The following is a 55574-nucleotide window of genomic DNA, read 5'->3' as shown; positions in this document are numbered from 1 at the left end:
ATCGTCTGGTACGAAGTCCGCTCGAAGAGCTGCCAGAGCAAGTAACCCCCTGCGCCTTCGCGACGCCCTCGCCCGTTTCGGCGAGGGCGTCGCCTTTTGCGCACCTCCTCCCGAGAACCCATGCCTGCCTTCCCGCCACGGACCTCTCCCGTTGGGCTTGTCCTCCCGCTTCTCCCACCGGCCGCCGGGTCGTCCGCGCGGCTGTCGGGGCGGCGTGTCGAGGACGCCCGTACCGGGACCGGGCGCGAGTCGTGGATTCCGATCGATGTCGCCGCCGGACAGTCCAGCGGTTTGCCGGTGCCGTGGAGGCTCAGAAGTCGATGAATCCGTACAGCGCGAGATGGTTCGACTTCGTGCTGCCGACCGTGTGGTCGATGGTCGACGGCCGGACGGCGCCCTTGACGAAGAGGTAGTCGATCTTTCTGGAGCCCATGGTCGCCTTTGCTCCGTAGCCGGTCAGGCCGAACGCGCCGAGCGTCGTGGCGGCGATGTTCGTGCGATTCGCGTCGATCCCGATCACGCGGATCGTTGACGCGTTCATCAGGCTCGTGGCGTCCGTGCCGACGTGAATGCCGGAGCCGGCGATGCCCGTGTTGCCCGCGCCAGCGCAGGCGTTCCCGCCGTTCTGTTCCGGGAGGTGCATGGTGGCGGCGAAGACGGTCGTCCCGGTCTCCCTGATCGTGAATCTCGCCGCGAGGGCGCTGGTGCGCTTCCACTTGTGTTCGTTGGTGGTGCCGTCGTCGTTGTTCGGCGGCTTGTACAGCGTGCATCCGGCCCCGCCGTTGTACGGCGTGCCAGGCTTCAGCCAGCCCGCGCTCCAGTATTTGGAGATGTCGCCGGCCGCGAGACTCAGCGTCCTGGTGTTGTAGATGATCCCGTTGGTCTGCCGCTTCTTCAGGTCGCCGAGCGCCTGCTGGCTGCATTTGTGCGAACTGCCCCACTCCTCGGGGTCGTCCCAGGCCACGAGTGCCCTGTAGGTGCCCGCCGGATAGCCGAACTTGGCTCCGAGTTGGTCGGCGTACGCCGTGGCCTGTCCGGTGCCGCGTACCTGTTGCACGATCAGGAGATCGGGAGCCTGAACGCCGGAGGTGCCCGTGTTGCCGTTGTCGTCGACGAGCATCGACGTGAGGTGGTCGGGGCCTGAGATCCGGGTGCACGTGCCGTCGGCGTTGTTTCTCACCAGGTTCTCGATGTTGTTGTTGTAGACCCGTAGGATCCGGTCCGCCGCGGAGGTGGGTGCTTCTCGCGTCTGCGTGATCGAGGAGGTCGGGAGTAAGGCGGCTGTCGCGAGCGCTACCGCGCCCAGCGAGGGGAAAAGGGGCGACATTATCGAAGGGTAGCCCTGCTCGCCGGGCTTGTCCCGAGCCGATGATGTTGAATCGCGGACCTGGCGACCCGGCCTGGAGAAGCGTAGGGCCAGCGGTAAGGGGGCTCGGCGGTGACGTCGATCGAGCGGACCGCCTACTCGCAGTTCGAGCGCCTGACCTCGGCACGGTGCCGCACTCGGACCGCGCGGCTCCGGCGATGGGACTCCGGGACCATGTTCGCCTCGGGCAACTGGCGGCCCTCCGCTCCCGAAGGTGAGCGGGCGATCGGCTCGTCCCGCCGGATCAGACAGCCAGAACGATCTTGCCGAAGGTGGTGCCGAACTCCAGCAGAGTGTGCGCGGCCGCGGCTTCGTCCAGCGGGAAGGTGCCGTGCACCACCGGCTTCAGGCGGCCTTCCCGCAAGTCGGCGAAGACGAGTGCGAAGGTCTCGGCGGCGGTCTTCGACGGTGCGCTGCTGAGACTGAGGGTCGAGATGGTCCAGGACTGCTGGAAGTTCGCGAACAGTGCCATGCCGAAGTCGGGGGTGGGGGCGCCTGCGGCGATACCGCTGATCACGTATCTGCCGTTCGGGCGGAGCAGGGGGATGAAGTCGGCCGTGTCGGAACCGGCGACGATGTCGATGACGGCGTGATAGCGGCCGTCCGGGCCCGGGTCGACCGCCTCCAGGCCCTCGACTTCCGCGGCCCCCAGGTCGTACAGCCGCTGCGCGACGGACCGGTCGGGAACGGAGGCGATCACCGTCGCGCCCCGAGCGGCCGCGAGCTGGGTGGTGAGCACGCCGATCCCGCCACCGGCGCCTCGAACGAGCACCCGCTCGCCCGCCCTGAGGTCGGCCCTTTCCAGGCTTGCCGCGGCGACCAGGGAATTCACCCCGAGCGCTACCGCGTCATGGGACGAGACATCCTCTGGCAGTGCTACGAGAGATTCGACGGGCACCACGGCGCGGTCGCTGTAGCCGCCGCCGTGTCCGGTCGGCGCGAAGACCCGGCGTCCCACCCACCCGGCGTCGTCCTCCGAACCGACCTCGACCACCGTGCCCGCCACCTCCAGACCGGGTACGAAGCCGGCGCCGACGTCGGGCTTGGCACCCTGCCGGATCAGAACGTCGACAAGGCCGACCCCGGCCGCTTCCACCGCCAAGACGGCCTGGCCCGGCTCGGCGGTCGGGTCCGGCCGGTCGACCAGCTTGAGGTTCTCCGGACCACCGAAGTCGGTGATCTCTACTGCACGCATGATGTCTCCTTGTGGCGTTTTGCCGCGCATGAAAGGGGAGGTGCCCGCCGGACAACGAGGCTCGGACGTCCTCGGTGACCCCGATGCCGCGGCACCTGAGCAGGCTAACCCGCTAAGCGGATGACCTCTTCCATTTGTGGTTAAGTGAGAGACATGCCTGCTCAGCCGTCTCGGAACCCGTCCTCGTCCGCCTCCGAGACCCCCGTCCGGGGGCAGCGAGCCGATGCCCGGCACAACCGCGCCCGGCTCCTCCAAGCCGCCCGCGAGGCGTACGCCGTCAACGGCACCGACGTACCCTCCAGCACCATCGCCCGCAGGGCCGGCGTTGGCGCCGCCACCCTCTACCGGCACTTCCCGACCCGGGGCTCGCTGATCGCCGCGGCCTTCTCCGAGCAACTCGCCGAGTGCGTCGCCACCTTGGACGAGGCCCTGCGGGACGACGATCCCTGGCGCGGCCTCTGCTCCGCCCTCGCCAAGGTGTGCAGGATGCAGGCCGAAGACCGCGGGTTCAGCGCCGCGTTCCTCGAGGAGTCTCCCGACGATCCCGACCTCCGTCGCGAGCGCGCCCGCGCCGAGACAGGGCTCACCCAACTGGTACAGCGTGCGAAGAACACCGGGCAGTTGCGCAAGGACTTCGATCCCAGCGACGTCACCCTCCTGCTCCTGGCGAACAGCGGCGTCGTGCGGCAGTCGCCGAAGGTGTCCCTGGCCGCCTCTCGCCGCCTGCTCGCCTACTTCCTCCAGTCCTGCCGGGCCACGGACGGCGCGCCATCCCTGCCGCAGCCCGCACCGCTCCGCCTCGACGACCTCTACGGGCCGCCACACCGAACCGGCTGACCGGCGACTTCCACCTGGGGCGCGCCCCCACCCGCGACTTCACCGAGGCTGGCGATGGCCGGGATTTACCCGTCCTGCGGGGTTTCCGGCCAGTACGGGACCGCCCGCTGGGCGGCGTCCGCGATGGCCGCGCCGTCGAGTTCGACGATGCTCAGCTCGATACCGCCGACGGGCCACTCCACAGCGAGTTCGAAGCTCTCCCTGGGAGGCGAGGGCCAGAGCCACAGCCCCATGGTCATGACACCTGCATCCTCGTCACCGCTGCGCATGGACATGCCGGGGAACAGCGAGGACAGCCGCGGGCCCGGTGGTGGAGCCTGCGGGAGCTGTGTTCTGTCCAGACGTTGTCCGACGGTGGTGGCCTTGGCTCCGTCGGCGAAGCGCACGCCGAACCGTAGCAGTTGGTCCGGCAACGGCCGATCGGCCCTCACCCCGGTGACCATATGCGGGAACACGGATAGCTGGAGGGCCTGGAAGTCGTCGGGAGAAAGCGTCTGGCGCCTCATGACGATGTCCACGTTTATCAGGCAGCCAACGCTGAACGCCTGGATCGTTGGCAAGGTAATGGCGACATTCGGGGTGCGGGCCAGCGCCAGTCCGCTGACCATCACCGCACCCATCTCGTCCGCCGGCGGAGCGGACCAAACAGGCAGTCGGGGCTTGGGCTGGCGAGCCGATTCTTGCTGAGCCGGAGGGGGTTCGAAGAACATATTTTCACCATACGGCTCATGGAGATGGCTCCCTAGAAGAATGGGAAAAGCCACTGCTGCCACCGGTACGCCGGGAACGCCCGCGCAACACCGTGAAACGGTGTATCAATCGGATCAAGGAATGGCGTGGGCCAGGCTTTCCGATTCGACAAGACTCCTGCAGGCGACCTCGCCGGCATTCATCCACGCGGAGCCATCCTGTGGGCCCGAAGGCTTCAATCCATCTGAAGATCCGAAGTCCGTGCAGGTCCGAGGGGCGCATTCGGCCGATCAGTTCACCGACCAGGCGTATTCGAATTCGCGCAGCTCAAAACGGCACATCCGCTCGTCTGTGCGGCGTGCGCCGTGTCGTTCGTAAAAGTGCTCGCGTGTTCGCACTGAGCACCTCCAGAGCCGTTCTCGCCACAGCGTCAACCGGTCGTCGGTCAGGGGTCCGTTCAGGAAGTTGTCGGGCATGATCCCCGCATACGCCGAACGCCAACTGTTCAGCAGAAGCATTCCATACGGGAATGGGCCGGGGACGCGGGAGGCCCTGAGCGATGACCCGCCAAGCTGGATGATCAGCGCCGAACAACCTCATGATCTGCCTCGTAAAGGCCCTAGGGCTGCGGGATCCCGGAATACGCGGGGCCGAAGAAGACCAGGGTGACCAGGTCTTCTGTGATGTCGTGGAATCGGTGCTCTTCGCGGGCCGGGATGAAGAGGGTCGTCCCGGGGCCGACCTCGATGGTCTGGCCGCCGGAGGTGAAGGAGCCGCGTCCTTGCGTCACCACGTAGATCTCATCCTCGTTGTGCGGCGACTGTCCGTCCATCGCGCCCGCTGGGATGGAGTACGTGCCGAAGCTGAGCGCGGGCACGCTCAGGTGCTCCACGAAGTCGGCGGACCCGTCCGCCGCAGGTGTGAATTGTCCGCCCTTGAGGATTTCCACGACCCTGATCCTTGCATAACGGGCAAGTTCGGCATGCACCGGCAAGACGGTCAGGGCGGCTCAGTCCGCCTTCGACTGGGTACGTCGGGCGTAGGCGCGGGCGGCGCGGGCACGGTCGCCGCAGCGTACGGAGCACCAGTGGCGGCGGCCGTGGCGCAGCAGGAAGCGGTTGCAGGAGGTGGAACCGCAGGCGGTGAGGCGCTCGGCGTCGGGGCCGGTGAGGAGGTCGGCCGTGTTGGCCGCCAGGATCGCAAGAGCGCGGTCGAGGATCGCGTTGGTGGGGCACGGCGCCGCGCGGTAGGGGCCGTTCTTCTCGTCCCAGTACAGCAGGGCGGCCGTGGGAGCCCCGCTCAGCGCGTCGTTGACGGCGGACAGAGCCGCGGGCAAGGCGGGCAGCCCGGCGACCCGGGCGGCGAACAGTGCCCTGACGTGTTCGCGCAACGAGCGTAGCTGCGTCGCGCACATGTCCTGCACCCCGGCATCGGCCGGAGCGAGGCCGCGTTCGGCGAGCCACCGGTTCGTCGCCGCAGGGGTGCCGAGGAGATCGATGAACTGCCCTCCAGGCAGCGCGATGGCACTGTTGACGAAGTCGAGGGCGAGGTAGGCGTCCGCCCCCGGCGCGGGCGGCAGCACAGACTCGGCGGTCGGGGGCTCGCTCATGACTCTCATGGTACGGCTTGCGCTCATCCGTGAGACACCGCTACCGTCCTTCACGGATAAACCGCTTCCCATCCGTGAGGTTCCTCGATGCCCGGCACCAGCGCGTCCACTCAGCAGATCCCCGTCCGCGTTCTCGGCGGCCCGACCGCCCTGTTCGAGTACGGCGGCCTGCGGTTCTTGACCGACCCGACGTTCGACGCTCCCGGCGAGTACCACGTACCGGGCGGCAAGCTGACCAAGACGGCGCCCTCCTCCGCCGAACCGGCCGTCCTCGGCCGTATCGACGTGGTCCTGCTCTCCCACGACGAGCACCCCGACAACCTCGACAACTCCGGCCGGGCACTGCTCGCCGACGTCCCGCTCACCCTCACCACACCCGGGGGCGGGCAGCGCCTGGGGAACGGGGCCAAGGGCCTGGCCGACTGGGAGTCGATCGAACTGGACCGCCCCGGCGGCGGCACGATCACCGTCACGGGCGTGCCCGCCATCCACGGGCCCGGCGCACGCGAGGACGTCGAACCGATCACCGGCCAGGTCGTCGGATTCGTCCTGACCGGGGAGGGCCTGCCCACGGTCTACGTCAGCGGCGACAACGCCTCGCTCGACGTGGTCAAGCGGATCGCCGAACGCTTCGGCCCGGTGGAGACCGCCATCCTCTTCGCCGGGGCTCCCCGCTTCCGCGTCCTCTTCGACGGCGCGCTCATCGTCCTCGACAGCACCCAGACCGCCGAGGCTGCCAAGATCCTCGGCGCCCGCCGGGTGGTGCCTGTCCACTACGACAGTTGGGCCCACTTCACCGAGGGCCGGGACGAACTGGTGGCCGCCTTCACCGAAGCTGGGCTGATCGACTGCCTGGACCTGGGCGTCCGGGGCTGACCGCGCAGCCCCGGACGCGCGAACCGATGCCTCGGCAGGGCCGGTCAGCTCGCCGCCTTCACCGGCTGGGCCTGCCACACCGTTGAGGGCGGTGCGCTGTCGCGGCACATCCGGTGGGGATCGAAGCCAAGTCCCGGCCGCCCACCTCGTCGACGCCTTCCGAATCCGGCCTCGCCCCAAGGCTCGCCGGCCGTGTGACGCTGCTCCGCCGGGCCGGTCCTTCGTCCTGCCGACCTCACCTGTCGGAACCGCGCCGATGGCGGCGTCCGGCCGGGTCACTGCCTATCGAATTCATGAGGACTCTCTCGTCATGACTACCGTGCCTGCCCGGATCGAGGGCCTCCCGCGCGTTCAGGCGCAGCGCCGTACCCTGATCGTCCTGGTCACGGCTCAGGTACTCAGCGGCGCCGGGCTGGCGGCGGGCGTGACCGTCGGCGCCCTGCTCGCGCAGGACCTGCTCAGCTCCACCAGCCTTGCCGGTCTGCCCAGCGCCATGGGCACCGCCGGCTCCGCGCTGGCGGCCTTCGCCGTCGGGCGGGTCTCGCAGGCCCGCGGTCGCCGCCCTGGCCTCGCCGCCGGGTATCTGGCCGGGGCCGTGGGCAGCGCGGGCGTCATCGCTGCCGCCGTCGCCGGCAGTTCCGTCCTGCTGTTCCTCTCTCTGTTCTGCTACGGCGCGGGCCTGGCCACCAATCTGCAGGCCCGCTATGCCGGGGCCGATCTGGCGATCCCCGCGCGCCGTGCCCGGGCAGTGTCGACAGTGCTGGTCGCCACCACGGTGGGCGGCGTGGTGGGCCCCAACCTCGCCGCACCCACCGGCGACCTCGCTCTCGCCCTCGGCATCCCCTATCTGGCCGGGCCGTTCCTGCTCGCCGGCATCGCCTACGCGCTGGCCGCCCTGGTCCTGGCCGTCTGGCTGCGCCCCGACCCGCTGCTGCTGGCCCGCGCTCTGGAGGCCGAACGCACCGCCGTGGCGTACGCGCAGCCGGGCGACACCAGCGGCCCTCCGCCAACGGCGGTCGAAAGGCTCCGCCTCAGCGTGCTCGCCGGCGCGCTGGTCATGGTGCTCACCCAACTGGTCATGGTCGCGATCATGACCATGACGCCCGTCCACATGCACGACCACGGCCACGGCGCCGCCGCCTCCGGCCTCGTCATCGCCATCCACCTCGGCGCGATGTACCTGCCGTCGCCCCTGACCGGCTGGCTCGTCGACCGCCACGGCCCTCTCACGATCGCCGTCGCCTCCGCGCTGGCCCTGCTGGCCGCCGGAGTCGTTGCCGCCAACGCCCCCGACGACTCCGTCGTCCCGCTCGCGGTGGCCCTCGCGCTGCTGGGTCTGGGGTGGAACCTCGGCCTCGTCACCGGCACCGCGATCATCACCGACGCCGTCCCGCCGACCACCCGCGCCAGCACCCAGGGCCTGGTCGACGTCTCCGTCGCCATCGCCAGCGCCACCGGAGGCATGGCCTCGGGCCTCGTCGCCGGAGCCGACTACCCCCTTCTGGCCATGGGCGGCGGCATCCTGGCGCTGGGCATCGTGCCGGCGGTCGCCGCGGCGCGCAGCCGATGAGCGCCGGTCTCGGGACGGCACGCGGGTGCGAGGACAGCGACGCCGTACCCCTGCACCTCAGCGAGGATCCGCCGGAGTGCCGGAGCGCTCGACCACGTCGGTCGCGGCGGCGGCCAGGGCCAGTACGGGGAAGATGACGTGTGGCGGCACCCGGTAGACCCCACGCTCCGGCTGCTCGACCAGTCCGGCCGAGGCCAGCGTCTTGAGATGGTGATAAAGCTGGCCTGGGGAGGCGAGCGCCAACTCGGCCTGCAGGTCGGCGACCTGTTTGGGCCCGACGACCAGCAACCGCAGGATCTCGAAGCGCGCCGGGTGCCCGGCGGCGGCCAGCACGGTGGCCAGCGGCCCGGTCGGCTGCTGAAGCAGCCATCCGGGACTGCGGGTCACCTCCCACATCCAGTGGTAGTCACCGAGCCTGGCCTGCCCGCCGTAGGTGATCACGCCGGTGTCGTCGCCGACCGCCGGTGGCTCAGGGGGGTTGCGCGCGGCCTCGAGGGCGGCGACCCGCGCCTCGAGGTCCCGGAGCCGCTCGTCGGCACTGGTCAGGGTTGCCTCACTTCAATACTGCCCGGACCTTCTCCAGGAAGGCGGAATCCGTTGCCATCCGCGCGATGAACTGCTGATGAGCATAGCTGCGAATCCCGGAGTACCAGGTCGCCTCGGGCAGTCGCCTGAGTGCGAGGACGGTCTCGCGCGGCTTCTCGCCCGGTCGGACGGTGTACATGGCCTCGCTGATGACGCCGGGCATGGCGCCGCCCTTGGTTCCGATGAGGAGTTTGCCGGGGTCGGCGCCGGGCTGGCGCATCGGCCATTCCAAGTGCCGGCTGGCCGTCTTGTCCTTCCTGAGCCCGGCGAGCACTTTGTGCAGAACGGCAGGTTCGATGCGGCTCACGGTTGCGCTCCAGGCGGCCTGCCGGGCGAAAGCGGGGAGCGTGAGCTGCACCTGCTTACCGGCCTTGACGTAGTTCTTCAGGCAGACGTCGGCGGGCTGCGTGCAGCCGCCGAAGGCGCGTAGCATCTCGCCGGTATAGGAGCCCACGTGAGTCTGCGCGATCTTGCGTAGCGCGCCGGGGCCGAGCCGGTCGCGCAGCAGGTCGGCGGCGGCGTTGTCACTCTCCTCGATCATGGCGGAGACGATCTGGTCGAGCGTGGCGCTCGCACCGGGCTTGAGCCGCTTGAGCGCCGCCTCGTGGGCACCGCCGTCGGTACCGGGCAGGTAGTAGGCGTTCCACAGGGCCGTGGGGACGCGTTCGTCCGGCTTGACCTTTCCCTTGCGAACGGCGTCGGCGTAGGCGGCGAGATGGGTGATCTTGACGGCCGACGCCACGGGGGCGAGGCGGTCGGCGTTGTGACTGATGCCCTGCGTCACCAGCGCGACGTCGTCGGGATGAGCCTCGATGTAGGCGAGTACGGACTCAGCGTCCTTGAGGTCGGCGGGGACGGCGGCGGCGCTGGTCGCAGGGGCCGCCAGCGCCGTGATCAGGAGCGTGCTGAGGATGGATGACATGCCCCGATTCAACCATAAAATCGAAATTCCGGAAAATCGAAAGATGCTCATCCCCCAAACGTCGTGCCATCCGGGGGATCACCCGGTAGGCAGGCAAGCTTCGAGGCTCGGAAGTTGACCTCTGCTTTGGTTGAGGTTGCACACTGCCAGGCATGAACATCGTCGAAGTGACCCGGTTCGGCGGGCCGGACGTGCTCCGGCTCCGCCACGCCCCCGACCCGACCGCAGGACCCGGCCAGGTGGTGATCGACGTGTCCGCCGTCGACGTGATGTCCCTGGACGCGCAGTTGCGCGGCGGCTGGGGCCGCGAGTGGTTCGGCCACGAGCCTCCGTACGTGCCCGGCACCGGTGTGGCCGGGATCGTGTCGTCGGTCGGCGAGGGCGTCGACGCCGCCTGGAAGGGGCGGCGGGTGGCCGCGCTGCTGCCGTCCGGGGGCGGATACGCCGAGCGGGCCGTGGCCGACCTGGCCACCACCGTGGCGGTTCCTGAGGCGTTGCCGATGAGCCGGGCGGCCGCGTTGTCGCAGGTGGGACCGGCGGCGTTGAGCCTGGTCGAGGCGGCGGAGCTGAAACCTGGCCGGCGGGTCCTGGTCACCGGGGCCGGCGGGGCGCTCGGGCTCGCGCTGGTGGAGCTGGCCGTCAGGGCCGGGGCCCACGTGGTGGGAGCGGCGCGCGGCGCCGCCAAGCGTGAACGCGCGCTGGAACTCGGCGCGGCACAGGCCGTGGACTACCCCGACGTCGTCGCGGGTGACTCCTTCGACGTGGTCTTCGACGGGGTCGGCGGGCAGGTGGGGGCCGACGCGTTCGCGATGGTTCGGCGGGGTGGGGTGTTCTTCGCGTACGGGGTGCCCAGCGGCGGACCGGCCGTCGTCGATCCCCTGGAGGCCGAGCGGCGTGGCGTGCGGGTGGTCGGGATGGAGCAGGTGCAGTTCTCGCCGGAGGAGTTCCACCGGCTGGCCACGCGCACGATGGCGGCCGGGATCACGCCTGCGATCGGGCTGGCCGTACCCCTGGATCAGGCGGCTCGCGCGCACGCCGCGCTGGAGGCGCGCGAACTCGTCGGCAAGGCGGTGCTGCTGGTCACCGCGCGGGCGGTGCGCTACTCCGAGCACGGCGAGGCCGACGTGCTGCGCGTGGACGAGGTGGCGATCCCGATTCCCGGGCCTGGGCAGGTTCGCGTGGCGGTCAAGGCGGCCGGGGTCAACGCCGTGGACTGGAAGCTGCGCGGCGGCCTGTTCGGCCCGCCGCCGGAGGGGCCGACGGGCACGGGGATCGAGTTCGCGGGCGTGATCGACGCGATCGGGCCGGGGGTGACGGGGTGGCGTGCGGGGCAGGCGGTGATCGGGCGGGGTTCCGGTGCGCTGGCCGACTACGTGCTGGCCGTACCGGATGATCTGGCGGACAAGCCCGCGGACCTCGGCTTCGCCGAGGCGGCGGCGCTGCCGGTGGCCGTCGAGACCGCCACCCGGGCGCTCGGGCTGCTCGCGCCCGCGGCGGGGCAGACGTTGCTGATCCACGCGGTCGCGGGCGGCGTCGGGCTGGCCGCCGCGCAGCTCGCGCTCGCCGCGGGTCTGAGAGTGATCGGTACGGCCGGCGTGGCCAACCACGACTTCCTGCGCGAGCTGGGCGTACGCCCGGTGAGGTACGGCGAGGGGCTGGAGCGGCGCGTGGACGAGCCGGTTCACCTGGTTCTGGACGCCTCCGGGCGGGAGGTGGCAGAGCTGTCGGTCAGGCTCACCGGCGATCCGGACAAGGTGGTCACCATCGCCGATCCCTCGGCGAGCCGGTATGGGGTCCGCTTCTCCAGCGGATCACACCATCCCATCAAACTTGCCGAAATTTCGGGACAACTGGCTGCGGTGCGGCTGCCCATCGCCGCCGAATATCCGCTCGACCGGGCCGCCGAAGCCCACCGGCTCAGCGAGAACGGCCACTATCTCGGCAAGATCGTGGTGACCACCGGAGCGGACCTCCCGCGATAGCGGGCGCCCTGGGAGCAGGCCGGAAAGCTCGGCGCGCCCGCTCCCGCTTCCGCGTGACCGTCGTGTCGGCCTGTCGTCGCCCACAGTGGCTGGGGCCAGGACCGCCGGGAGACTCACTCGTCCTCGCCGGGCGGCCGGGGTCAGGACGCGCGGCGTACGCGTACGCGGTCGCGTTCGCGGAGCAGGAGCGCGGAGAGTCCCGCCGTCACCGTGAGAACCACGGCGGCGATGGCCAGAATGACGGTGAAGCCGTGGTCGAAGGCGATTCTGGCCGCCCGGAGGAGGGCGGCGCCGGTGGCGTCGTCCAGCCGCGCGGCGACCGTGATGGCCGCGCCGAGCGATTCGCGCGCCACGGTGTCGTCCTGAGGGCGGAGCCCGGGCACGGCAGGCAGGGCCGTCCGATAGAGGGACGCGAGGGCGGTTCCCAGAACGGCGATGCCGAGCCCGGCCCCGAGCTCGAACGACGTCTCCTGGATCGCGGCGGCCTCCCCGGCTCGTTCCGGGCGAGCCGCCGACATGATGATGTGAGCGCCGAGCGTCATCACCACACCTGCCCCCACCCCCGCCGCGATCAACGCGGAGAGCGCGTCCGCACCCACCACCGCCAGTACGGCGAGCGCCGCGGCGAACGCCCCCAAAGACACCGTCACGGCTGCCCGGAGCCCCAGCCGCCCCGCCACCCAAGGTGCTCCCGTCGCCCCCACCGCGTTGGCCGCCGCCAGCGGCATGAGCACCAGCCCGGCACTCACGGGCGAAAGGCCCTCGACGAGCTGGAGCCACTGCGTCAGAAAGAACAACAGTGCGGTATAGCTCCCGAAGCAGCACAGGACGCCGAAGACCGCGACGCTGAAGCGGCGATCGGCGAACAACGACAGGTCGAGCAACGGCCGGCTCACCCGCAGTTGCCGCGCGACGAACGCCCCCAGCAGCACGAGCCCCGCAGCCCCCAGGACGATCGTCATCACGGCCCCCTCGCCGCCCAGCCGCTTGAGCGCGAAGACGACCATCGCCAGGCCGGCGGCGGAGAGGACGGCGCCCCACAGATCCCATCGACGCCGCACGGGGTCCCTGGACTCGGGGATCAACCGGCGGCCACCGATCAGGACGAGGACGACCACCGGCACGTTGACCAGGAACACCGCTCCCCACCACCACCGCTCCACCAGGACGCCGCCGACGACGGGACCGATCGTGGCGCCCACGCTGTGGGCGGCCGTCCACAGTCCGAGCGCCACCGCGCGCTCACGCTCGTCCGGGAACACCGACCTGATGACGGCCACCGTGGACGACATGATCATGGCCGCGCCCACGCCGAGCAGCATCCGGGCGCCGATGAGCTGCACCGCCGTACTGGAGAACGCCGCGGCGGCCGAGGCCCCGCCGAAGACGGCGAAGCCCGCCGACAGCACTCGCCGCCGCCCCAGGCGGTCTCCCATCGTCCCGAAGGTGACCAGCAGCGCCGCCACGGTGAGCGAATAGACGTCCACGATCCACAGCAGCTCCGCGGGGTCCGGCATCAGGTCCCGGGTGATTCCGGGTACGGCGACGTGCAGCACGGTGAGATCGATACCGACGAGCAACAGGCTCGTGCAGAGCACGGCCAGCACCGCCCATCTGCGGGGATGGCCGCGGGCGGGTTCGGCGGCACGCGGATCGGCGCTTTCGTCGAGGGGCATGCCATCAGCTTCGTCACCGGGCTGCCGAAGCGGCAAGTACGGTCATTTTTGTGCTGTAGTGTCAATCTGTATACCTATGGAGGTAACCGGCGTGCGCAGCGACCTCGATCAGCTACCGGAGCACTGCACCGTCGAGGTGGCCATGGAGATGCTCGGCGGTCGCTGGAAGCTGGCGATCGTCCGTAAGCTCCTCGACAGGACGCACCGCTTCGGCGAACTGATGCGCGCCATGAACGGGATCACGCAGCGGATGCTGACCAGGCAACTCCGCGAGCTGGAGGCCGACGGACTGGTCGCCCGTACGGCCTACCGCGACGTGCCGCCCCGGGTCGAGTATTCGCTGACCGCCACGGGCAGGAGCCTGGAGAAGATCGTCCTGCTGCTCGACGAGTGGGGCACGTGGTACCTCGCCTCGAACCGCTCCCAGGAAGAGACGTCCGGCGACAACAAGATCGCCTCACGCTCCCCCTCGGTATCGGACGTTCCCTCGGCGGACTGACCGGGGCGGCTCCCGGCTGGGGCGAGGTTCAGCCCACTGGTCCGCCGGCGACGTAGACGACCTGTCCCGAGACGAACCCCGCCTCCGGGCTGACCAGGTAGGAAGCGGTGTGCGCGATGTCCTCGGGCTGCCCGACCCGGCCTACCGGAATGGACTCGGCCGCCCTGCGCTGGAACTCCTCGAACTCCATGCCGAGCCGCTGCGCCGAGGCCCTGGTCATGTCGCTCACGACGAAGCCCGGCGCGATGGCGTTGGCCGTGACGCCGTACCGTCCGAGCTGGATGGCCAGCGACTTGGTGAAGCCGATCAGCCCGGCCTTCGCGCTGGCGTAGTCGACCCGGGCGGCGTCTCCCACGGCGGAGATGCTCGACATGGTGACGATGCGTCCCCACCCGGCCTCCATCATGTACGGGACGACCGCGCGGGTGAGAAAGAAGGGGCCGCGCAGGTTGACTCCCAGGACCAGGTCCCACTGCTCGGTGGTCATTTCCACCAGATCTGCGCGCGGGCCGACGCCGGCGTTGTTGACGAGCACCGTCGGCGGCCCCAGCTCGGAAACCACCCTCGCGACGGCCTCGCCGACCAGGCCGGCGTCGGCGACGTCGGCGGCCAGCGCCAGAGCGGTGCCGCCCTGGCTCCTGATCGCCTCGACGGTTCCGGCGCAGTCCGCCTCGTCCAGATCGATGACCGCCACCGCCAGGCCGTCCCGCGCCAGCCGCTTGGCCACCGCGGCACCGATGCCACGAGCCGCCCCGGTCACCATCGCCGTTCTCTTCGCGGAGGAAGAAGCTGTATGTGTCACGTGACGAAGTCCATGCCATTCGGGCCCGGCGGACAATTGATGAAGCGCCCAGCTTAATGATCAGGTTCAGACTCGATGACCCCATGGGTCCGCGAGCGGGGGTTGTTGCCGACCAGCCCGGCGCGCGGTGCCCGGCGCGCCAAGCGCCAAGCCCCGCGCACCGGGCACGGTCAGGGCTGGTTCATCATGACGAGATACACCGATCTGGTCTGCTGATCCATGCCGAAGGTGGCGCATTTGCCGCCTTCCGCGCTCGGCTCGACCCGCACTTCCCACCCGTGCAGGCCCTTTGCCGCGAGAACGCCGCGCACCACGGAGACCGCCTCCTCCTTGGGCACGCACCTCCTGAACCGAGCGATCAACTCGTCACGTACGGCGCGCACGCCGATCGCCTCCGCCCGCTCGGCGGGACCCGCGTCGCGGCTGGCGCGCAGCCCCAGAGCCGCACAGGTCTCCTCCCCACCAGGGAAGACTCCGACGGGTCCCCCATCGGTCAGGCAGCTCACCAGGGCGGGCGCCTGGCTGACGCCTTCCACCATGGCTCCCTCCCGCCACAGGTCGGCGCACGTCTCCACGGGATCCTCGTCACGACTGCTGACGACGGCGGTGTCGCCCCGGAGGCTGGCGGTGCTGTAACAGGCGACGCTTTCGGTGGTGGCCGCGCCGCCGCCGTCCCAGACCTGGCCGGCCACGGCGGCTCCCCCCGCCGCGATGGTCACCACGCCGGTCAGCGCGGCCAGCCAGCCCGCTCGCCGGGAGAGGCGACGCCGGGGCCGGGAGATCTCGGCCACGAGGTGCTCCCGCAGGGCAGGTCGACGGGCAGCCGGGAGATCCCGGTCGGGCCAGGGCGGTAGTGTCATGTCTCCTCCTCTGACAGCGGCAGCGTCATCCGACGCTCCCCCATGCTTCGGCCTCACCCTGTTCGTGGCCGTGGGCGACCTCGAGTTCCCGGAGCCTGCGGCGGGCCCGGGAGAGCCGCGATCGGACCGTCCCCACCGGGATGCCGAGGGCGAGCGCGGCCTCGGCGTAGCCGAGCCCGTCTCCCACGCACAACGCGATCACGTCCTGGTCCGACCGGGGCAGTCGGTTGACCAGGGCCAGGATGCGACGCATCGTCCGCTCGTCGTCCAGCCGTCCGGCGACGTCGTCGGCGTGGTCGGGCTCCGCGGTCTGGGTGGGGAGCCGGTCCAGCGCGCCCCGGTGGCGGCGGCGTGACCTGTTCTGGTTGCGTACGACGTTGTTGGCCACCCCGAGCAGCCAGGGCAGCGCGGATTCCCTCTCCAGGCGGATGGACCCACGGCGGCGCCAGGCTTCCAGGAACACCACTGACGTCAGATCTTCCGCGGTGGCCCAGTCGGCGGTCCGGTGGAAGCAGTGGTTGTACACGGCTTGGGAATGGCGGTCGAACAGCAGACCGAACGCTTCCGCGGTCTGCTGATCCCATAGGACGGCGTCGCTCGGCTCAGGGCCGGGTGGTTGGTGGGTCACATCCCGTCTGTGTCCGTCCGGGGCGGCGAGTTCCGGCGTTCCGGGCTCCGCTTCTCGGTCCCGATGTTTTCACAACCGCCGTGGAGCGCGGCGAACGGAACCCCGCTCCTTCCAGGTGAACGTGCTGCCAGATAGATGCCGGCCGCCGGGAAGTCCTTGCCATGAAAAATCCGGAAGCTCACGTTTCCGACTCTTTCGGCCGGATCGAATCCTGCGCGTCAGACTGGGAGGATGTCGATGCGTACGCTGCCCGCGCTGCTGGTGCTGGTCGTGTTGTCCGGTTGCGGCTCCGGTTCGGCGCTGAGCCAGGCGGTGATCGACCAGGCTGCCCGGCAGGGCGTGGCGCCCGACCTGATGTACGTGGTGGACCTGCCCGGATACGAGCTGGCCGAGCAGTCGGTCGGGGCGGTGGGCGAGGAAGGCTTCGGCGCCGTCTACACCGCGCCCGGCGGCGAGCAGGTGGAGCTGCGGGTCGATCGGGGACCGTACGAGTGCGTCGGCACCTGTGAGCGGGACGGCGACGGCTGGTACACCGAGCACGAAGGGCGGCAGGAGTACATCGCGGTGCGCGCCGGTCACTACCTGCGGTTGACCAGCCAGGCCGGGCAGGTCGAGCGGGCCGTGCTGAAGCAGGCGGCGGAGGGTGCCCGGCCGGCCGTCGGCGACGGGACGCCTTCCCCGCCGCCGAGCCCGGTCGAGCGCGGCGATCTGCCCGAGAACGGCGACGACGCCCCGATCCAGCCCACCGGACCCGGCGGCTGAGACCACCCGCGCCGCGGATCCCGGCGGCGCGAGGCCACGCCTTCCCAGTCCGGAAGGCGAGGCGCTTCAGGAACCGGCCCGCCCGATAGGCGGAACCGCGCTCGTGCGCCGTCGGGCTCGTGCGGCTTCACATCCGGGATCTCAGCACATCGACCTCGCAGCCCGGCGCGGACGGGTCGAAGCCGTGCTCGACCAGCCAGCGGACCGCCATCAGGCTTCGCAACGACCACCAGGCGCGGATCACGTCGAGGTCGACGTCGCCGCCGTAGCCGGCGACGACGTCGCCAAGGTGTTCCTCGTGTCCGAGCGTCAAGATGGCGAGGTCGAACAGGGCATCGCCCTGGCTCGCCTCGGACCAGTCGATCACGCCGGTGATCTTGTCGCCGTCGATGAACACGTGGGCGAGCTGCAGGTCGCCGTGTGTGAACACCGGTGTCCACGGCCGGAGCGCGGCCTCGGCAATCTGGCGGTTGCGCGTGACCAGGTCCGTGGGAAGGATGTCGTTCGCGATGAGCCGCTCGCATTCGGTGTCGAGGTGCGATGCCAACTCGTCGACGCTTCGACCAGGCCATGGCGGCAGCGGCGCGTCGTGCAGCATCCGTACGGCGGCTCCGGCTGCGGCCCACGCCGCCGACGACGCGGTCGACGGCTCGCCGAGGCGGCCGAGTGCCGTCCCTGGGACGGCGGCGAGCGCGAGCACCGGCGGCTTCCGCCACAGGACCTCCGGAGTCGGGATCGGTGCCATGGCCATCGCCTCGACCTCGACGTCGGTACGCCTCTGATCAGCGTCGATCTTCAGGAACACGTCACCGACGCGCAGAGTCGCGCACTCATGGTGGGCGACGACAACTTTGACATCCTTCATGTCGGCCATTGTCGCGGGATGACCATCGACGTCACCACCGGTTAATCGGCTGCCCGGCTGCCCGCGTCCCGCCACTCCGCGCTCACTCACGACCAGAGGCGCGGCTGAGGCGAGCGTACGCCCCGCCGCTGCTCACGGCTTCAGTTTGAGCCTCTTCCTCGACGTGCCCGGGAACACGACGACCAGGTGCTCCTCCCCTGCGTCGCCGACCCGCATGTAGACGCGGAGCCGGTAGCGGCCCTTCCCCGCGATCGCCAGGTTCGGCATCGGGGCGCCCGCGCCCACCTCTCCGCCCTCGCCCCTCTCCGGCACGGTGAGCCGGCCGCTGCGGCTGACGATCGACACCTCGTTGACCTGATACCACCCGGCCGTCCGCCGTGGCGGCGCGGTGCGGAAGGCCTTCACTGTCAGGCACAGGCCAACGACGTCTTCGAGGTGCCCGATGAGCGCCACGCTGCCGGCCACCCCGATTTGGGTGCTGTCGTCGTAGACCCTGTCCATCGCCCGCTCGGCCGCCTCCTCGCCCGCTTCGTCCTCGGGGTCGTGGACCAGATAGCCGGGATCGCCGTCGACGAACAGGAAGTAATGGGCCGTTGCCTGGACGACACCCTTCGTGCCGGGCCACGGGTCGCGGCACGCGGCGTTCCTCTCGGCGATGTAGGCGGCGTTCGCCGCCTTCGTCTGCGCGGTCGACCGCAGCAGCTCGGGGTGGGTTGTGCCGATGATCTGCGGGCACACGTAGACGAGGTCCCACGGGTCCGCGCCCCAGGCGGGCCGCGCGCTCCCGGCCCGCGTCAGCATCGCCTCCTGCTCGTCGCGGTCCTCCGTACGGCACAGCGCCCGTCCGTACGCGAGGATCGCCTGGTCCGACAGGCTGTCCGGGAACATGGGCGGGACTCCGCCATCTGTGCTCCGCGCCCGGCACAGGAACGCGGCGTCGCGTTCCGCGGGTTTCAAATCGCCGAAGCTGGGGCGTTCGTAGCAGCCCGTCGACCAGCCGGTGTAGGTGAGGCGCGCGTGCTGCTCCGGGTGGACCAGTGCGATGATCGGCAGTACGGTCACGGCCGCCACCGCGAGGCGGATCACGGGCCGCCGCGCGGGCGGAAGGTCCGCCGGGCCGTCCTGAGTGGGCAGTTCACGGGCGGTCGCCGCGTTCCACACGGTGCTGACGAGCCCCAGCGCGTTCACCATGACCATCATCGCCAGATAGCCGCCGGAGATCCTTTCGAAGAGAACGTCGAGCAGGATCACCAGCACGTAGACGCTCGCCGACAACCACCCGGCAACCTGCGTGCCGCGGCTCCACCGGCCGTCGCGCCACTGCCCGACGACCGTGATGACGGTCGCCGCCGCTCCGGCCGGTATCAAGCCCAGTTCGACGACGCCGCCCGGTCCAAGCTCTGGGAGGTCGAGTTCGTCGAGCAGCAGGTTGACCACCCCGGCCAGCTCGAGCGCGAACATCGCGCCGGCCGCCGCACGCAGCATGCGGGACCGCCAGCGGATGACGAGCAGGTAGAGGAGGTCGATCGCGGTCCACAGCGCGAGCTGGAATGCCAGGTCGACCTCGTCGGGGAGCAGTGCGATCGGATACCAGAGCACGAGGCCGTCCGCCACCGCCAGATACAGCAGTCGGCGCAGCGCCTTCGCCCGGCGGTCCAGCGGTCCCGGCACGGGGGCACGCAGGATCAGCCACAGGAGCGCGGCCTTCACCGGGGCGGCCACGAGCAGCGCCGCGGTCGTCAGGGTGTCAAACCCGCCGCTCGTGTAGGACATCGCATAGGCCGGCGGCGACCATTCGACGGCCGCCCAGAGCCAGGCGTCACCGAACACCAGGCCCGCGGCCGCCGCCGCAAGAACCAGACCTACTAATCCAATCCTGAAAATCCGCCATAAACCATCCGAGCGCACGGGACGCGATCTTAGCGCGGCGTCGCCGTACTGGCGGACACGGCGGAACGAGCGGTTCCTCTGCCGATCAGACTCCACGATTCGGCGGCCGGCCCGATCCCATAGCCGGGCTGCGCAGAATGGCTTTGCCGCGAAGGACGCCCGTTGTGGAGCAAGCCGTCGGGATGTATCGCCGTTCGCCACGCGACTCGACGACAAGCGCCGTCCAGAGCTTTCCTGACCTCAGATCGGAGCCGCGCATTTCACCACAAAGGTGTTAGTCGATCCGGCAAAGCGCAAAAGTCCTTCAGAAGTGCCGGGCAAACCTTTCGAGCGTGAACAGGTTCTTGCGTCCATCTTTGCGCCGGGTACTGAGAACCGCGTGATGGTGGTTGCGGAAAAATTTCTGGGCCACGGCGCTGCGCGCGCTCCTGGTCGGCCTTGGCCAGGGTGTCGTCCTCGGCCTCGCCGACGCCGCCCCCGAGGAGTATTTCGCCGCCACCGCCAACGCCCTGGTCACCCCGGACGTGCTCGGACCGCCCTGACTTCCCCACCCGAAGCGCAGGCGGCGATCCGGCGTGGCCGTACCGTCCACGCCGCCGTTCACGTCAGCGTGGGAGCCCGACCGACGAGGATGTCCGCGCGGGCGACCTGCACCTGGCGGGCCTTGCGGACGGCGTACCGCAGCACCGGGCCGAGCGTCGCGTGCACGGTCAGCACGTCCTCGACCGCGGTCCCCGCGCCGTCCGCGGTCAGCCCGAACCGATAGCCGAGCCGCACTCCGCCAGGGCTGTCCACCTCGCCCTCGACGCCCTCCTCGGTGGCGCGTAACGTCACCTCGATCGGGTTGTCGTACTTCACCAGGCCGAAGAATCGGAACCGCTCCACGGCCACGAACCGCACCTCGCCGGGCTCCCGGCGCACGTCGCGTACCGCCACCACGAGGGGCGACAGGCCGACGTAGTTCGACGGCTCGCTGAGGTGCGCGAGCACCACGGGCGGCGGAGCAGGGACGTGAAAAGCGTGGCGGAGCACGGTGCTCGGCATCGTTCACCTCACAGTCGTCGATGGACTGCAACCGAGTATGACGCCGTACCGGGCCACTCCCCGCTCGACGGCGCCGCGACGCCGGTACCGGTCCTGTTGCGCCTGGTCGCCTGAGCCGCTGGCCTCGATCTCGCTTCCGGCCTGCGGCCGACGCTTCCGCTCCTTCCCGGCGGCTTGTAGCGTTCGCCTGTGAGGCCGGGAGAGGGGAACGTCACGTCCGAACCGCGCCCGCTGGGCGACGGCGATCCCCTGCGGATCGCGGGCCACCGGCTGACCGGCGTCCTGGGGGCCGGCGGCCAGGGGGTGGTCTATCTGGGCCAGACCTCGAGGGGGCGGCCGGTGGCCGTCAAGACGCTGCACGCTCACCTGGCCGGCGACGCCGAGGCCCAGGGGCACTTCCTGCGCGAGGCCGAGATCGCCCGGCGGGTGGCGGCGTTCTGCACCGCGCGCGTGCTGGACGCGGGCATCGCGGACGGGCAGCCGTACGTGGTCAGCGAGTACGTCCGGGGCCCGTCCCTGGGCGCGCTCGTGGCCGGGGACGGGCCGCGCGCCGGCGGCGGGCTGGACCGGCTGGCGATCACCACGTTGACGGCGTTGCAGGCGATCCACCGAGCCGGCGTCGTGCACCGGGACTTCAAGCCGAGCAACGTGATCATGGGACCGGAGGGGCCGGTGGTCATCGACTTCGGCATCGCCCGCGTCCTCGAACAGTCCACCACCGGCTCCGGCCTGGTGGGCACCCCGGCGCACCTGTCGCCCGAGCTGCTCGACGGCGACCGGGCCAGTGCGGCCTCGGACGTGTTCGCCTGGGCCGCGACCATGGTGTACGCCGCCACCGGCCACCGGGCCTTCCCCGGCACGATCACGGCGGTGGTCCTGAACGCGGTCATGACCCGCGAACCCGACCTGACCGGCGTTCCCGGCCACCTCCGCCCGCTGCTGGCCGCCTGCCTGGCCAAGGCCCCCGCCTCCCGGCCCACCGTCGCCGACCTGCTCACCGCCCTCACCCACGAGCGGCCCCTGCCCGGCCCCCGGGCGGCCGTGGGCCGCCGCCGCCTGGTGCGGGCGCTGGCGGCGGGGGTGGCCGTCGCCGTGGTGCCGGCGGCGTACGGGCTGACGAACCTCCTCTCCCCCGACCCCGGGACCCCGTTCGGGCACCTCGTCCGCGAGCCGGTCGCGGGCCCCCAGGCGTGGGTCCTGTCGGTGGCGCTGAGTCAGGTGAACGGCCGCCCGGTCGTGGTCAGCGGCGGCTACGACGGCACCGTCGCCGTGGCGGACCTGGCCACCGGCGCTCCCGTGGGCACGGTGCTGAAGGGCCACCGAGGGCCGGTCTGGTCGGTGGCGACGGGGCTGTTACGCGGCGGCCCCATCGCGGTCTCCGGCGGCCTCGACGGCACGGCCCGCCTGTGGGACCTGGCGGCCGGCACGCCGCTCCTCGAATCTTTCACCGGGCACCAAGGTTCGGTGGAGTCGGTGGCCGTCGGCCGGCTGGGCGACCGTCCCGTGGCGGCCTCCGGCAGCCAGGACGGCACGGTACGCGCGTGGGACCTGACGACCGGCGCGCCGATCGGCAAGCCGTTCGCGGCCCGTCCGGCGTGGGTCCTGTCGGTCGCGGTGGGGCAGCTCGGCGGCCGCCCCGTCGTGGTGTCCGGTGACCACGCCGGCGGGATCCACGTCTCCGACCTGGCCACCGGCGCCCGGGTGGCCGAGCGCGCCAAGGGCCATCGCGGGCCGGTCGAGTCGGTGGCGGTGGGGCGGCTCGGCGACCGCCCGGTGGCGATCTCGGGCGGTGGCGACGGCGACCACACGGTACGGGTCTGGGACCTGGCGAACGCCGCGCCGATCAGCGAGCCGTTCGAGGGCCACCGGAGCTGGGCCCTGGGCCTGGCCGCGGGCGAGTTGGCAGACGGCCGCGCCGTAGTGGTGTCCGGCGGTTACCGGGACGAGACCGTACGCGTCTGGGACCTGGCCACCGGCACGCCCATCGGCACCGCGCTCCTCGGCCATCGGGGCCTGATCGAGTCGGTGGCGGTCGGGCCCCTGGACGGCCGCCCGGTGGCGGTCTCCGGCGGCGACGACGGCCGGATCCGGGTGTGGAGCCTCGGACCGCCGTACCCGCCCGACTGAGCGAGAACAGGCGCGCCGACCTCGAAACGCCTGCGCCGCCACTTCCTCACCGCCGGTGGAGGACGATCGACGTCGGACGAGGTGCCCGGCACCTCGATCGAACGGCTGCTCATGGGCCTGCCCGGAACATCGTGAGGCTTTTGCGAGCGTGAACGGGCCCGCACCGGTCGGCCGCCCGCCCGCGGGTCAGCCGTGGGCTCGTCGTTCGAGCAGTTCCGGGGCCAGCAGGGTGACCGTGCCGCGGCTCACCGTCAGCAGGCCGTCGCGCCGTAGCCGCGAGAGCGCCCGGTTGAGGGTGACCCGGGTGACGCCGAGCAGCGCGGCCAGTTCCTCCTGGCCTCCCGGCAGCGTGACGACACCGTGCCCGGCGGCCTCCCCCAGCAACCAGGACGCCAGCCGCGCCTCGGCGGGCAGGGTCGCGGCGGCCACGAACCGCTCCTGGCCGGCGCGCGCCTGACCGGCGAGCACCCGCAGCACCTGCCGCCGTACGGACGCCGCGTCGTCGACCAGGCCGAGGAAGGGCTCGCGGCGCAGGTTTCGTACCGAGCACGGCGTGACCGCGGTGAGGGTGGCCGGATGCGCACCGCCGTCGATCAGGGCCACCTTGTCCAGCGCGCACGGGCCGTCCCACTCCCCGTGCCTGACGACCCGCCCGGCCCGCGTCGTCACGGTGGCCGACACCCGGCCGCGCAGTAGCAGCACCAGGTGCGTCGCCGCATCCCCCGCCCGGCACAACACGTGCCCGGCGGGATGCTCGCCCGGCCGGGAGACCTCCCACAGGACGCGCAACCGTTCGTCCGGCAGCCCGGCCAGCAGCGGCACACCGGACAGCGACCGCCAACCGGCCGTATCAGCCGATACAGACCCGCTCACGCCACCGAACCTACCCTCGGCCCCATGTACGTCCTCGAACTGGCCTTCACCGCCACCCCCGAGCGCCTCGCCGCCCGGCCCGCCCACCGCACGTTCCTCAACCGCCTGCACGGCGAGGGCCGCCTCGTCGCCGCGGGCCCATGGGCCGATGACACAGGGGCGCTGCTCGTGTTCGCCACCGACCGCGCGGGCCTGGACGCCATCCTCGCCACGGACCCGTATTACCGCACACCCGGCGTCCACGTGCTCTCCGTACGCGAGTGGAACCCGGTCGTCGGCCCGCCGTCTCCTTGACGAGCGACTCCATCTCGCGGCGAGCCCGACTCAGGGGGTGAGGAGGGCGGGCAGGGTGCGGTGTCCGTTGGAGATGAAGGACTGCAGCGGCAGCAGCTCTTCCGGGTCGGCGGCCAGGGCCAGAGCGGGGTGGCGGTCGAACAGCGCGGGCAGCGCGATCGAAGCCTCCAGCCTGGCCAGGGGCGCCCCGAGGCAGTGGTGGACGCCGTAGCCGAAGGCCAGATGTTCTTTCGCCACGCGGGTGACGTCGAACTGGTCGGCCTCCTGGCCGTGCACCTCCGGGTCGCGTCCGGCGGCCCCGTAGCAGGCGAGGATGGCGTCGCCCGCGCGCAGTGTGAGGCCGTCGCCGAGGTCGATGTCCTCGACGGCGAAGCGTAGCGGCAGGTTCGCGAGGGGCGCCTGGCTGCGCAGTGTCTCCTCGATGACGTCGTCCCAGGTGGCGCGGCCGTCGCGGACGAGGGCAAGCTGGTCGGGATGGGTGAGCATGGCGAAGATGGCGTTGTCGAGCAGGTTGACGGTGGTCTCGTGGCCCGCGCTCAGGAACAGCACCAGTGTGTCGACGAGTTCGTCCTCCGACAGGCGTGAATCGCCGTCGCGGACGGCGATCAGGGCAGAGGAGAGGTCGTCGCCGGGGTTGCCGCGCTTGTCGGCGATGAGGCCGCGGAGGATCCCCTGCAGGCGCGGGTAGGCGTCGGCGGTCTCCTCGGAGGCTTTTCCCGTGTGGAAGAACGCGTCCACGCAGCGGCGTACCTCTTGGCGGGTGGCCTCGTCGTCGACGCCGAACAGCTCGCAGATCACCCTGATCGGCAGCGGGTAGGCGTAACGCTCGCGCAGGTCCACGGGCGTCCCGTCGGGTGCGTCGGACAGCTCGTCGAGCAGGTCATGGGCGATCGCCTCGATGCGGGGCCGCAGCGCGGCGGTGCGCCGGACGGTGAAGGCGCTGGAGACGAGCCCGCGCAGCCGCCGGTGGTCCGAGCCGTAGGCGGTGAACATGTTGCGTACGGCCACCCAGGTGAACAAGGGCCAGTCAGGGGAGATCTCGCCTTTGATCCAGGCCGGCCAGTGCTGATAGGGGTCCTTGGACACGCGGGCGTCGGTCAGCAGGCGGCGGAGCAGCGGCTGCCCGGACACCGCCCAGGCTTGGACGCCGCCGGGCAGCTCGACCCGTGTGGCGGGCCCGAGGGCGCGGATGTGCTCGGCTTCCTGGTGGATGTCGCGGCCGGTGGGGTCGATGACGAAGGGGTGGGCGCCGGTGGGGCTGTCCATGATCGTCTCCAGGGTCGCGTGGGCTGCGGGCCGTGGTGCTCTCGTTCCGTCTGTAATCGTTTCGCTCCGGACGGTGTCGTGCCCACTGTCGCGGCGGCTCCATGTCCGTACGGGTGGACAGGTCCGCAGCCGGTTCGAGACTGTCGGAACCGACCACGAGGAGGGGGCTGTCACGGCCCTTCCGCGACGCTGTCGTGGCGTTCGAGCGGACGGGTCAGCCGCGAAGGACCGCGCGCGGCCGGTCCACACCCGCGCAGACCTCGGCGGCGTACTCCGACGTCAGCTCCGCCCACCCGGTCTCGCGGAACTGGTCATCTCTGCCTACCACCCGGGCTACATCCGGGTCCGCGCGTACGCCTGCAGCGCGTCGCGGACGAACGTCGCTCCCGCGGCGTCGTCGTACATGGCGGTGAAGCGGGAGTCGTCGACGTACATGTCCCCCAGGCATTTCACCATCTCGATCGAACGCTCCCTGTCGCCCTCGGCCGTAGGGGTACCCGGGATCCGGCTCAGCCACTGGACGTGCCGGGCAGCCAGCGACTGTGCGTGTTCCGAGGTCGGGGAAGCCCCGGTCTTCGCTGCGGCGACCCATGCGGCGACGAGGTCCTTGGTGTCCTGCTTCCAGGCCCGCTGCTGGTCGAGGCTCTTGCCGTGCCACCAGTCGTTGCTCACTCGGAACGCGTGCTCGCCCCAGCGTGAGATCACCTCGTCCTGGTAGCCGTCGTTGAACCCCGCCAACATGACGTCCATCCGCGGTTCCGCCCCCGCCTGCAGGGCCTCGAGCGTGTGACGTACGGACCGGATCTGCCGTTCGATGCGGTCCCGTTCCTCTTCCAGTGCGGTGATGTGGGCGCGGAGCCCGTCGCACGTGTCCACCTCGTCGGCCAGGACCTCGGCGATGGCCGGCAAGCCCATGCCGAGGCGGCGCATGAGCAGGATCCGCTGTAGCCGGGCGACCGCGGCGGGGTTGTAGTAGCGGTAGCCGTTCGCGCCGACCCGGGACGGGGCCAAGAGCCCGAAGCGGTCGTAGTGACGCAGGGTGCGGCTGGTGATGCCGGCCCTCGCCGCGAGTTCCTGGATCGTCCACTCCATCGTTCCAGTGTTACCCGCGGCGGAGCGTGGTTGCGATGATCTCCGAGCTCTGGGCGTGCAGGGACTGCGCCGCCGTCTTCCCGGTCACCGACAGGTAGGTGTCGACCAGCCGGTTGCCCGCGGCGTAACCGGCGCCCATCGGCAGCCCCACCGGGGTGACACCGAGGTGCTCGGCGCCGGGGTCGCCGTGCGCCCAGGCGGTGAAGTTCCGCATGCCTGTCACGTCGAGCCCGGTGAGCACCTTGTCGAAGACCGCGTCGTCGTGCAGGTGCGGCACGCCGATGCGGGCGGGGCCGAGTTCGTCGCCGTAGAGCTGGCGGGCGAAGGCGTCGGCCAGGCCCTCGGAGACGATGTGCTCGCCGACCGTGACGGTCATCGGGTCCCACACGACCCCGCCCGGGCTGAACCTCAGATTGTGGTGGAGTTCGTGCACGGCGGTGGCCTCCAGCCGCTCCACGTTCTCGGGGAAGGGCCAGAACGTGATGGCGATGTTGCCCGAGATGCCGCCGAACCCGGTCACTCCCAGGCAGGGACCCATGAAGTGCTTGTCAGCCGGATCGCCGAGGACGAACAGCACGGTGATGTCCGGGGCCTCCAGCCCCGGCGTCGCCTCCAGCAGGACGGCGAGAGCGTCGTCGAGCGCGCGTTGCATCCGCTCCCACGCTCCGGCCGCCGCCAGGGTTTCGAGCGCATCGAGGCAACGCTCCTCGTCGCGGTCGATGGGGAACCCGGACGTCGCGCGGTGCATGGCCACCAGATCGACCTCGCCGGGGTGGTAGCGGTACATGCCGCTGTTGGGCTCCAGCATCGAACGCAGCAGGTCAGCGCGGTCCGCGACCGGGGCCAGCAGGATCCGCCGCATGGCGGAGCAGGTGTCAAGAACGGTGATCGACATGGCCCCGATGCTAGAAGTTGACGCAACGTCAAGGTCAAACCGGCGGCGCTCCTCGTCGAGGTACGGCCGGCCTGCCGTCACCGGGTCCCGTCATGACCGGCGGTTCGCCGCTGCGGTGGACTCACGCGACTTGGTCCCGCTGTTCGGGTGCGCCCGTGCCACCGTGCCGGTCGTGCCGGTGGGTTTCGGTGCGTGGGCCGGGCATGGCAGGCCCGTTCAGGCGGGACTGGACCCCGTGGCGGACCTGGGCCGGCGCGTGCTCGCATCCGGAGCAAACCCGTTGCCCCCACCTCGATGCTCCCCGTAGGGTGCGCGAGTCGTCGTGGTGGAGAGGCGGTTCGTGACGTGACACCCAGGGCGGTGACGCGGGAGCAGTTGGCGGGTGCGGCACGGGCCGCGCTGGGCGGCGGGCGGCGGCTGGAGACGGTCGAGCGGGTCGCGGGCGGCAGCAAGAAGGGCGTCTACCGCCTGGTGATGGACGACGCGACGACGGCGATCGCCTATCTGTGGGATGACGCGGAGAACCACTGGCCGGTGGCCGAGGGCGATGACGACCTCACCGATCCGTTCTCGCCCGGCCTCGGGCTCGGTCTGTTCCAGGCCGCGCACGCGCGGCTGGACGCGCTTGGCGTCCGCGTTCCGGCGATCCGTCTCGTCGACGGTGACGGCGCCCACAGCCCGGCGGACCTTGCGATCGTTGAGGACCTTCGCGGGGAGAACCTCGAGGAGTTGCTCGTGCGAGACCGGCGTGCGGCTGCTCCGGTCCTGGCCCGGCTCGCGGAGTCGCTGCGGGCGATGCGGGGTCACCGGCCTCCGGCGTACGGCAAAGTGGCCGTGGTCGACGGAGGAGGAACGTCGCGAGGCACGTCGTGCGAGGGGACGGTCCTCGACCGTGCGCGGCGGGACCTCGCCGAGGCGGCCTCCCGCGATCCACGCATCGCGGGCGCCCGCGACCGACTGGAGGAGCGGCTGCTGACCCTGGCGGCGGCGGTGGCGCCCCGGACGGAGTGGGCGGTCGTGCACGGCGAACTGGGGCCCGACCATGTGCTGGTGGACGCGGACGGGAACCCCGTGCTGATCGACATCGAGGGCTTGATGTACTTCGACGTCGAGTGGGAGCACGTTTTCCTGCGGATCCGCCTGCACGACGCCTACGGGCCCCTGGAGGCGGACGGATTGGACCCGGACCGGCTCGCGCTTTACATGCTCGCTCAGCGACTCTCGCTGACGGCGGGGCCGCTGCGACTGCTCGACGGGGACTTTCCCGACCGGGCGTTCATGGCGGACATCGCCGAGCACAACCTGCAGCATGCGCTCGAACTGGCTCAGACCTGATTTCCTGGTGTCTCGATTCGTTCGCTGATCAGCAGCAGGTGACGCCCACATCAATGACCTCCGCCCAGGGGTTTGTTCGCGAGAAGTGACCGCACCCGAAGCGGGCATGCGCCGGTGCGCCGGGGTTACGACGCCGGCAGGCCGGTGTCAGGGCCGGTAGAGGAATCCTTTCTGACTACCGCAGGGATCGTAGTTCGCACCGAGCACCCTGTTGCCTGCTTTCGACCATCAAGGGAGGGCCAATGGACGAGACGGAGTTCCTTTATGGCGTGGCGCTGGTTTACCGGACGGAGGTAGCGGGTGGTTACGCACCACCACGTTTCAGTGAAGATGTGACGGTGGTGCGAGCCAATTCGGAGGATGCCGCCCGCCAAGTGGCCACAGTGCTGGGGCGAGCGGGCGAGGTCAGTTATGACAACGCCTTCGGCGAAGAGGTGACGTGGCTGTTCCTAGGAATAGCGTCGTTGCAGTTACTCCAGGTCGACGATCCTGAGGCAGGGGTCACCTTGCTATCACGGTCATTCAACAGTCTTGCCCGCTACCGGGACCTGTTCGGGGCCGATGGCCTGCCGGAAGGACCTCAGAACCTACCGTAAGGGTCCTCGACTCCGGGCCGTCCCATGGACGGTTTCGACTCCAACACAGCGGGACAGGTCGAGTGCGATACGCGATTTTGCGCGTTTCCGCAGAGCGCGGTGCAAGTCTGACCAGCCGACTATGCCCACTATCAGCCTCGGCACCATCTACGCCTGATATCAGCTCCTATGCTAATTACGCCCGGTGGTAGCTATAACGCAGCGCTGCTTTGCGGTGGCGGGGCCGACGTAAGCCAGGACCGATGGCAGCGACGTAGGCCAGGAGCGATGGCGGCATCGCCTGGCAGGGTCTGCGGCGAGCCGGTCGGCGATGAGCAGCAGGAACTCGGCGAGTTCGAGGGCGTAGGTGGTGCCGAGGCTGACAGCGGGCATAGTCGGCTGGTCAGACTTGCTGGGTCGCGCAGGTCTGGGCGCGGCGGTAGGAGTCGGTGCCGGTCTCGACGGTGTTGCCGCCGAAGGCGGGGCGGCCGACGACTGCGGCGCGGAGGCGGGGGCCGGTGAAGGTCTTGGCCCAGCCATCCGAAGGTGGCACATGTTCCTGCCGGAGGATTGCGGCTGCCAACTGGGCACCTGGTTGTCTCTCGTTTCCCTGATTCGTGAGGTGCGAGAGGCGTTGTTAGGCTCTGCCTTCATCCTCCGCTTGCGGCCGCGCGCTGGCCCCGGGACCGGTGACGTTGATCAATGCCGTGTTGATCAACGTCCTCGCTCACGCGGGCTTCACCGGCCACGACGACACCGACGTCCTGGAAGGCCGCTCGACCTTCGGCCTTGAGCCCGTACTGAGCGGCCTGGCCGTCCGGCACGAACTCGGTCCGTCCGGAAGCCGGTAGTTTGGCCGCCCTGCCTGCGATGAGTTTCGGCGCGCCACCGGGTCTCCACTCCGGACGACCTCAACGACCAAGGGAGAGTTGATGGGCAAGATCATCTACTGGATGAACACCTCGATCGACGGCTACATCGAGGATCTCGACGGTGGCATGGACTTTCTGGACCCGGCCGAGGACTTTCAGCATGCGGCGAGCGACCATGTCCGCCGGATAACGGCGTTCCTGTTCGGGCGGCGGCTGTATGAGGCGATGGAAAAGCCCTGGACGCAGGACCTCGGCAAGGAAGGCGCCCCGGCCGTCGAGCGGGAGTTCGCCCAGCTCTACAAGGAGACGCCGCGCTACGTCTTCTCCGACACCCTCCAGACCGTCCCCGAAGGGGTCACGATCGTCCGTCGCAAGGACGCCGTGTCCGTGGTGACGCGCCTCAAGCAGGAGCTCGACGGCACCCTCCAACTCGGTGGCGCCGAGTTGGCCGTCTCCCTGCTGGACCTGATCGACGAGTTCTGGGTGTACGCGCTCCCCGTGATCATCGGGGGCGGCAAGCCGTACCTGCCCGTGGGCGAGAAGCTGCGGCTGCGTCTGGTCGAGCACCGTACCTTCGCCTCAGGAATCATGTTCCGGCGCTACGTACGGCCCTGACCGGCCAGGAGTGGACCCCGCGCGGGCGCACCCACGAGGGTCGGACTGGGCGGGCATAGACGGGCAGATCACGCGGACCTCGCGCGGGCGCACCCACGAGAGGTCCGGTCAGGCGTCGCGGCGGTTGATCGCCAGGGCTGCCAGCAGGAGGGAGAGCACGACGTAACCCACCAGGATGCCGGCGGCCGTCAAGGGACCGAAGGCCCCGGCGTCGGGTAAGGCGGCCAGTTGCCGCGCCAGCGACGGAATCGTCAGGGAGCTGATCCAGTCGTTCCACGGAGCCGGGAGGAAGCGCTCGAGCACGGTCGGGGACAGCGGGAGGACGACCAGCGCGATGAGCGCTCCCGGCGTCGAACGCAGGACCGTGGCCAGGCCCAGCCCCATCACCCCGGCGACGGCGGAGCCGGCCCCGGTGGTCAGGACCTCGGCCAGGGCCGCATGTTCGGCGAACGAGGCGCCGATCGGACGCCCGGCCACCACGGCCTGTGCGGTGAAGTAGGTGGCGAACGCCAGCACCTGGCCCCCGACAAGGGCCACGGCGGCCACCACGGCGGCCTTGGCCACAAGGAGCGTCCACCGGCTCCGGATCGTGGTCAGCGTGAGCCTGATCATGCCGGTGGTGTATTCGCCGGAGATGGCGAACACGCCCAGCATGCCGAACAGCACAGGGGGAATGTCGGCGCTGAGGCTGAGACCCGTGCCGACGGGCTCGCCGCCGGGGCCGTTGGTGTCGAAGTAACACGAGATCGAGTACGCGGCGAAGCCGGTGAGCGCAAGGGCCGAGAGCGTGGAGGCCAGGACGTAATAGGTGGCCCGGAGCGAGCGAAGCTTGAGCCATTCGGATGCGACGACGTTGATCATTGGGTGATCTCCATGAAGGCCTCCTCCAGTGAGGTCCGGCGCGACACCAGTTCGTGAACGGCACAGCCGTTCGCCAGGGCGAGGTCACCGATGACGGCCGCGGTCAGGCCGGTCACCAGCATTTCCGCTCCGGCGCCGACGTCTCGCGCGGGGCGGGCATCGGCTCCAGCCGCTACGGACCGACCGGGCACCGGCTCGTCACCGGCGTCGGCGTCCTGGGCCGGGCCTATTGTTGCTCCGGCCGCTTCGAGTGCCCTGGACAGGCGGGCCGCGTGGGGTGATCGGACCAGCACGCCGCTCTGGAAACGGGCCAGCAGGTCGGCCATCGAGGCGTCCTCGATCAGCCGGCCCCGGCCGATGATGATGACCCGGTCGGCGGTGAGGGACATCTCGGTCATCAGGTGGCTCGACAGCAGGACGGTACGCCCCTCGGCCGCCAGGGATCTGAGCAGTGTCCTGAGCCAGCGGATGCCGTCGGGGTCGAGACCGTTGGCAGGCTCGTCGAGGATGAGCACGCCCGGGTCGCCGAGCAGCGCCGCCGCGATGCCGAGGCGCTGGCGCATGCCCTGGGAGAATCCGGCGATCCGCTTGCGTGCCGCCCCGGCCAGGCCGACCTCCTCCAGCACCTCCACGACCCTGCGTCGCCCGATCCCGCCCGCGTACGCCAGCGCCTGGAGGTGGGCGAACGCACTGCGCCCGCCCTGCACCTCGGCCGCGTCGAGCATGGCGCCGACCTCGCGCATGGGGTCGCGCAGGTCGTGTTTCCGGACGCCGTTGATCAACGCCTTGCCCGACGTGGGCGTGTGAAGGCCGAGGATCATGCGCATGGTGGTGGACTTGCCGGCGCCGTTGTGCCCGAGGAATCCGGTGACCTGTCCGGGTTTGACGGCGAACGTGAGCCCGGACACCGCGCGCGTGGAGCCGTACAGCTTGGTCAGTTCTGTGACTTCGATCATTTCCCCACCTTCTGGATGATCTCGGCCGGGCAGCGCGTGCCCGGCGCGGGCAACTCCCCCGTGGTCAGGTAGGCGCTGACGTGCCGCCGCAGGCAGAGATTTCGCGCCCACGACGCGTGGCCGTCGCCGTGCCACAGGACGCGCGCGGACGGGATCTGCTCGGCCACGTGCGCCTGCCCGCGATAGTTGGTGTTGTTGTCGAGCTCTCCGATCGCGAAGAGGATCGGCGGGGCGTCCTTCACGCGCAACGGGTGTGGTGCCCATGACGCGCCCCCGCTGCGGCCCCAGCATCGCCCGAGCTCGAAGCGTCCCTCGAGCCAGCCGAACCTCGGGGCGATCTCACGGAGTCCGGCCTCGATGCCCTGGAACTCCTCGTACGTCGGCAGCTTCGGCATGAAGTCGTTGCACAGGGAGTCTTGGCTCACGGACGTGCCGCCCTCATCCGGGAGCAGTTCCTCCAGGAAGTCGCTGGCGTCGCCGTCGAGCGCCTTTCGGATGGCGGTGGCGAGCTGAGGCCAGAGTGCCGGATTCATGCCTTTGACCGCGCCGGCGTACAGTTGCCCCTCGTGCACCGTCCGGCCTGCCGACGCCGGCAGTGGCGCGCGGCGCGCCCTGGCGACGAGCTCGTCCCACGCCTTGCCGGCGTCCGTGCCGCGCAGGGCGCAGTCGGAGCGGCGGGCGCACCAGTCGCGGAAGCGGGTGAGATGGCGCTCCTGCGTGCGCGCGTAGTTGCGTAGCCAGGGCTCGAACTCCTGCTGAGTGTGATCGGCGGTGCCGTCGAAGTACATCCGGCCGACCCGCTGCGGGAACAGCTCCAGGTAGGCCTGGGCGTAGACGGTGCCGTAGGAGTTGCCCGCGTAGACGAGCTTGTCCTGACCGAGTGCGGCGCGCAGGGCGTCGAGGTCGTGCGCCACGTTCCATGCCGTCATCCCGCGCCAGGCCGATTTGGCCATGATGCGGCAGCTCGCCTGATGGGCCGCATTTTGGGCGGCGTGGGCGTCCCAGTCTTGCTTCGTCCTGGCCAGGAGCAGGCCGTAGATGGAGGCGTCGGGCTCCGCGCAGCCCGCCTTCTTGCCGCTCGCGGGCTCCGACAGGCCGCGCGGATCGATGGCGATGACGTCGAAGCTCCTCTGCAGCTCGTCGAGCAAGCTCGGCAGCTCCGCCTGAGCCTCGGGCTGATTTTTCCGCCTGAGCATCGCCGTGCTGGTGCCGGGCCCTCCGAAGTTGACGACCAGCGGCCCGATGCTCCTGCCCGTCGCGGGCAGTTTGGCCACGTGCACCGAGGTTCTGGGCCCGCCGGGATCGGCCCAGTCCACGGGAACGACCAGCTCAGCGCATCGCAGGCCGTCACCACAGTCCTTCCACACGAGGCCGTGGGCCTGCGCGGAGGCCAGCGCGATGCCGCCGAGCGGCACGGCGAGGCAGGCCGCCAGGCACAGGGCGATGAGTCTGCGTCGGTTCATGGCGGCAACGATGCTGTACGGCGGCGGGTCCGCACATCGGAGCCGGATCCGATCTTTCGGATCGGACCAGGGTCATACGGTGCGAGCGTAGGCGGGCGGAGTACGACCCTGGTCTGACAGCCCGTGCTCCGATTCGCCCCAGGCCGTTCCTCGATAACGTCGACGTGTGAATCTGCTCGCCCGACGGCCGCCACCCTGGCTGCTCATCCTGGCCGACACCGTGGTGGCGGCGGTGCTCGCGGTGGCGTCCACGGCGAGTCCGCCGCCGGAGCTGGCCGCGGACGCCGCGACCTTGGCGCTCTGCTGGCTGCTCGTGCTGCCCGTGGCGGTGCGGCGGCTGTGGCCGGAGCCCGCCTACTACAGTGCGCTCCTGATCGGCCTCGCCGTGCTCGCGCTGCAGACCAACCGGCTGATGCCGACAGTCGTGACGGCCCTGGTCATCTATCCGGTGGCGACCGGCCGACCGGTGCGGCGATCGGCGATCGCCCTGGTGTCGGGCCTGCTCGTCAGCGGAGGCTCGCTGCTGGTCTCGATGCCGGGCCCACCACAGTATCCCAACGGCTGGCCCGACCCCGTCTTCGTCATCGGCACGGCCTGGCTGGCCGTCGGAGCGAGTTGGAGTCTGGGCACGGCGGCGCGCACCCGCCGCGAGTTCGCCGCCCGGGAGGCCAGGAGGCAGGCCGAGCAGGCGGCGACCGACGAACGCCTGCGGATCGCGCGCGAGCTGCACGACGTCGTCGCCCATTCGATGAGCATGATCACCGTCAAGGCGGGGGTGGCGGCCAAGGTCCTCGACAAGCATCCGGAGGAAGGGCGCGAGGCGTTGCGGGCCATCGAGGAGATCGGGCGCGGCTCGCTCGCGGAGATGCGCCATTTTCTCGGCGCGCTGCGCGCACCCGGCAGCACGCCCGACAGCACGCCGCTCCCCCGGCTCGCCGACCTGCCGTCCCTGGCGCAGCGCGCGGCGGAGGCCGGTGTGCAGGTTGATCTGTCGGTGGACGGCACCGTGCCCGACAGCATGGCGGCGGCCGTTTACCGCATCGTCCAGGAGGCGATCACCAACGTCGTCAAGCACGCCGCTCCCGCCCGCTGCCAGGCCAGCGTGTCGGTCGCCGAGGGGAGGTTACGGATCTCCGTGGTCGACGACGGGCCTGGGCAGCGGGTGCTGCCGGGGCCGACGGGTGGGTACGGGCTGGCGGATGGGCACGGGCTGGCGGGTATGCGCGAACGAGCCCTGCTGTACGGTGGCACCTTCGAGGCCGGCCCGCGTCCGGGAAAGGGGTTCGGCGTGCACGCGTCATGGGAGATCCCTTGACCCGCCCGGGAGTTCCCCTCTGACGCGCCCAGGAGTTCCCCCTCGCACCCGCCCGGATGCTCCCCCTCTGACCGGCCCGGACGCTTTCCCCCTCTGACTGGCCTGGCGTTCCCCTTTAGACGGAGGAAGTGGGATGCGGCGCCGGACGCGTTCCGGCGAAGCGCGGGCGTGCGCGAACGGCGGGCCCCTGGCGAGGGCCGCGGTGGCGCATGGATGTGCGTACAGCCGGCGTTCCGAGAAGGCATCGGCGTGGTGCGAGCGGCAGGCGTGGATCGGTCATGATGGACGTGATGACGAGGAGCACAAGCGTGAGCCGACGGACGCGGAGTCGGCGGGTCCGGACTGGGCGACCACGGACGGGGCCGGGCCTGATCCAGACCGGACGACCACAGACCAGGCCGAGCCTGATCCAGACCGGACGACCACAGACCAGGCCGAGCCTGATCCAGACTGGACGACCGCAGACCGGGCCGGGCCTGGTCCGGGTGGGTGCGGTGGGGCGAGGCTCGTGATTCGGGTGCTCATCGCCGACGATCAGGCACTCCTGCGCGGCAGTTTCCGCTTGCTGATCGACTCGGAGGACGACCTCACCGTGGTCGGGGAGGCCCGCGACGGGCGGGAGGCGGTGGAGCTGGCACGTGCAGTGTCACCCGACGTGGTGCTCATGGACGTCAGAATGCCCGAGATGGATGGCATCACCGCGACCGGGCCGATCGCCAGGGACACTCGGGTGCTCATCCTGACCACGTTCGACCTCGATGAGTATGTCTATTCGGCGCTGCGGGCGGGTGCCAGCGGGTTCCTGCTCAAGGACGCGCCGCCGGACGACCTTCTGAAGGCGATCCGGGTGGTGGCGTCGGGTGAGACGCTGCTCGCGCCGACCGTCACCACCCGACTGATCGCGGAGTTCGTACGGCGACCGGTCCGGCAGCCCTTTCACGGGCTCGATACGTTGACGGACCGGGAACGCGAGGTGCTCACCCTCGTCGCCCACGGGCTGTCCAACGCCGAGCTCAGCGTGCGGCTCCAGGTGAGTCCCGGGACCGTGAAGACGCATATCGGCCGCCTGCTGGCCAAGCTCAACGCCCGCGACCGCGCCCAGCTCGTCATCGCCGCCTACGAGGCCCGCCTGGTCACGCCGCGTTAGCAGGCCGCGTTAGCAGGCCGCGTTAGCAGGCCGCGCGCCGAAACACGCGCGCCGAAGCCTCGGGCCCGCGTCGGCGCTTCACCACGCCTGCGCCCACACCGGGCAGGCCACACTGGGCAGGCCACGCCAGGCAGGCCACGCCGGAACCCCGCGCCACGCGCGCCAGAACGGGTCGCACAAGGGACGACCTCGCCGGCACCGGGGATGTCGGTGGGACCTGATGGAATTCGCGGGACCGAATCGTGCGACGTCGTAGGAGCCCACCGTGGACCGTCACGCATGGAAGCCGTTCCTCCAGCGCTGGAGCGAGGAATGGCACCTCGCCCACCCCGACGAGGAGCCGGACGGCGGACCCTGGCTCGGGTGCCCGCCCGCCACCGAAGACGAGGTAAAGGCCCTTGAGGCGCGTCTGGGGTGCGTGCTGCCCCCATCGTTCCGGGAGTTCTTACTGGTCACCAACGGCTGGCGGCACGCGGGCAACTTCGTCTGGAGCCTTCGCGGCACCGAGGAGATCGGCTGGTTGTCCGATCTGGAGCCGTGGTGGGCCGAAGCCTACGCCGACTGGGACGAGGAGGACACAGAGCCCGCGGCGGCGCGATCGTTGCTGATTTCCCTGGAGGCGGACGCCGGCGTCGTCTACCTCGACCCGGGCGACGTCGACGAGCACGGCGAATGGGCGGCTTACGACGTGTTCTCGTGGACGGCCAACGGCCCTGACCGGCACGGCTCGTTCTACGAGAAGATGTACGACTTCTACGCCGGATTCCACGCCCTCGACCGCCCTCCATGCGAAACCCAGCGTGAGTGGGACGCCAAGGTCGAGGAAGCCCGGCTGGCGAGCCTGCGCGGCGAGGTGGACCGTCCGCTGGCCGTGTTCGCGCAGGCCGCGCGTTTCGGCCGTGACCGCGCCTGGTTCCTGGACTACCAGATGCGGATCTTGCTGAGGGAGGAGGGAGGCGACCCGTTCTACCAGTTGCTCACCGACGACGACACCCGGTCGTGGACCCTGGACGAGGGCCTGTTCGCCGCGCAGGCCCTGCCGCTGCTGTTCGCCGCGCACCAACAGGCTCGCCGCTACGGCTCTGGTTCCACGTTCCAGTCCCTGTGGGACCTCGGTCCGCAGCAGGTCAAGCACCTGCTCGCCCGTCATCAGGCGCGGCGGGAAGAACCGGGGTTCCGGCTCTGCTTCGGCAACCCTGAGTTCGACGCTGCCGCGCATGCCGCTCTCGACTCCGGCCAGGACGCCTGGCCGCGCCTGCGCGACGCTTTCGTTCACTGGCGCCCGATGCACGAGGACCATCTCGCACCGATCGCCCTGCTGGCCGACCCCCGGGCCGCCCGCCTGATCACGCCGGAGCGCGGACGCGAACTCCTGGCCACGAAACGGGGCTGAACGCGAGGTCAGTTCGCCGCCGTGAAGCCGAGGGCGGCGGCGCGTGGCTCTTTCCGCTCCGGCGGCGGTTCAGAGGTGAGCATCCCGCTCGGTACCGGGCCAGGCGGGCCACACGGTCCAGACGGTCCAGACGGTCCAGACGTGGGCATCCCGCTCGGCGCCGGTCCAGGCGGTCCAGACGGTCCGGACGGTCCAGACGTGGGCATCCCGCTCGGCGCCGGTCCAGACGGTCCGGACGGTCCGGACGGTCCAGACGTGGGCAGCTCGCTCGGCGCCGGTCCAGGCGGTCCAGGCGTGGGCGTCCCGCTTCTGACCCGTCGCGAATCGGCCTCCGCTGGGCTCACCGCGGGCTCCCGCCGTGAGACGACCGATGAGGCCCGGTGCGTACGTGTGAATGCACCCCTTGCAGACCGAACAGGATGAGCAGCTCGACCGCGCCGCCGTCGGCGCTGCCCAGCCAGTGCGGCAGGGACGTGTCGAACTCGGCCGCCTCACCGGGCGGCAGCGTCAGGTCGCGCTCGCCGAGCACGAGCCGCAGGCGGCCGTTGAGCACGTACAGCCATTCGAAGCCTTCGTGAGTCTGCGGGGTCGGTTCGAGCGGTTCCGACGCGGCGGGAATGATCATCTTGAACGCGTGCACCCCGCCCGGCCGCCGCGACAGGGGCACGAAGGTCATCCCGAACCGTGTGATCGGCTTGAGGTGTATCCGGGGGTCGCCGGTGGGCGGGGCGCCGACGAGATCGTCCAGCGGAACACCGTAGGTACGGGCCAACGGCAGCAGCAACTCCAGGGTCACCCGGCGCTGCCCGCTCTCCAGCCGGGACAGGGTGCTCTCCGACACGCCGGTCGCCGCCGCGAGGACGGCGAGGGTGATGCCGCGGTCGCGACGCAGCGCGCGAAGTCGCGGCCCCACCGCGTCAAGCACCTCGTCCGATTCGCGATCCACACCGCCATCTTGCCAGAACCGCAAGATTCCGTGCCAGAACGCGGCGCGTAAGGCAAAGCTGGGCGCATACCGAACGAGTGCTTCATCCGCCGTACCACCTGACCCGGCTCCCGACCAGGAACAAGGAGACGACCGTGCCCAGCACCACCCGCCGCAACCGCCGCCGCGACACCCCGCCGCCCAGGACAGGAAGCAGCGAGATCGCGACCCTGCGCGGCTTCCTCGACTACCTCCGAGCCTCGATCGCCGCGAAGGTCGAGGGCGCACCCGAACCGCAGGCGCGAGCAGCCGCGGTGCCGTCGGGCACGAACCTGCTCGGCCTGCTCAACCACCTGACCTTCGTCGAACGCACGATGTTCCTCGGGGAGGACGTCACCGACTGGCAGGCCACGTTCCAGGCCCCGCCGGCGGACAGCGTGGCCGAGGTCGTCGCCCGCTACCGAGAGGCGGTCGAGCGCGCGAACGAGGTGCTCGACGGGTGCTCCGATCCGAGCGCGCCGATCCCTCGACCACGACCGGGCCGCCCCGCTCCCAGCATCCGCTGGGCACTCACCCACATGATCGAGGAGACCGGCCGCCACGCGGGCCATGCGGACATCCTGCGGGAACTGATCGACGGCGCGACCGGGCGCTGATCCACCCCAAGGCAGAAGATCTGCGGCTGAGGATCCGGGAGACGTGCCGTGCGGGCGTATCCTCGGGGACGTGCGAATCGATCTTGTGGCGCTGGTCGTGGACGACTACGACCCGGCCATCGACTTCTTCGTCGACGTGCTCGGCTTCGAGCTGGTCGAGGACTCACCGTCACTGACGAACGACGGGCGTCGGAAGCGGTGGGTCGTGGTCCGGCCGCCGGGTGCCGAAACGGGCATCCTGCTCGCCCGCGCGGACGGGAGTCAGCAGGCGTCAGTTGTCGGTAACCAGGTCGCCGGCCGCGTGGGGTTCTTCCTGCGGGTGGATGACTTCGACGCCGCCTACCAGCGGATGACGGCCGCCGGGGTCGAGTTCGTCACCTCGCCGCGGGCAGAGGCTTACGGGAGGGTGGCGGTGTTCCTCGACATCGCCGGGAACCGCTGGGACTTGCTCGGCCCGACCTGACGGCCGCCGGCCTGAGCGCTGTACAGAACGCCCGCTGCCAGGCGCCCTTCCTGATCCGCGACCTCCTGGCTGTGACGTGCCACGGTTGATGTCGCTGCGTCTGCCACGCTCTTGGCGTAGTGGCTGGCCAAGTCGAGTTCGACCCCAGCGATGATCAGTTACTGATCATTTGAGCGCTTCGCGACCCGTACGGTCAGCGCCGGCGGCGGCGCTGGACGTCGGTTTCGGCGGTGATGCGGGCGAAGGTCTCTTCGCCGAGTCGTACGAAGTGGCCGAGCCTGGCCGGGTGCTGGTGGCGGCTCTTGGACTTCGGTTCGGGCGCACTGCGCCCCTCCTGGGCGAGATGCTGCAGGGCTGAGTGCCGCAGAGGGTGCGGGGTCCAGCCCTCCCGGACGGGCTTCCGATGGCCGTGACCGCGAGGAGGCAGACCTTGACGTCGGGAAAGGACGTCATGGAAGGGGCGAGAAGTCATCTGCACCGATGTGTCACATCATGGCCTTCCGCCTACGCCGACCACCGCTTTGACCACTTCACCTGACGCTGGCCGACTCCTTGGCCAGGGGGATGCGGCCGCCGAACTGCCCACCAACATCCCGCACAAATCTCGACGAAGAGACTCGTTCCTGTGCGACCGGCTGGGGCGGCGAGTATCCGACGATCGTGAATTTGTGGGAGGACGCTCAACGCCTTCGCCATCACCTTTGTCGCACTCCTGGCATCAGAGGATGCTCCGCTTCTGCGGCAGGTCGGTGCCGCCGGAGACGGCCGCCAGGACGAACACCGCGATGGCGACGACGAGGACAGCGGACAGAAGCCAGGCGATGGGGTGCCCGAGGTTGATCGTCCAGGTGGAGGAGCCCAAACGGGCGTGGACGAGAAGGGCGGGGTCGCGCCGGTTGGCGTAAACCGTGCCCGCCAGGAACCAGTGCCGGTCATCGTCGCGCTGCGTGATCCCGGAATCTTCCTCTTCCTCACCTGGCACAGCGGGCAGGCGGTGCCCTGCCTGGCCCACCTTGAGTTCAAAGACCAGCCATCCACCCAGCAGCACGGCGAACGGCAGACACACGGCCACCTGCCAGACGACCGTGGCCGCCACGACCCCCCAGGGACGTAGCGCCCAGATGAGGAGGCTGAGGTTGAGGCAGGCGGCCGACAGCAGCGACAGGACGGCGACACCGCGCAGGTAGGTGCGGTAGCGCCGAGCCGAGCCCGTGGGCCTGGCCGCGTCGAGGTCGGGACGGGCCCGCAGCACGATCAGGATCACGACGACGACCAGCAGGGTGAGCGCGGCCTGATACGGCACCGGCTCGAACCGTTCGGCGACGGCGCCGGACCGTCCCCAGCCGATCCCCATGGTGAGCAGCAGAATCACCAGGGCAGGCAGCCCCCACATCCACGGCACGCGGACGGGGTCGGTACGGAACGTGGTGTCCACGGTGACGCCTTGACGCCGCTCGGCCGCCCACCCACCCGCGTTCTTGGTGGCGCGTACCTTGAGATGGGCGCGGTAGTACAGCAGCAGATCGGCGGCGGCCAGGATCCCCGCCGTCACGGCCGGCCGCCCGGTGAGAACCGAGAGCGCCGCGGCCACGGCGGTCATCAGGACGACGAGACGCGCGTAGATCCGCCGCTGGGCGAGGATCACCGGGTCGACGGCCCGCTCGGCGGCCACCCGCACGCCGAACGGCAGCGTCGGCCTGGCCAGCGCGGGCAGCGCCAGCATGAGGCACCCGACCAGCGCGACCAGAGCCAGGCCGGCGGTGATGGACGGCGTCACGACCGCTCCAGGAAGCCGGCCAGGATCGCCTCGCAGCGTCGAATCACATCGTCGCGGTCCAGGCCGTGAACGGTGGCCTCCGCCAGCAGTACGCGCATTTTCTCTTCCCAGTCGTCGGTGAATCCTGGCTCGGGTGGGCCGGTGTCGGCATCGCGCCGGATGACCGCGCCGCTCTTGCGGTTGATCCGGATGACGCCCTGCTGTCGTAGCAGGTCGTAGACCTTGTTCACGGTATGGAAGTTGATACCGAAGTCCGCGGCGAGCTGCCGTGTCGAGGGTAGCGGGTCGCCTTCGCGGGCCTGCCCGCGCGCGATCGCCTCCACGATCCGATCCCGGAGTTGCTGGTAGATCGGGGTCTCGCTGTCCAGGTCAAGTGTCAGCCGCACCCGGCAAGACTATCTGATATACAACTAATAGAACAGATGCACATGGTCGAAAGGAGACGCCATGATCCGGGTACAGGTTCACGACACGACGCTGAGCGTGTGCTTCCCCTCGTGGACACGGCTGTTCGTCAAAGCCGGCCAGGTGAGCGTGCCGCTGGCGGCGATCGCCGACGTCCACCACCTCGACCGGCCGCTCGCCGCGGCCAAAGGGCTGCGATCCGGCCTGGTCGTCAGCGGCCACACCAAGCTCGGCACCTGGACGTCCTTCAGCGGCGTCAAGCAGTTGGTGGGGGCCTATCGAGGTGTCCCGGGCCTGCGAATCGTCCTGAAACACCGGGTCGCGGGCTTTGACGAGCTGATCCTCAGCGTCCAGGACGCCGAGCAGATCCGGCGCCAGTTGACGGCGGTGCGCCAGTGAGCATCGAGGTACGCGGCCTGACCAAGGCGTTCGGCCCCGTGTCCGCCGTCACCGACCTCGGCTTCGAGGTCGGTGACGGCACGGTGACCGGCTTCCTCGGGCCGAACGGCGCAGGCAAGACCACCACCATGCGGATGATGCTGGGGTTGATCGCGCCGACCTCCGGCACCGCCACCATCGACGGCCGGCGCTATGCCGACCTGCCCAGGCCGTCCGCGACCGTCGGCGCCGTACTGGACGGCTCCGGCTTCCACCCCGACCACACGGCCCTGCACCACCTGCGGGTCTACGCCCGCATGGGCCGGTACGGCAACGCCCGCGCCACGCAGGTCGCCGAGTTGACCGGGGTGTCGTCCTTCGCCGACCGCGCCACCCGTACGCTGTCCACCGGCATGCGCCAGCGCCTCAGCCTGGCCACCGCCCTGCTCGGCGACCCTCGAGTGCTCCTGCTGGACGAGCCGAGCAACGGCCTCGACCCCGAGGGCATCGCCTGGCTGCGCACGTTCCTGCGCGACCTGGCCGCCGAGGGGCGCACCATCCTGGTCTCCAGCCACGTCCTCAGTGAGATCGGACAGACCGCGGACCACATCGTGGTGATCCGCCAGGGGCGGCTGGTCGCCACCGGCCCCACCTCCGAGTTGTCCGGTGCGGCGGCCGTACTCGTCCGTTCACCACAGGCGGACGAGCTCAGGAGCGCCCTCAAGGTCTCCTCGGATGTCCTGGGGCCGGACACCCTGCGCATCCACGGCATGACCACCGCCGAGGTCGCGACCGCCGCCGCGGCCCACGGCATCGCCCTGTACGAGATCACCTTCGAACGCCCCACCCTCGAGCAGGCGTTCCTCAACCTCATCGGAGACGACCAATGATCGCGTCCGCTGCGATCGCGGCGGAGTGGACCCGCCTGATCGGCACCAGGCTGTGGTGCTGGGCTCTTCTGGCCGCCCTCGGCAGCGGAGTCTTCACCGGGTTGCTCGCGCTCGTCGGCCCGGAGAACTTCACCCCGCCCATGCCTGGCCTGGACACGGCGCAGGGCGTACACGTGCTGCTCGGACTGCTCGGGTTCACGATGTTCATCCCCGCGCTGCTCGGCACGGCCGCCGTGACCACCGAGTATCGGCACCGGACCATCACCACCACCGCGCTGTTCGTCCCCCGGCGGTCGACCTGGCTGGTCGCCAAGCTCGTCACCTACACCGGCGGCGGGCTCGCCTACGGCCTCATCGCCTCCACGGTCGCCGCCGGAGCCCTCTTCGGAGCCGCCGCGCTCAAGGACGTCACCCTCGGCCTGCCCGCCGGCACCGTCGTGGCGCTCCTGGCCCGCATCGCGCTGGCCATGGCGCTCTACACCCTGCTGGGCGCGGCAGCAGGCGCCATCCTGCGCAACCAGGTGACGGCGCTCGTCGCGGTCGGCGCCTACCTCTACATGATCGAGACCCTCCTGATGCTCATGCCCGGCGTCAAAGCGGTCTATCCCTTCCTGCCCGGCGGCGCCACCGCCGCGCTGACCGGATTCACCTACCTGGCCGACGCCATCGCCGACCAGACCGGCACCTCCGCCACCGCCCTGCTCTCCGCGCCCCTCGGCGCCGCCGTGCTGCTCGGCTATGCCCTGATCGCCGCCGCCATCGCCGTCGCCGCACCGCTGCGGCGGGACATCACCTGACCCCCTCTCCCGCCCGAAGGCGGACGTTCTCGTTACCCCAGGAGCCCCGTTCACCAGGCGAGAACGCATGAGCAGTACGTCTCGACGACGTCGAGGCGGGGCGACGGCCACGGAGGCGTTCGTCTCGTGGTGGGGCATCGACCTGAGCCGTCGATGCCCCACGCGTTTCACGGCCGTGGCGTCCGGATCGTGGCAGGGTCAGTGATCAGTGGGTTCCCACCACACCAGATGGGCGGCGGCCTGGGCCACCGGCTCGATGATCTCCCACGCCTCGGCGATCAGCCCGTCGTCGAGCCGCCAGATGTCGACGACCACGATCTCCGGCCCGCCGTCGGGCAGCCGGCGCCGCGAGTGCATCACGACGTTGTCGCCGTCGGCCAGCACATGCTGGATCTCGACCTGCATGCCGGCGAGCGGGACGAGCGCGGTGCGCACGGCCGCGAGCCATTCCGCCTTGGTCATCGACGCATCCGGCCGGTGGTGGATGAAGTCGTCGCTCAGCACCGACGCGAGCGCCTCGACGTCGCCCGTCGCGACCAGGGCCGCCAGCGCCCGCTGGACGATGCTCTTGTTGTCTGTGGTCAGGTCCTGTGCAGTCATGGCAAGCAGTGTTCCCGCCGCGGCGACGGCTGTCGATGAACTCCCATGTCATGGCGTACGGCCCCAGAACGAGTAGCATCGGCGGCCATGTACACGGTCGGGGAACAGCTACGGCAATGGCGGCATCGCAGGCGGCTCAGCCAGCTCGATCTCGCGATCGCCGCCGACGTGTCGGCCCGTCACGTCAGCCTCGTGGAGACCGGCAAGTCCAACCCGAGCGCCGCCATGATCCTCCGGCTCGCCGAGCAACTCGACGTGCCGTTGCGGGAGCGCAACAGGTTGCTGCTCGCCGCCGGCTTCGCGCCCCGCTACCCGGAGCGGCCGCTCGACGGCGAGGCACTGTCGGCGGCCTGGGACGCGGTCGCGCGGGTGCTGCGCGCGCACGAGCCGTACCCGGCGCTGGTCCACGATCGCCGGTGGAACATCGTGATGACCAATCGCGGCATCGACCCATTCCTCACAGGCGTCGCCCCCGAGTTGCTGCGACCGCCGATCAACCTGGTACGGCTGGGACTGGACCCGCGCGGGCTCGCCCCGCACATCGTCAATCTGGCCGAGGTGCGTGCGGTGCTCCGTACCCGGATCACGCGTCAGCTCGCCGCCGCTCCCGACCCCCAGCTCACCGCGCTCTACGAGGAACTGCTGACGCCCGGCTCCGAGGACGCGAGCCACCCGGTCGAGTCCGAGGTCACCATCCCGATGATCTTCCGCTTCGGCGGGCGAGAGCTGCGGCTCTTCTCGACCACGACCACGTTCGGCACCCCGATGGACATCACCCTGGACGAGGTCGCGATCGAGTCGTACTACCCGACGGACCCGGAAAGCGCCGCCTTCTTCACCACGCCCGACGCGGATGGCCCTTGAGTCGTGCGACACGACGCCGCACGCGCACGCGGATCCGTGCGGACGGTCTCACGCCGGGCTGGTGTAGCGGGCCTGGCGGGCCGCGGCGGTCAGTGCCGCCGCCCTGGCCGCCTCGGTCGGCGTGAAGGGCAGCTCGGGCCGCCTGATCAGTAGGGCGCGGTCGGGGTTCACGGAGATCACCATGGTGGTGTTGAGCCCGGCGCCCTCGTCCACGGTGTCGCCGGGACGCCGCCACTCGACCTGCGGCACCCGCAGCAGCTCCGCCATCGCCTCGGGCAGCCGGTCGGGCTCGGCGCCGACCCGCTGCGCCAGCACGAACGCCTGAACGCCCGGGTCGGTGAGGTCCTTGACCTGCGCGGGCACGATCACGACGCCGTACCCGCCCGCCTCGGTCAGCGCCCCGGCCAGCGCGTCGAGCGCCAGATCGCGCGGCGCCTCGATGACGAACTCGTCGAGCGCGTCACATCCGGCGGGCGTGATGGCGCTGCTGCCGGTCGGGGCGATGTGCAGGGTCAGGATGTTGCATCCCAGGCGGCCGAACGCGCCCGCCACGCTGGCGAGCCGGCCGGGCCGCTCCACCACCCGCATGCGGATGCGCCACAACGCCATGGGGGATCCCGCGCCGCCGTCCACCGGGAGCGCGGCCGCCCTCCTGGCCGGACGACGGCTCATCCGCTTGTGGATCGCGGATCCGACGATCACCGCCACCCCCAGCCCGACCAGCACGACGGGGCCCGGATCCGCGTGCCCGAGCAGCGTGGCGAACAGGTGCGCCAGGCCGACCGCGAGGAACAGGGCGGCGAGTTCGGCGAGCTCCCGCCGCCACGCGTGCGCCCGTTGATTGCCATGTCCGGAATGTGGGTGAACCACCTTTGGAGCATCGCTCATGACCCCAGTGTGTCCATGAGTTGTTACCTGGTCACTCACGGCAAGGTTGCGGCGGCATTAAACCGCGTTCACCGCGTGACCGCCCGCGAAGCCCGTGCGCCCACTTCGCCCCGATGACCGGCCAGGAGTCCGCCAACGCGGCCGTCCATAACTGATCGCCAAGGAATGATGATCAAGTCTCGACTATCCTGACAAGGTCCTGGAGCAATTTCCACACGTCGGGTTCGTCGGCTCGGATGGAGGTTGTCGGTGAGTTCTGAAGGTCGTACGCGGGCCAGGTTCCGCGTGCTTGGACCGGTGGAGTTCCAGACCGATACCGAACATGTCGTCCTGACCGGCAAACAGGGCGCGTTGCTGACGATCCTGCTGCTGAGCGCCAACCACGTGGTTTCGGTTCAGCGGCTGGCGGAGCTGCTGTGGGGCGAGCCGCTGCCCAGCTCCCCCTCCTCCCGCGTCAGGATGCTGGTCTCCGACCTCAGGAAGACGTGCGTCGCCGCGGGAGACGATCTGATCCGTACGCAGCGACCCGGGTACGTCGTGCGGCTGACGCCCGACCAGCTCGATCTGGTCAGGTTCCTCGACCGCACGGCGCACGCCCGCAAGGCGACGGCCGGCGGCGACCCGGAGACCGCGCTGACCCGCTACGACGAGGCGTTGAGGCTCTGGCACGGAGCGCCGCTGGTGGGGATCGACGGCTCCTTCGTCCCGGCGGAGGCGGCCAGGCTCCAGGGGCTGCGTCTGGAAGCGCTGGAGGAGCGGGGCTCGGCCATGCTCGCGACGGGCAGGTACGCCGAAGCCATCGCCGAACTCACCGCGGTCGTCACGGATCACCCCCTGCGTGAGGCGGCACACGGTCAGCTCATGCTCGCCCTGTACCGGAGCGGCAGGCGTGCCGACGCTCTGGCGGTCTACCGGAGCCTTCGCGAACGGACCACCGACGAGCTGGGTCTGGAGCCCGGACACGACCTGCAACGGCTGCACCACCAGATCCTCACCTCTGACGCCGTGGCCGAGGCCCCGGACACCCCCGACACCGCCCAGGAGCAGTCGCCTCCGATGGCCTCGCCGGTCCCCCGGCAGTTACCCGCTCCGCCACCGCACTTCGTCGGCCGTGAGCGCGAACACGCCGAGCTGGATCGCCTCGCCCGCGACCGGACCGGGAACAGCGTGGCCATCGCCGCCATCAGCGGGACCGGGGGGATGGGGAAGACCTCGTTGGCCCTGCGCTGGGCGCACGACAACCTCGGCCTCTTCCCCGACGGCCAGCTCTACGTCGACCTCCACGGGTTCGACCCGAGCAGCGGCCCGCTGCCGGCTCATGTGGCTCTGCGCCATCTTCTCGGCTCTCTCGGTGTCCCGGCGGCGGCCGTCCCCGCCGGGGAGGAGGCCCAGGCAGGGCTCTACCGGTCGCTGGTCGCGGGCCGCCGCCTGCTCGTCGTCCTTGACAACGCCCGTCACGTGGCGCAGGTCGAGCCGCTCATCCCCGGCAGCCCCGGCTGCATGGTGGTGGTCACCAGCCGCAACCGCCTCCCGGGCCTGACCGCCACCCGCGGCGCGAGCCTGATCGGGCTGGACGTCCTCACCCGCGCCGAGACGCGCCGCCTGCTCGGCCGCCACCTGGGCGAATCGAGGATCGGCGCGGATCCTGACAGCGCGGCCGTCCTCGTGGAGCACAGCGGCGGCATCCCCTTGGCGATCAGTGTGCTCACCGCACGGGCCGCCATGCACCCCGCTTTTCCCCTGTCGGTCCTCGCAGAGGAGCTGAGCAGCCCCGCCACTCGCCTCGACGCCCTGCAGACCGGCGACCTGCAGACCGGCGACCTGGACACCGGCCTTCGGGCCGCGTTCACCTCCTCCTACGAGGCCCTCCGCCCCGCCGCCGCCCGGCTGTTCGCGCTTCTGGGACTGACGCCGTGGCCGGACATCGGCCTGCGATCGGCCGCCGCGCTCGCCGGACTGCCCGCGTTCCGTACCAGGGTGTTGCTGCACGATCTCGAAACCGCCAACCTGATCCAGCAGTACCGTCCCGGTCGATACCGCACGCATGACCTGGTCCGGCTCTACGCCGCCGAGCGCGCGCGGTCCGATCAGCCCGATCAGGAGCGGGCGGAGGCGCTCACCCGCCTGGTCGACTCCTACGTGCGCACCGCCTGCGCCGGCGACCGGCTGCTGTACCCCAACCGTCCCTTCGCCGCGCAGGTCTCCACCGAGCCCGGGGAGGAGGACTTCGAGGACGCCACGTCGGCCCTGGCCTGGTTCGAGGACGAGCGGTCCAGTCTCGTCGAGGTGCAGCGACTCGCCGTACGACTGGGCATGGACCTGGCCGTCTGGCGGCTGGCGTGGGCGATGGACACATACCACAAGCGGTGCCACCACGAGTTGCGCATCGGGTCGTGGCAGACGGCCCTGGCCGCCGCCGAGCGACTGGGGCTCCCGAGCACCCGGGCCCTCGCCCACTGGTACCTGGGGTACGCCTGCGCGCAGGACTCCAGGGCCGGCGACGGCCTGGACCATCTGCTGCTCGCGTTCAGGCTGTTCGAGCAGGAGGAGGACCTCACCGGGCAGGCGCACACCAGCCACACCCTCGGGTTCGCCTGGCTCGCGCGGGGCGAACCCGAGCGCGCGATCCCGCACGTGGAGAACGCCCTGCGCCTCCAGCGGGAGCTACGCGACCCTCTCGGGGAGGCCAACGCGCTCAGCGCCGCCGGCTGGTGTCACGCCAGGCTCGGCCATTACCCGGAGGCGCGGTCGTACTGCGAGCAGGCGCTGGAGCTGTTCCAGAAGCACGAGGACCTGAACGGCGAATCCGCCACACTCGACAGCCTCGGCTACGTCGCCCACTGGGCGCGGCAGCACGAGCAGGCGCTCGGCTACTACGGCCGATGCCTCGAACTGCGCGAGAGACTCGGCAACGCCTATCAGGGCGCCGACACCCTCGTCCGCATCGGCGAAGTTCACCATGAAATGGGCCAACCCGCCGCCGCCCGCGACGCCTGGCAGCGAGCGGCCGATCTCTACCAGAGGCAACATCGCGCGGGCGAAGCCGAGGACGTTCATGAGCGGATCAGGCGCCTTGCCGTACGGCCTTCCGCCGCAGCCGGACCCTCAGGTCACGCGGCACCAACAGACCGCTGAAGTCGGGCACCATCGCCGCGTCCTGCACCCGAGTGATGTCCATGCCGCTGACCAGCCACGACGTCGCCAGCATCAGTTGCATCATGCCGAGCTGAGTCCCCACGCACACCCTCGGCCCGGCGCCGAACGGCAGGTAGGTGTGCCTGACGGGCGCGACATGAGGCTCCAGCCACCGTTCGGGCGCCAACCGGTCGGGGTCGGACCACCAGCGTGGATCGCGGTGCAGCCGGTACAGGCTGAACAGCACCTGGTCCCCCGTCTTGAGGCGCCATCCGTCGAGCTCGGTGTCCCGGCGTACGGTCCTGCCGATCAGCCAGGTCGGCGGCCACAACCGGAGCACCTCCTTGACGAACGCCTCGGTGTACGGCAGGTCCCCCATGACCGGGACCTCGCCGGCCGAAGCGGCCTCGGCCTCCACCCTGGCCAGCACGTCCGGCCGCGTGCTCAGCTCGTACACGATCCAGGTGAGCGCGGCGGCCGGGACGCCCAGCGCGGCCAGCATGATCCCGCGCAGGAACCGCTCGATCTGCAGGTCGGACAGCTCCCGGTCGCCCGGGGCGAGCAGCACGCCGAGAAGGTCATGGGCGGACGGGTCCCCGGCCGCGCGACGGCGGCGCACGATGTCGGTCATGAGCGCCAGCAGCCGTTCGCGGGAGCGGGCGAAGCGCCGCACCTTGCGCGATGGCCACCACGGCGGGAGCTGCAGCGAGTCGCGCGACAGGGGATCGATCGCCGCGACGTTCTCGGCCAGCGTCTCCGGCACTCCTCGCGCGTCGGCACTCAGGCAGAAGTCGGCGGTCGCCCGGCCGAAGAAGTCGGCCATGGTGGCGAGCACGTCCATCTCCCCGGCGCCGACGGTCCTGAGGAAGATCTCCCGCAACCGCTCGGCGTGCGCCTGCGCCACCCTCCTGTGCAGACCCTGCCAGCCCGCGCGACGGGTCGTGGTCCACAGTTCGGCGTCCGCCGCCATCCGCTCGGTGTCCGTGCTTCCCGCCAGTGGCGAGTTCTCGGCCAGGAAGTCGTTGTTGGTCCTGGTGAGCAACGCATGCACCTGATCCGGTGAGGACACCACGATCGTGCGGGCGTCGAACGAGAAGACGTCCCCGTATTCACGGTGACACCGTTCCAGGAAACCGTTCCTGTCCCGGTCGTACTCCTCGGTGTTGCCGAACAACCAGTGTCCTCGGGGCCCTGGCGGGCGCTCCGGACCAGATGCATGCGTCACTCGTCGGCCCCCGGATCCGCTAGTTGAAGAAGTTCCAGTAGGTGTACATGCCTCCCATGCGGACCCGGCCCAGGACCCGGACGGCTGCGTGTCGGATGTGCTTCATGCGTAACCTCCGTAGCGCGACTGACGTCACTGACCACGATCGATCACCGGGCGCATGATCTCCGCATGAAAACCGCCTGCCCCGCCCGGCCGGTCGCCCCCGCCGTTGACGCGCACGCCTTGCGGCGGCGGGTCGCATGCGATCGTCTCGGGCGCGGTATGCGGTGGCCTGCCGCCGCCATACCGCTGCCATACCGCGCATTCCTAGGATTCTCGCGTCCGACAAAACACCCTGGCGGGAAACAATTCATGCGCGGAGCAGACAGTTCGGCATCCTCGTGGTCGTCGCGATCAGCGCCGCCGCTGTGCTCGGGGGAGCCGCGACTGCCGCAGAGGAGAGCCCACACATGCCTGCCTGAAGGACTGCAGGGGCGTCCTTTCACTGGCAGGTGGACCGGATCGCGGTGAGGACCCAAGGCTCGGCCAGACTGGAACCTCACTTAACACCACAAACTGCTGTTTCATAGCGTATTCAGCGTCATTTCAGCACCAATAGGCAGTCTGTTCGCAGGCGAAGAGATTCGGATGCCACTGATGAGACCCGTGGCGGGGTCGCCGAACATGGGCGGCCCCGCCTCCCAGTGACCAATTCAGGTAACACCGTTCTCTTGGGGGAGTCATGAAGAACATCATGCCTGTATGGGAGAATCCATCGACGCGCGGTAACTTCTGGACCCGGACCAAGGGTGGGCCGGCTGCGGCGGCATCGCTCGGCCACCCTCATGAGGTCCGTATGTTCGGTGAGTTCAGGCTGCTGATCAACGGCGTGAACATCGAACGGTGGCGGGCCGGCCGTGCGCGCAGCGTACTGCAGTTCCTGCTGATGAACGCTCAGCAACCGGTCTCCAAAGAGTCACTGATCGACGCGATCTGGGGTGAGACCAGCACCAAGGCGCCGGGCACCTCACTGAAAGTCGCGATCCACAACCTTCGCCGCATTCTCGATGAGGCGAGCAGATCGGAGGAAGCCCCGCTGCGTATCGTGTCGCAGCGTTCGGGTTATCTCTTGGACGTCAAGGACGCCTGGATCGACGTCCACGAGTTTCAGCGTGCGGTGAACCGTGGTCTGCGGTTGCACCGGTCGGGAGAGATCCGGGTCGCCCGCCGGCACTATTCCCAGGCCATCGCGGTTTATCACGGCCCGTATCTGCAGGACAGCACGGATATCTGGGCCGCGCTGCAGCGCGAACGGCTGCAGGACTCGCTGTTGCAGGCGATGAGCCATCTGGCCGAGTACGCCGAGCAGCGCAACGACCATCCATCAGTCGTCACGCTGAACCAGCGCATGCTGGAGGTCGATCCCTGTCGCGAGGCCAGTTATCAGGCGTTGATGCGCTCTCATGCCGCCCAACATCAATTGGCGAGGGTCCATGACTGGTACGCGCTCTGCGTCGAACAGCTTCACCGGCGGCTCGGCGTGACCCCGCATATCGAGACCAGACGCCTTTATCACCGCATCATCAATGGCTGATGAGCCGACGCCGCCGCCTCATGACCGGGGCGGCGGCTCATTGGTCGGGCGGGCGTCCGAAGAAGGTTCCCGTGGGTGAGGGGATATCACGTGAGGTCGGAGAGCAGGCTCGACAACTCGTCGGGATCCAGGTCTCCGACCTCTGCCATGAGAAGGCCGTCCAGGAGCGCCGCCTGGGCGCGGACCGTCGGGTTGTCGAAGAGTTGGGCCACCGTCACTTCGACGCCGAAGGAGGCGTGCAGCCTCATCGCGAGTTTCACCACGATCAGCGAATGACCGCCGAGACCGAAGAAGTTCTGGTCCGCGCCGACGGCGTCCAACCCGAGAAACTCGCGCCAGATCTCCGCGACGTGCTCGGCGGTGGGACCTGAGGGCGGTTCGATCTCGTCATCGGTCAGCCACACGATGGAATCGTCCGGAGTCGTCTCCCAGATCGGCAGGGGCGCCGTCAACCGGGAGATCTCCGATGTCGGCTCCGCCACCGCCGCTCGCAGCAACTCCCCGTAGGCCGCGGCGAGTTCTGCGACGGCCTCGGCGGACAGGACTCGATCGTCGTAGATCCATCGGGCCCGTAGCGCGTGCCCCGAACCCACCAGCTTCACCATGAGCGGGAACTGGCCGCCGCTCTCCCCCGTTTCGACGTGCTCGGCCTCGGTGCCCGGCAGTCGCGGCAGTGCCGGCGTTCCCGACTCGTAGGAGAAGACGATGTCGAACAGGGACGTCCTGCCGGTCGGCGCGAGCCGGTCACCTCGTGCCAGCAGCTCGTAAGGCAGGTCGCGGTGCTCGAGGGCGCCCAGCACGGTCTCGCTCTCACGGGCGAGCATCGACCGTACCGTGTCGCCGTCTCGAAGGGCATTGCGCAGCGGCAGCAGGTTGAGGAACGGGCCGATCAGGTGCTCGGTCTCGGCCAGGGAGCGCTCGTGCACGGGCGTGCCGATGAGGACGTCCCGGCTGCCGGTGAAGTACCACACCAGGACCCGGAACAGCGCCAGCGCGAAGACGAAGGGCGACACGCGTTCCCGCTTGGCCGCCCCCACCAGCGTGTCATGCGCGTCGTCAGGGAACGCCACGTCGATCGAGCCCTCCCTGCCCCCGCGGGGCCGGCCGCCCTCGTCACCGAACAGCCCCGGGGCCGCGGGCACGTCGGCGAGCCTGCTCCGCCAGTAGCCCGGCAACCGGTCCGCTCGCGGCGTCTCCCGTTGCCACCTCGCGAAGTCGGCGTATTGGATCGGGAGCGCGGGCAGCCGCGGCGCCGACCCGTCGCGGTGGCACCCGTAGAGGTGCCACAGTTCGCCGGCCAGGATGGCCGGCGAGTTCATGTCGCTGACGATGTGGTGCAGGGTGATCAGCAGGACGTGCTCGCGAGTCCCGAGGTGGAGGACGCAGGCTCGCAGCAGCGGTGCTTCGCGGAGGTCGAACGCGTGGTCGGCTTCGGCTCTGACGACCGCGTCGACCTCGTCAGGGCGATCGGTGAGATCGATCTCGCGCACGGTGACCGGCGCCGACGGCAGCGCGCGTTGCATGGGCGAGCCGTCCACCAGGTCGATGACCGTCCGCAGGATCTCATGCCGGTCCACCACGTCCCGCAGGGCGCGCTGCAGCACGGCGACGTCGACCTCGCCGGTGAGCCGCGCGGCGAGCGGATCGTTGAGCGTCCCCGGATGCTCGGCCAGTGTGTGCGCGAACCACAGGCGCTGCTGGGCGTAGGACAACGAGGTCCACGCGCCGGGGTCAGGCCGCGGTACGGGCCCCGGGCCGGCCGGCGGGCGCTGTCGCCGCAGCAGTTGCTCGGCGAGCCGCCGGCGTTCGGCCGACAGGTGCGACAGCCGTTCGTCCACGTCCAGACCGTTTTCTGGAGATTTGTCCGGCACTGGTGATCCCTTTGGTGAGTGGGCCTTCGGCGTCATACCGCGGACGGGACGGCTGCTTTGGGGGCACTGTCGTGGGTGCGAACGCGGATCAACGGACTGACCAGGATCACCACGGTGGAGACGAGCACGAGCCCGCCGGAGGCCAGGAGTCCCGGCACGATTCCCGCGAGGTCTCCGACGACGCCACCGACCAGGAACCCGAGCGACACCGCGCCGAACACGACCGACAGGGCCGTGCCCGTCACACGGCCCATGATCTCGTTCGGCGTCACGGACTGCACCAGGCTCATCACGTGGACGTCGTACACCGAGTTGATCATCCCGATGAGGAACTGCACGAGGGCGAGGACCAGCACCGCGGCTCCGGCCCTGCCGAGCGGCAGCACGAAATAGGCGCTCGCCGCCACCGCGGTGGCCAGGGCCAGCGTCCCGCCGACTCCGAGCAGCCGGGTCAGGCCCCGCACGACGAGCGTGCCGACCACGAACCCGACGGCGCCCACGGCGAACGCTATGCCGACCTGGGCGGGCGTGAGCCCTACCTCGCGGTAGGCGAACAGCAGGATCAGCGCGTCTCCGGTGGACATGCCCAGGTTCAACGCCGTAGTGGCGATCATCAGGTTCCGCAGCACCGGCGACCGGAGAAGAACCCGCCACCCGACGAGAACGCCCCCAGACGGGCCCTGCTCGCCCTGCTCGACCTGCTCGACCTGCTCGGCCGACGCCCGCGGCGTGCTGTCACGCCGTTCGCGATGGCGTACGAACACCAGGCAGATCGCGGACACCAGATAGGTCGCCGCGTCAACGGCCACGGCCAGCGCCGCGCCCAGCCAGCCGATCAGGGCTCCCCCGGCCGCCGCGCCGAGCACCTCCGACCCCGAGCGGCTGACCTGGAGCTTCGTGTTCGCCTCCACGATGTGGTCCGAACCGACGAGGTCGGGGACGTACGCCTGATACGACACTTCGAACAGCACGGTTAGGGCTCCGGAAACGGTCGCCACCACGAAGAGCTGGGCCATGGTGAGCGCGTCGAAGGCGTACGCGACGGGGATGGACACCAGCGCGAGCAGCCGGCCCACGTCCGCCAGGATGATGATCCGCCGCCGGCCCGTCTTGTCCGCGACCAGTCCGGCCACCGGGCCCAGCACGACGAACACCGCGAAGCGCACGGCGCCGAGGACGCCGACCTCCAGCGGGCCGCCGTCGAGAAGGAGGATCGCCACGGTGGGCAGCGCTATCAGCGATATGCGATCCCCGAAGTTGCTGACCGTCTGACCGGCCCACAACTTGATGAAATCGCGGTGTTTGAAGAGCTTTCCCAGGGCCATGCAGTCCTCCGGTCGCGCCGCACGATGTTCACGCCGTTCAGGTGCCGGGCCAGGGTGGCGCC

The 55574-nt window shown here is 70.2% G+C and carries 56 protein-coding genes (1 of these 56 only partly in view); 25 read left to right on the top strand and 31 right to left on the bottom strand.

All coding sequences use genetic code 11. The features are described from left to right. Positions 1–45, top strand: the end of a protein-coding gene (locus ACZ6S0_RS37435; protein ID WP_465924063.1) for a hypothetical protein. 912 nt of this gene lie to the left of the window's left edge; the window shows 45 of its 957 coding nt (coding positions 913–957); its start codon lies off the left edge, out of view; it ends in the stop codon at positions 43–45. A 265-nt stretch (positions 46–310) separates the two neighbouring features. On the opposite strand, the gene ACZ6S0_RS37430 is transcribed toward ACZ6S0_RS37435, so the two are convergent. Both ACZ6S0_RS37430 and ACZ6S0_RS37425 read right to left on the bottom strand, forming a co-directional pair. Next, positions 311–1327, bottom strand: coding sequence for a hypothetical protein (locus ACZ6S0_RS37430; protein WP_465924062.1), 1017 nt, complete (start codon positions 1325–1327; stop codon positions 311–313). Positions 1328–1610: 283 nt separating this feature from the next. Then, positions 1611–2591: a quinone oxidoreductase family protein gene (locus tag ACZ6S0_RS37425; protein WP_465924061.1), complete on the bottom strand. Its 981-nt coding sequence runs from the start codon at positions 2589–2591 to the stop codon at positions 1611–1613. Positions 2592–2714: 123 nt separating this feature from the next. Here ACZ6S0_RS37425 and ACZ6S0_RS37420 point away from each other — a divergent pair, with 123 nt between their 5' ends. Continuing rightward, complete coding sequence (locus ACZ6S0_RS37420; RefSeq protein ID WP_465924060.1) at positions 2715–3398, top strand: TetR/AcrR family transcriptional regulator; 684 nt, start codon at positions 2715–2717, stop codon at positions 3396–3398. A 65-nt stretch (positions 3399–3463) separates the two neighbouring features. Here ACZ6S0_RS37420 and ACZ6S0_RS37415 read toward each other — a convergent pair whose 3' ends face one another. From ACZ6S0_RS37415 to ACZ6S0_RS37400, 4 genes are all read right to left on the bottom strand, one after another. Next, a complete protein-coding gene (locus tag ACZ6S0_RS37415) occupies positions 3464–4108 on the bottom strand; it encodes a hypothetical protein (protein ID WP_465924059.1) in 645 nt (214 codons plus the stop codon). Positions 4109–4378: 270 nt separating this feature from the next. Next, positions 4379–4564 carry a hypothetical protein gene (locus ACZ6S0_RS37410; RefSeq protein WP_465924058.1) on the bottom strand — a complete coding sequence of 62 codons (186 nt, stop codon included), beginning with the start codon at positions 4562–4564 and terminating at the stop codon, positions 4379–4381. Between the two features lie 143 nt (positions 4565–4707). Beyond that, on the bottom strand, positions 4708–5037 hold the full coding sequence (locus ACZ6S0_RS37405; RefSeq protein ID WP_465924057.1) for a cupin domain-containing protein: 330 nt from the start codon (positions 5035–5037) through the stop codon (positions 4708–4710). A 60-nt stretch (positions 5038–5097) separates the two neighbouring features. Then, complete coding sequence (locus ACZ6S0_RS37400; RefSeq protein WP_465924056.1) at positions 5098–5697, bottom strand: CGNR zinc finger domain-containing protein; 600 nt, start codon at positions 5695–5697, stop codon at positions 5098–5100. An 87-nt stretch (positions 5698–5784) separates the two neighbouring features. On the opposite strand from ACZ6S0_RS37400, the gene ACZ6S0_RS37395 reads away from it, so the two are divergent. Both ACZ6S0_RS37395 and ACZ6S0_RS37390 read left to right on the top strand, forming a co-directional pair. Beyond that, a complete protein-coding gene (locus tag ACZ6S0_RS37395; RefSeq protein ID WP_465924055.1) occupies positions 5785–6573 on the top strand; it encodes an MBL fold metallo-hydrolase in 789 nt (262 codons plus the stop codon). A 310-nt stretch (positions 6574–6883) separates the two neighbouring features. Beyond that, the gene (locus tag ACZ6S0_RS37390) at positions 6884–8143 is read left to right on the top strand and encodes an MFS transporter (RefSeq protein ID WP_465924054.1); all 1260 of its coding nucleotides are present in this window, start codon (positions 6884–6886) and stop codon (positions 8141–8143) included. Between the two features lie 57 nt (positions 8144–8200). Here the strand turns inward: ACZ6S0_RS37390 and ACZ6S0_RS37385 are convergent, their stop codons facing one another. Next, positions 8201–8584, bottom strand: a complete 384-nt coding sequence (locus tag ACZ6S0_RS37385; RefSeq protein ID WP_465924053.1) for an ArsR/SmtB family transcription factor — start codon at positions 8582–8584, stop codon at positions 8201–8203. Positions 8585–8696: 112 nt separating this feature from the next. After that, positions 8697–9701 (bottom strand): serine hydrolase, encoded by a 1005-nt coding sequence (locus tag ACZ6S0_RS37380; RefSeq protein ID WP_465924052.1) that lies wholly within the window; start codon positions 9699–9701, stop codon positions 8697–8699. 101 nt (positions 9702–9802) lie between these two features. On the opposite strand from ACZ6S0_RS37380, the gene ACZ6S0_RS37375 reads away from it, so the two are divergent. Continuing rightward, positions 9803–11632 carry a zinc-binding dehydrogenase gene (locus tag ACZ6S0_RS37375; protein ID WP_465924051.1) on the top strand — a complete coding sequence of 610 codons (1830 nt, stop codon included), beginning with the start codon at positions 9803–9805 and terminating at the stop codon, positions 11630–11632. A 140-nt stretch (positions 11633–11772) separates the two neighbouring features. On the opposite strand, the gene ACZ6S0_RS37370 is transcribed toward ACZ6S0_RS37375, so the two are convergent. Further along, positions 11773–13308: an MFS transporter gene (locus ACZ6S0_RS37370; protein WP_465924050.1), complete on the bottom strand. Its 1536-nt coding sequence runs from the start codon at positions 13306–13308 to the stop codon at positions 11773–11775. Positions 13309–13399: 91 nt separating this feature from the next. Between ACZ6S0_RS37370 and ACZ6S0_RS37365 the strand changes: the two genes are divergently transcribed. After that, a complete protein-coding gene (locus ACZ6S0_RS37365) occupies positions 13400–13807 on the top strand; it encodes a winged helix-turn-helix transcriptional regulator (protein WP_465924049.1) in 408 nt (135 codons plus the stop codon). A gap of 28 nt (positions 13808–13835) precedes the next feature. On the opposite strand, the gene ACZ6S0_RS37360 is transcribed toward ACZ6S0_RS37365, so the two are convergent. The 3 genes from ACZ6S0_RS37360 to ACZ6S0_RS37350 all read right to left on the bottom strand — a co-directional run bounded on the left by ACZ6S0_RS37360 (position 13836) and on the right by ACZ6S0_RS37350 (position 16097). After that, positions 13836–14570, bottom strand: coding sequence for an SDR family NAD(P)-dependent oxidoreductase (locus tag ACZ6S0_RS37360; protein WP_465924048.1), 735 nt, complete (start codon positions 14568–14570; stop codon positions 13836–13838). A gap of 209 nt (positions 14571–14779) precedes the next feature. Then, a complete protein-coding gene (locus tag ACZ6S0_RS37355) occupies positions 14780–15469 on the bottom strand; it encodes a hypothetical protein (protein WP_465924047.1) in 690 nt (229 codons plus the stop codon). A 25-nt stretch (positions 15470–15494) separates the two neighbouring features. Beyond that, entirely contained in the window at positions 15495–16097 is a 603-nt protein-coding gene (locus ACZ6S0_RS37350) for an RNA polymerase sigma factor (RefSeq protein WP_465924046.1), read from the bottom strand. Positions 16098–16328: 231 nt separating this feature from the next. On the opposite strand from ACZ6S0_RS37350, the gene ACZ6S0_RS37345 reads away from it, so the two are divergent. Then, the gene (locus ACZ6S0_RS37345; RefSeq protein WP_465924045.1) at positions 16329–16859 is read left to right on the top strand and encodes a hypothetical protein; all 531 of its coding nucleotides are present in this window, start codon (positions 16329–16331) and stop codon (positions 16857–16859) included. A gap of 127 nt (positions 16860–16986) precedes the next feature. Here the strand turns inward: ACZ6S0_RS37345 and ACZ6S0_RS37340 are convergent, their stop codons facing one another. Next, entirely contained in the window at positions 16987–17733 is a 747-nt protein-coding gene (locus ACZ6S0_RS37340; protein ID WP_465924044.1) for a phosphotransferase family protein, read from the bottom strand. 123 nt (positions 17734–17856) lie between these two features. Then, positions 17857–19710, bottom strand: a complete 1854-nt coding sequence (locus tag ACZ6S0_RS37335) for a hypothetical protein (RefSeq protein WP_465924043.1) — start codon at positions 19708–19710, stop codon at positions 17857–17859. 293 nt (positions 19711–20003) lie between these two features. Here ACZ6S0_RS37335 and ACZ6S0_RS37330 point away from each other — a divergent pair, with 293 nt between their 5' ends. Next, positions 20004–20156: a hypothetical protein gene (locus ACZ6S0_RS37330; RefSeq protein ID WP_465924042.1), complete on the top strand. Its 153-nt coding sequence runs from the start codon at positions 20004–20006 to the stop codon at positions 20154–20156. Positions 20157–20214: 58 nt separating this feature from the next. On the opposite strand, the gene ACZ6S0_RS37325 is transcribed toward ACZ6S0_RS37330, so the two are convergent. Next, on the bottom strand, positions 20215–20658 hold the full coding sequence (locus tag ACZ6S0_RS37325) for an SRPBCC family protein (RefSeq protein ID WP_465924041.1): 444 nt from the start codon (positions 20656–20658) through the stop codon (positions 20215–20217). Between the two features lie 189 nt (positions 20659–20847). Between ACZ6S0_RS37325 and ACZ6S0_RS37320 the strand changes: the two genes are divergently transcribed. After that, on the top strand, positions 20848–22785 hold the full coding sequence (locus tag ACZ6S0_RS37320) for a serine/threonine-protein kinase (RefSeq protein ID WP_465924040.1): 1938 nt from the start codon (positions 20848–20850) through the stop codon (positions 22783–22785). A gap of 186 nt (positions 22786–22971) precedes the next feature. Here the strand turns inward: ACZ6S0_RS37320 and ACZ6S0_RS37315 are convergent, their stop codons facing one another. Continuing rightward, the gene (locus ACZ6S0_RS37315) at positions 22972–23658 is read right to left on the bottom strand and encodes a Crp/Fnr family transcriptional regulator (RefSeq protein WP_465924039.1); all 687 of its coding nucleotides are present in this window, start codon (positions 23656–23658) and stop codon (positions 22972–22974) included. Between the two features lie 24 nt (positions 23659–23682). On the opposite strand from ACZ6S0_RS37315, the gene ACZ6S0_RS37310 reads away from it, so the two are divergent. Further along, on the top strand, positions 23683–23952 hold the full coding sequence (locus ACZ6S0_RS37310; RefSeq protein WP_465924038.1) for a YciI family protein: 270 nt from the start codon (positions 23683–23685) through the stop codon (positions 23950–23952). A gap of 30 nt (positions 23953–23982) precedes the next feature. Here ACZ6S0_RS37310 and ACZ6S0_RS37305 read toward each other — a convergent pair whose 3' ends face one another. The 3 genes from ACZ6S0_RS37305 to ACZ6S0_RS37295 all read right to left on the bottom strand — a co-directional run bounded on the left by ACZ6S0_RS37305 (position 23983) and on the right by ACZ6S0_RS37295 (position 27205). Further along, on the bottom strand, positions 23983–25218 hold the full coding sequence (locus ACZ6S0_RS37305) for a cytochrome P450 family protein (protein ID WP_465924037.1): 1236 nt from the start codon (positions 25216–25218) through the stop codon (positions 23983–23985). A 333-nt stretch (positions 25219–25551) separates the two neighbouring features. Continuing rightward, entirely contained in the window at positions 25552–26310 is a 759-nt protein-coding gene (locus tag ACZ6S0_RS37300) for a MerR family transcriptional regulator (RefSeq protein ID WP_465924036.1), read from the bottom strand. A 10-nt stretch (positions 26311–26320) separates the two neighbouring features. After that, positions 26321–27205, bottom strand: coding sequence for a DUF2268 domain-containing putative Zn-dependent protease (locus tag ACZ6S0_RS37295; protein ID WP_465924035.1), 885 nt, complete (start codon positions 27203–27205; stop codon positions 26321–26323). A gap of 345 nt (positions 27206–27550) precedes the next feature. On the opposite strand from ACZ6S0_RS37295, the gene ACZ6S0_RS37290 reads away from it, so the two are divergent. Beyond that, positions 27551–28540 (top strand): phosphotransferase family protein, encoded by a 990-nt coding sequence (locus ACZ6S0_RS37290; RefSeq protein WP_465924034.1) that lies wholly within the window; start codon positions 27551–27553, stop codon positions 28538–28540. A gap of 242 nt (positions 28541–28782) precedes the next feature. After that, a complete protein-coding gene (locus ACZ6S0_RS37285) occupies positions 28783–29136 on the top strand; it encodes a DUF4288 domain-containing protein (protein WP_465924033.1) in 354 nt (117 codons plus the stop codon). A gap of 382 nt (positions 29137–29518) precedes the next feature. Here ACZ6S0_RS37285 and ACZ6S0_RS37280 read toward each other — a convergent pair whose 3' ends face one another. Beyond that, the gene (locus tag ACZ6S0_RS37280; protein WP_465924032.1) at positions 29519–29668 is read right to left on the bottom strand and encodes a hypothetical protein; all 150 of its coding nucleotides are present in this window, start codon (positions 29666–29668) and stop codon (positions 29519–29521) included. A gap of 154 nt (positions 29669–29822) precedes the next feature. On the opposite strand from ACZ6S0_RS37280, the gene ACZ6S0_RS37275 reads away from it, so the two are divergent. Further along, positions 29823–29966, top strand: a complete 144-nt coding sequence (locus ACZ6S0_RS37275) for a hypothetical protein (RefSeq protein ID WP_465924031.1) — start codon at positions 29823–29825, stop codon at positions 29964–29966. Positions 29967–30047: 81 nt separating this feature from the next. Continuing rightward, on the top strand, positions 30048–30602 hold the full coding sequence (locus ACZ6S0_RS37270; protein ID WP_465924030.1) for a dihydrofolate reductase family protein: 555 nt from the start codon (positions 30048–30050) through the stop codon (positions 30600–30602). 108 nt (positions 30603–30710) lie between these two features. Here ACZ6S0_RS37270 and ACZ6S0_RS37265 read toward each other — a convergent pair whose 3' ends face one another. Genes ACZ6S0_RS37265 through ACZ6S0_RS37255 form a run of 3 tightly spaced genes read right to left on the bottom strand, consistent with a single transcriptional unit; the run spans position 30711 to position 33882 of the window. Further along, on the bottom strand, positions 30711–31463 hold the full coding sequence (locus ACZ6S0_RS37265) for a hypothetical protein (protein ID WP_465924029.1): 753 nt from the start codon (positions 31461–31463) through the stop codon (positions 30711–30713). Further along, entirely contained in the window at positions 31460–32419 is a 960-nt protein-coding gene (locus tag ACZ6S0_RS37260; RefSeq protein WP_465924028.1) for an ABC transporter ATP-binding protein, read from the bottom strand. The genes ACZ6S0_RS37265 and ACZ6S0_RS37260 overlap by 4 nt, the downstream gene beginning before the upstream one ends. Further along, positions 32416–33882 carry an alpha/beta hydrolase gene (locus tag ACZ6S0_RS37255; RefSeq protein WP_465924027.1) on the bottom strand — a complete coding sequence of 489 codons (1467 nt, stop codon included), beginning with the start codon at positions 33880–33882 and terminating at the stop codon, positions 32416–32418. The genes ACZ6S0_RS37260 and ACZ6S0_RS37255 overlap by 4 nt, the downstream gene beginning before the upstream one ends. Before the next feature lie 166 nt (positions 33883–34048). Between ACZ6S0_RS37255 and ACZ6S0_RS37250 the strand changes: the two genes are divergently transcribed. The 3 genes from ACZ6S0_RS37250 to ACZ6S0_RS37240 all read left to right on the top strand — a co-directional run bounded on the left by ACZ6S0_RS37250 (position 34049) and on the right by ACZ6S0_RS37240 (position 37737). Beyond that, positions 34049–35197, top strand: a complete 1149-nt coding sequence (locus ACZ6S0_RS37250; protein ID WP_465924026.1) for a sensor histidine kinase — start codon at positions 34049–34051, stop codon at positions 35195–35197. A gap of 508 nt (positions 35198–35705) precedes the next feature. After that, positions 35706–36344: a response regulator gene (locus tag ACZ6S0_RS37245; protein ID WP_465924025.1), complete on the top strand. Its 639-nt coding sequence runs from the start codon at positions 35706–35708 to the stop codon at positions 36342–36344. A 265-nt stretch (positions 36345–36609) separates the two neighbouring features. Continuing rightward, positions 36610–37737 carry an SMI1/KNR4 family protein gene (locus ACZ6S0_RS37240; protein ID WP_465924024.1) on the top strand — a complete coding sequence of 376 codons (1128 nt, stop codon included), beginning with the start codon at positions 36610–36612 and terminating at the stop codon, positions 37735–37737. 340 nt (positions 37738–38077) lie between these two features. Here ACZ6S0_RS37240 and ACZ6S0_RS37235 read toward each other — a convergent pair whose 3' ends face one another. Then, complete coding sequence (locus ACZ6S0_RS37235) at positions 38078–38683, bottom strand: helix-turn-helix domain-containing protein (RefSeq protein WP_465924023.1); 606 nt, start codon at positions 38681–38683, stop codon at positions 38078–38080. A 134-nt stretch (positions 38684–38817) separates the two neighbouring features. On the opposite strand from ACZ6S0_RS37235, the gene ACZ6S0_RS37230 reads away from it, so the two are divergent. Next, positions 38818–39318 (top strand): DinB family protein, encoded by a 501-nt coding sequence (locus ACZ6S0_RS37230; RefSeq protein ID WP_465924022.1) that lies wholly within the window; start codon positions 38818–38820, stop codon positions 39316–39318. Positions 39319–39388: 70 nt separating this feature from the next. Next, positions 39389–39781, top strand: a complete 393-nt coding sequence (locus tag ACZ6S0_RS37225; RefSeq protein WP_465924021.1) for a VOC family protein — start codon at positions 39389–39391, stop codon at positions 39779–39781. Between the two features lie 718 nt (positions 39782–40499). Here ACZ6S0_RS37225 and ACZ6S0_RS37220 read toward each other — a convergent pair. Both ACZ6S0_RS37220 and ACZ6S0_RS37215 read right to left on the bottom strand, forming a co-directional pair. Continuing rightward, the gene (locus tag ACZ6S0_RS37220) at positions 40500–41558 is read right to left on the bottom strand and encodes a DUF1648 domain-containing protein (RefSeq protein ID WP_465924020.1); all 1059 of its coding nucleotides are present in this window, start codon (positions 41556–41558) and stop codon (positions 40500–40502) included. Further along, positions 41555–41944 carry a GntR family transcriptional regulator gene (locus tag ACZ6S0_RS37215; RefSeq protein ID WP_465924019.1) on the bottom strand — a complete coding sequence of 130 codons (390 nt, stop codon included), beginning with the start codon at positions 41942–41944 and terminating at the stop codon, positions 41555–41557. The genes ACZ6S0_RS37220 and ACZ6S0_RS37215 overlap by 4 nt, the downstream gene beginning before the upstream one ends. A gap of 61 nt (positions 41945–42005) precedes the next feature. Between ACZ6S0_RS37215 and ACZ6S0_RS37210 the strand changes: the two genes are divergently transcribed. The 3 genes from ACZ6S0_RS37210 to ACZ6S0_RS37200 are packed head-to-tail and all read left to right on the top strand — an operon-like array spanning position 42006 to position 44028. Continuing rightward, positions 42006–42362, top strand: coding sequence for a hypothetical protein (locus ACZ6S0_RS37210; RefSeq protein WP_465924018.1), 357 nt, complete (start codon positions 42006–42008; stop codon positions 42360–42362). After that, on the top strand, positions 42359–43231 hold the full coding sequence (locus tag ACZ6S0_RS37205; RefSeq protein WP_465924017.1) for an ABC transporter ATP-binding protein: 873 nt from the start codon (positions 42359–42361) through the stop codon (positions 43229–43231). Before ACZ6S0_RS37210 ends, ACZ6S0_RS37205 begins: the two co-directional genes overlap by 4 nt. After that, on the top strand, positions 43228–44028 hold the full coding sequence (locus ACZ6S0_RS37200; RefSeq protein ID WP_465924016.1) for an ABC transporter permease: 801 nt from the start codon (positions 43228–43230) through the stop codon (positions 44026–44028). The genes ACZ6S0_RS37205 and ACZ6S0_RS37200 overlap by 4 nt, the downstream gene beginning before the upstream one ends. A gap of 198 nt (positions 44029–44226) precedes the next feature. On the opposite strand, the gene ACZ6S0_RS37195 is transcribed toward ACZ6S0_RS37200, so the two are convergent. After that, positions 44227–44628 (bottom strand): nuclear transport factor 2 family protein, encoded by a 402-nt coding sequence (locus tag ACZ6S0_RS37195; protein WP_465924015.1) that lies wholly within the window; start codon positions 44626–44628, stop codon positions 44227–44229. 87 nt (positions 44629–44715) lie between these two features. Between ACZ6S0_RS37195 and ACZ6S0_RS37190 the strand changes: the two genes are divergently transcribed. Beyond that, the gene (locus ACZ6S0_RS37190; protein ID WP_465924014.1) at positions 44716–45492 is read left to right on the top strand and encodes a helix-turn-helix domain-containing protein; all 777 of its coding nucleotides are present in this window, start codon (positions 44716–44718) and stop codon (positions 45490–45492) included. A 48-nt stretch (positions 45493–45540) separates the two neighbouring features. Here ACZ6S0_RS37190 and ACZ6S0_RS37185 read toward each other — a convergent pair whose 3' ends face one another. Continuing rightward, positions 45541–46380: an ACT domain-containing protein gene (locus tag ACZ6S0_RS37185; RefSeq protein ID WP_465924013.1), complete on the bottom strand. Its 840-nt coding sequence runs from the start codon at positions 46378–46380 to the stop codon at positions 45541–45543. Positions 46381–46629: 249 nt separating this feature from the next. Between ACZ6S0_RS37185 and ACZ6S0_RS37180 the strand changes: the two genes are divergently transcribed. Further along, complete coding sequence (locus ACZ6S0_RS37180; RefSeq protein ID WP_465924012.1) at positions 46630–49515, top strand: AfsR/SARP family transcriptional regulator; 2886 nt, start codon at positions 46630–46632, stop codon at positions 49513–49515. Here ACZ6S0_RS37180 and ACZ6S0_RS37175 read toward each other — a convergent pair. Continuing rightward, a complete protein-coding gene (locus ACZ6S0_RS37175; RefSeq protein ID WP_465924011.1) occupies positions 49445–50740 on the bottom strand; it encodes a cytochrome P450 in 1296 nt (431 codons plus the stop codon). The two genes, ACZ6S0_RS37180 and ACZ6S0_RS37175, sit on opposite strands and share 71 nt — an antisense overlap. A gap of 724 nt (positions 50741–51464) precedes the next feature. Between ACZ6S0_RS37175 and ACZ6S0_RS37170 the strand changes: the two genes are divergently transcribed. Then, positions 51465–52316 carry an AfsR/SARP family transcriptional regulator gene (locus ACZ6S0_RS37170; RefSeq protein WP_465924010.1) on the top strand — a complete coding sequence of 284 codons (852 nt, stop codon included), beginning with the start codon at positions 51465–51467 and terminating at the stop codon, positions 52314–52316. Positions 52317–52402: 86 nt separating this feature from the next. Here the strand turns inward: ACZ6S0_RS37170 and ACZ6S0_RS37165 are convergent, their stop codons facing one another. Both ACZ6S0_RS37165 and ACZ6S0_RS37160 read right to left on the bottom strand, forming a co-directional pair. Continuing rightward, positions 52403–54154: a condensation domain-containing protein gene (locus ACZ6S0_RS37165; protein WP_465924009.1), complete on the bottom strand. Its 1752-nt coding sequence runs from the start codon at positions 54152–54154 to the stop codon at positions 52403–52405. A gap of 65 nt (positions 54155–54219) precedes the next feature. Beyond that, the gene (locus tag ACZ6S0_RS37160; protein ID WP_465924008.1) at positions 54220–55512 is read right to left on the bottom strand and encodes an MFS transporter; all 1293 of its coding nucleotides are present in this window, start codon (positions 55510–55512) and stop codon (positions 54220–54222) included. Between the last annotated feature and the right edge of the window lie 62 nt (positions 55513–55574).

The organism is Nonomuraea sp. NPDC051298 (genome assembly GCF_055586305.1).
The sequence above is the reverse complement of the archived record's forward strand: the minus strand, read 5'-3'. Positions and strand labels throughout refer to the sequence as shown.

Coding starts and splice junctions, on each gene's coding strand:
- ACZ6S0_RS37390 (WP_465924054.1), top strand. CDS start 6,884: ATGACTACCGTGCCTGCCCGGATCGAGGGCCTCCCGCGCGTTCAGGCG.
- ACZ6S0_RS37255 (WP_465924027.1), bottom strand. CDS start 33,882: ATGAACCGACGCAGACTCATCGCCCTGTGCCTGGCGGCCTGCCTCGCC.
- ACZ6S0_RS37420 (WP_465924060.1), top strand. CDS start 2,715: ATGCCTGCTCAGCCGTCTCGGAACCCGTCCTCGTCCGCCTCCGAGACC.
- ACZ6S0_RS37425 (WP_465924061.1), bottom strand. CDS start 2,591: ATGCGCGGCAAAACGCCACAAGGAGACATCATGCGTGCAGTAGAGATC.
- ACZ6S0_RS37325 (WP_465924041.1), bottom strand. CDS start 20,658: ATGCCGAGCACCGTGCTCCGCCACGCTTTTCACGTCCCTGCTCCGCCG.
- ACZ6S0_RS37200 (WP_465924016.1), top strand. CDS start 43,228: ATGATCGCGTCCGCTGCGATCGCGGCGGAGTGGACCCGCCTGATCGGC.
- ACZ6S0_RS37375 (WP_465924051.1), top strand. CDS start 9,803: ATGAACATCGTCGAAGTGACCCGGTTCGGCGGGCCGGACGTGCTCCGG.
- ACZ6S0_RS37305 (WP_465924037.1), bottom strand. CDS start 25,218: ATGGACAGCCCCACCGGCGCCCACCCCTTCGTCATCGACCCCACCGGC.
- ACZ6S0_RS37370 (WP_465924050.1), bottom strand. CDS start 13,308: ATGCCCCTCGACGAAAGCGCCGATCCGCGTGCCGCCGAACCCGCCCGC.
- ACZ6S0_RS37210 (WP_465924018.1), top strand. CDS start 42,006: ATGATCCGGGTACAGGTTCACGACACGACGCTGAGCGTGTGCTTCCCC.
- ACZ6S0_RS37190 (WP_465924014.1), top strand. CDS start 44,716: ATGTACACGGTCGGGGAACAGCTACGGCAATGGCGGCATCGCAGGCGG.
- ACZ6S0_RS37160 (WP_465924008.1), bottom strand. CDS start 55,512: ATGGCCCTGGGAAAGCTCTTCAAACACCGCGATTTCATCAAGTTGTGG.
- ACZ6S0_RS37185 (WP_465924013.1), bottom strand. CDS start 46,380: ATGAGCGATGCTCCAAAGGTGGTTCACCCACATTCCGGACATGGCAAT.
- ACZ6S0_RS37260 (WP_465924028.1), bottom strand. CDS start 32,419: ATGATCGAAGTCACAGAACTGACCAAGCTGTACGGCTCCACGCGCGCG.
- ACZ6S0_RS37265 (WP_465924029.1), bottom strand. CDS start 31,463: ATGATCAACGTCGTCGCATCCGAATGGCTCAAGCTTCGCTCGCTCCGG.
- ACZ6S0_RS37195 (WP_465924015.1), bottom strand. CDS start 44,628: ATGACTGCACAGGACCTGACCACAGACAACAAGAGCATCGTCCAGCGG.
- ACZ6S0_RS37310 (WP_465924038.1), top strand. CDS start 23,683: ATGTACGTCCTCGAACTGGCCTTCACCGCCACCCCCGAGCGCCTCGCC.
- ACZ6S0_RS37340 (WP_465924044.1), bottom strand. CDS start 17,733: ATGGCCGACATGAAGGATGTCAAAGTTGTCGTCGCCCACCATGAGTGC.
- ACZ6S0_RS37430 (WP_465924062.1), bottom strand. CDS start 1,327: ATGTCGCCCCTTTTCCCCTCGCTGGGCGCGGTAGCGCTCGCGACAGCC.
- ACZ6S0_RS37355 (WP_465924047.1), bottom strand. CDS start 15,469: ATGACACTACCGCCCTGGCCCGACCGGGATCTCCCGGCTGCCCGTCGA.
- ACZ6S0_RS37410 (WP_465924058.1), bottom strand. CDS start 4,564: ATGCCCGACAACTTCCTGAACGGACCCCTGACCGACGACCGGTTGACG.
- ACZ6S0_RS37380 (WP_465924052.1), bottom strand. CDS start 9,701: ATGAGCATCTTTCGATTTTCCGGAATTTCGATTTTATGGTTGAATCGG.
- ACZ6S0_RS37345 (WP_465924045.1), top strand. CDS start 16,329: ATGTCGATGCGTACGCTGCCCGCGCTGCTGGTGCTGGTCGTGTTGTCC.
- ACZ6S0_RS37170 (WP_465924010.1), top strand. CDS start 51,465: ATGAAGAACATCATGCCTGTATGGGAGAATCCATCGACGCGCGGTAAC.
- ACZ6S0_RS37360 (WP_465924048.1), bottom strand. CDS start 14,570: ATGGTGACCGGGGCGGCTCGTGGCATCGGTGCCGCGGTGGCCAAGCGG.
- ACZ6S0_RS37300 (WP_465924036.1), bottom strand. CDS start 26,310: ATGGAGTGGACGATCCAGGAACTCGCGGCGAGGGCCGGCATCACCAGC.
- ACZ6S0_RS37400 (WP_465924056.1), bottom strand. CDS start 5,697: ATGAGCGAGCCCCCGACCGCCGAGTCTGTGCTGCCGCCCGCGCCGGGG.
- ACZ6S0_RS37395 (WP_465924055.1), top strand. CDS start 5,785: ATGCCCGGCACCAGCGCGTCCACTCAGCAGATCCCCGTCCGCGTTCTC.
- ACZ6S0_RS37285 (WP_465924033.1), top strand. CDS start 28,783: ATGGACGAGACGGAGTTCCTTTATGGCGTGGCGCTGGTTTACCGGACG.
- ACZ6S0_RS37270 (WP_465924030.1), top strand. CDS start 30,048: ATGGGCAAGATCATCTACTGGATGAACACCTCGATCGACGGCTACATC.
- ACZ6S0_RS37415 (WP_465924059.1), bottom strand. CDS start 4,108: ATGTTCTTCGAACCCCCTCCGGCTCAGCAAGAATCGGCTCGCCAGCCC.
- ACZ6S0_RS37295 (WP_465924035.1), bottom strand. CDS start 27,205: ATGTCGATCACCGTTCTTGACACCTGCTCCGCCATGCGGCGGATCCTG.